The organism is Synechococcus sp. A15-44 (assembly GCF_014280115.1).
In the GTDB taxonomy this organism is placed as follows: domain Bacteria; phylum Cyanobacteriota; class Cyanobacteriia; order PCC-6307; family Cyanobiaceae; genus Parasynechococcus.
The window spans coordinates 929,708-981,149 of record NZ_CP047938.1; the positions used below are offsets into that span (position 1 = coordinate 929,708).

Below are 51,442 nucleotides of genomic sequence, written 5' to 3' on the forward strand. Positions count from 1 at the left end.
TCTTGAATCGCGTCGTTGAACTCAGGCATCAACCCAGGGTCTTGCTGACCTCTCCAAGAATGACGGGACGGCTCAGACCATCGCCTTCAGCCTGGATCCCCCGCAACCGCACCACCACAGTGCTGCTGGAGCGTCCAGAGCCGCGCAGGTTTCCCTCCAGTTGCTCCAGGGTGGCCTGGACCGTGCTTGGTGCCAGGTCGGCGGGAACCTGCGCCACCACCAGGTCGTTGCCGTTGTCGAACACGATCGGTGCCCGGACCGCACCCTCCACCACCACCGGTGGGGTGTAGCTCACGCCGAACGCCCAGCAGCTCACCGCCAGCAGCAGCGTGAAGCTGCTCACGCCGACCAGGCGGAAACGGATGCCCCAACGGGCGAGGAAAGCAACAGCTGTTAGCACTCCCAGCCCAAGACCGGACCAGCCCAACCAGGGAGCGGCGGTAAGCAGCAGCTGATCGAAGGTCATGGGGTCTGGTGGACGGAAAACAGTCTCCTTATATTGCGCGAGGTTCTGGGGTGTCCGTCGCGTCTGATGGGGAAAACGCGGCGCAGGGCCTGGCTAGCGGCGGGCAGTGTCCTTCTGATCGGGGTAGGAACGGCCGGCTTCATTGCGCTTGACCGTGCCGCAGAGCGATCGGTGAGCCGATTCAGGCCCGACTTGGAGCGCGCTCTTTCAGGCCCTCTCGGCCACTCCTTGAAGATTGGTCCCTACGAGGGGCTGCGCCCTTGGGGGATCGCCCTTGGGTCGAGTCGGATCCTGCCTTCGGCCGAGGATCGCTCTGAACTGAGCCTGGCGGGGCTTCAGGTCCGCCTTGCCCCTCTGGCCAGTCTTCGGCGTTTGCAGCCGGTTCTGCAAATCACCTTGCACGAGGTGCGTGGCCAGTTTCAGGCCAACAAGGAGGGGCGTTACTGGACCTTTGGATCTCCAGGGGGCCAATCCGCTCTGCCGCGCCTTGGGGTGCAATACCGCTTGGCCGACCCTGCAAAGCTTCGATTCGGCCCTCAGCGGCAGACCCTTGAACTGCGCAGTCAGGGCTCGGTTCTGCTGGGGGAAGCATTTTTCAGCACCGAATCAGAACTTCGCTGGGTCGACGGCGAAGGGTCGCTGCGTCTGGACGGTCAAGGCCACTGGGATCGCCCCAGCTTCAGGCTGCGAAGTCGGTTGGAGCGGCTCAGCCTGCAACCGTTGGGGGCGGTCGTTGCTCCCGCTCAGGATCTGAACGCCTCCGGCAAGCTTCAGGGCGATGTCCAGATCAGCTGGACCGGTGGTGCCCTGAGCTGCCGAGGTGGCATCAGGCTGACCGGGTTCAAGCTTGCTTCGGTCAACAGCCGTCGCCTGAGCGTCGGTTGCAAGGGCGATGAGTTGCAGCTGGAGCCCGCAACACTGCGATTCGGATCGTTTGAAGCGCTGGCTTCAGGCTCCGTTGCCTTGAACAAGAGTTTTGATCTGCGGGCAGATGTTCGCAGCACCGACGTCAGCCCTGCGAACAAGGATCGGTTGAAGCTTCGGATCACAGGCCCCTGGGGGGAGCCCCAGTGGAGCGCCGATGGTCAGATTCAGTTGCCTGAGGCCATGGGCCTGAGGACCACCCTGAAGCTGGATGGTCAGTGGCGCACCCCTTGGCTGCAACCCCAACAAAGGGCGGTTCTGCTGGACCGGCTCCGCTTCAGTGCCCCTGGACTGCGCTTCGGGCTTGCAGGAACGATTGGCTCCGATCTTGCTCTGCGCAGCACGGAGCTGCAGGTTGATCCTGGCTTCTGGTCTGCTGTGCCATCGCTGCAGGCTGGATTGGGGCAAACCGCTCCGATCCTTGGAGCCCTTGACATCAGTGGTGCCCTTACCTCACCTGATCTGAGCCTGAAGCTTGGCCAGATGGCAAACCCTCTCCTGGAGAACTGGTCGTTCCAGACCCGATGGTCCACTGATGAGTCGGTTTTGGCGCTGGATCGCTTCACCAGCCCGATGTTGCGGGCGGAAGCTCGATTGCCTCTGCAGCTCAGGCAGGGGCGGATTCAAGCCGGCGAGCTTCAGAGCGGCTTTGAACTCAAACCGCTCAACCTGAGTCGCTTCACCCCCTTGCTCGGCACGCCTTTGGACGGCTGGGTGTCGGCACGGGGTCGCTTGAACGGTCCGCTTTCAGCGCTTCAGCCGGACATCACGCTGATGCTGGATCAGCCCCGCTTCGGGGTCTTGCAGATCCCCGAACGTTGGAATGGAAGTCTCCGCGGTGAACCCAGTCAAGGGGCACGCCTTGCGATGGCGGCTCAGCAGCCCGGCGTCCCCGGCACGCTTGTGGCCGAGCTGGCCGCCGATGCTTGGCCCAAGGCCCTACGCCTGGACCGTGGAAATGGGCAGTTGCGCGTGGACGGACTGGCGCCGGGGTCGGGGCAGCGCCGCTACCGCTGGAGTGCGGCGAACCTCAACATCGATGGTCTTCGTTTCATTGCTCCGCCGGTCAATCAGCCCAAAGCGGTGGCTGGTCAGCTTACGGGTGCAGGCAGCTTGGCCATGGCCCCCCTCGCGGTCAGTGGGTCTGCTGCGATCGCTGAACCCTCCTTGGCGGAGGTCGCGATGGAAAGCCTCAATCTGGAGGGCTCCCTGACGGATGGGCGTTTTCAGGCCGATGCGGCTCTGATGCCCCTGCAGGGAAGCATCCGGCTTAAAGCCCGGGGAGATCTGGGGGGGCGGATGCACAGTGCGATCGAGGCCGAAGGCTTGGATCTGACTTGGCTGACGCTTCTGGCCCGTCAGTTGAGAGGGGGCGACTCCCAACCCGGTCTGGCCCCAGGGCGTGCTGAGGATCTCGGAACCCTGTTCATCAACACCTTTGGCGGCTCTCTCGATGGGCAGTTGCAAGCCCTGGCGCAATCGCGACGTGCTCTCGAGGCTTACGCCCGAGCCAATCCCAGCCAAGGCCCAGAGCTTGATCGCCTGGAAGGGCGGGTCAATGTGGCGGGAACGATCGACGGACCGGATCCAAAGCATTTGAAGGCTGATCTCGTCGCCAAGGCTCATCTCTGGATTGAGGGGGATGACCAGCTCAAGGCGCTTCAGCTCGAACCAGTGGTCGCCACGCTTCGCGGCCCGTTGCTCGGTGGATCCGGTGACCTTTCCCTGCTGCAGGTTCCCTTGTCCCTGCTGGCGTTGGTTGCACCTGTTCCGCCGCAGCTCCGCGGCAGCATCGGCATCCGTGGCCGTTACGACCTCAGCGGTGAGGCTCCCCTGCTGGCCTCCGATCTGGTGCTCGATTCCGCCAGCCTGGCGGGCCAGCCCCTGCAGTTGGAGAAGCGATCGGTCGTTGTGGACCGCGAGTTGCTCCGCCTGGATCTTGCCTTCAAGGGAGGGAGCAGCGAGGAAGCCGTCACCGTGGCCGGGACGGTTCCCTTTGATCCCGATGCTGATCTGAATCTGGAGTTGGAAAGCCATGGGGATGCCCTTGGCGTGTTGACGCTTCTCGCGGGTGATTCCCTGACCGTCAAGCAGGGGGGCACGGCTCTAAGGCTTCTGCTGCGTGGACCTTTGAAGCAACCCCAGGCCAATGGCTTTGTCGTGGTCACCAACGGAGACCTCAGCATCGGTGAACAGGAGTTACGCCGGATCAACGCCTCGATCCTGTTTGATTTCGATCAGGTGTCGGTGCAACGCCTGGAGGCTGAAGTGGGCCGCGGCGGCATGCTGCGCGGTTCAGGAACGCTTGGCTTGTTCGCCCCCCAGCGGGACGCCCCACCCCTCACCTTGCAATTCAGCCAAGGTCAGATCCGCCAGCCAATCGTGCAGTTCCAGGCCGATGGCGAATTGCAGGTCACCGGTGCGCTGGTGCAACCCGTGCTTTCCGGCGAACTGACCCTTTCGAGGGGCACGCTTCGGCCGCAATCGGGATTCTTCGCACGGGCACGGCGGGGTGGGCTCAAGGGCTTGGTCCCCACCGGTGTGGAGGGGCCTTCTGCCGATGTGCAGCCCGGGCCTCAATCGTTGAAAACACTCCTCGAGGAGGAGTGGGATTTCCAGGACCCTTTGGTGCTGATGGGACCCAACACACCCATCCAGGGCCCAAATCAGCTGCAACGGTTCGTGCCCAAGTTGCCAGCCATCCGTTTTGAGAACCTTCGGCTTGCTCTGGGACCTGATCTCCGGGTGCTCATGCCCCCCTGGATCAGCTTCAAAGGCGGAGGGGCGGTGACGTTAAACGGCCCCCTGGATCCCTCTCTGGAGGCTCGGGGTTTGATTCGGCTCAATTCCGGTCGTGTGAGTTTGTTCTCCACCACCTTCCGCTTGGATCCACAGGCGGCGAACGTTGCTGTGTTCACGCCCTCCCTGGGGCTCGTGCCTTACGTGGATATCGCGATGAAGGCGCGGGTGTCCGACAACGTCAGCGTGGGCAGTGCCAATCAGACCACAACGTCCAATGTCTTTGCTTCCAACGGCAGCGGCAGTGCTTATGCCGAAGGCGGTCAGCTCAGGCTGGTGAAGATCACGGTGCAGGCCACCGGCCCAGCGAATCTTCTGGCCAGCAACCTTGATCTACGCAGCTCGCCACCGATGTCCAAGCAGCAGTTGCTGGGCTTGATCGGAGGCAATTCCCTGTCTGGGTTGGGTGGCAGTGGTGGTGCCGCTCTAGCCACGGTGGTGGGCCAATCACTGCTCTCTCCTGTGCTGGGCACCTTGACCGATGCCATGGGGCAACGGCTGCAGGTGGCGATTTTCCCCACCTATGTCACCCCCGATGTGAAGTCGGAGAAGGAGCGCACTTCTGGCCGGGTTCCGCCCACCTTCACACTGGTGACGGAGTTCGGTGTTGATTTGACCGACCGCTTCGATCTCTCTGTTTTGGCGGCACCGAACACGACCGATGTTCCTCCGCAAGCAACCGTCTCCTATCGGTTGACCCCGAACATGTCTGTCTCTGGGGCTGTGGATGCCAACGGCACCTGGCAGAGCCAGTTGCAGGTCTTTTTCCGCTTCTGAGTCATGCCTGTTGCGCAGGTGATCGGGGTGGATCTCGGGGGCACCGCGATCAAGCTGGCTCGGATTTCTGCCGATGCCACGGTGCTGGCAGAGGCGCAATGCCCCACGCCCCAGCCCGCTGTGCCGGGTGCTGTGACGATGGCCCTTTGTGAGGCCATTGAGGAGATTGATCCGGAGCATCAGGCCGATGCGGTTGGCATCGGGCTCCCTGGTCCGATGGATGCAGAGGCCCGCGTCGCCAGGGTTTGCATCAACCTGCCCGGCTGGGAGGAGGTGCCGCTGGCGGATTGGCTGGAGTCAAAGCTCAATCGCCGGGTGACCCTTGCCAATGACGGCAACTGTGCGCTGGTGGGCGAGGCCTGGCTCGGTGCTGCTCAGGGTGTTGATGATGTGGTGCTGCTGACCCTCGGAACCGGTGTGGGAGGGGGGGTGCTTCTAAGGGGTGAGCTGTTCACGGGCCACAACGGCGCTGCAGCGGAACCCGGTCTGATCGGGGTTCAGCCCGATGGTCCGGCCTGCAACAGCGGTAACCGTGGCTCCCTGGAGCAGTTCGCCAGCATCACCGGCCTGCGGCGCTTGTGTGATCGCGATCCCCGCGAGCTCAGTGCAGAGGCCGATACTGGTGATCCGGAGGCCCTGGAGGTTTGGAGCCGTTACGGCGAGCGCCTGGGCTGTGGCGTTGCTTCGCTGGTGTACGTGTTCACGCCGCAGTTGGTGTTGCTGGGTGGCGGCCTGGCCGGTGCTGCCCGCCACTTTCTGCCGGCCGTGCGCCGCGAGGTGGAGTCGCGGGTTCAGGCCGTCTCAAGGGAGGGGTTGCGGATCGAAGCCGCCTGTCTGGGGAACGGTGCTGGACGCCTGGGGGCTGCGCGGCTCGCTCTGCAGCGGCTGAACGGGATGATGGCTCCAGATTGAAGATTGATTGCCTTGATGTCCAGCGTTCCAGAGCCTTCTGCTGCGTTGCTGCAGCGTGCCGCGGCTGTCCGCCGTGCTGCTGTTGATCTGGGGCAGACCGATGACGGCCAGAGAGCTCAGGCGCTTCAGGCGATGGCGGACGCGCTGACCGACCGTGCGGAAAGCATCCTCGCGGCCAACCGTGAAGACCTCCAACGCTCTGCAGCCGAGGGGTTGGCGCCGGCTTTGATGGCGCGGCTGAAGCTGGATGACACCAAGTTGGCAGCGGCCATTGATGGCGTCCGCAAGGTGGCCAGCCTCAGTGACCCGCTGGGTTGTCGTCAGTTGCATCGGGAGCTGGATCAGGGCCTGGTGCTGGAACGGGTCTCCGTTCCGCTCGGGGTGGTGGGTGTGATCTTTGAAGCCAGGCCGGATGCGGTGATGCAGATCGCCTCGCTGGCGATCCGTTCGGGCAACGGTGCTCTGTTGAAAGGCGGCAGTGAGGCTCGCTGCACCAATGAGGCTGTGATGGAGGCCCTGCAGGCAGGCCTGGCGGCCAGTCCGGTGTCTGCCGATGCCCTGGCTCTGCTCACCACCCGTCAAGGAAGCCTGGCCTTGTTGCGTCTCGATGGCCTCGTGGACCTGATCATTCCCAGGGGAAGCAACGAACTGGTGCGCTTCATCCAGGACAACACCCGGATTCCGGTGCTGGGCCATGCCGATGGGGTCTGCCACCTCTACGTGGATGCGGCGGCCGACGTCGACAAAGCCGTTCGGGTGGCGGTGGACAGCAAGAGCCAGTACCCCGCCGCCTGCAACGCCATTGAGACCTTGTTGGTGCACCGCTCGATTGCGCAGCCTTTTCTCGCCGCTGCGCTGCCGGCCTTCGCTGCTGCCGGGGTGCAGCTGCGGGGCGATGCCGAGAGCGTGGCCCTTGGTGTGGCGGAAGCGGCCACGGAGGAGGACTGGAGCACGGAGTATCTGGATCTGATCCTGGCGGTGAAGCTGGTGGACGATCTCGAGGCAGCCACCGATCACATCCGCTCCTATGGCTCGCGTCACACCGACGTGATCCTGACGGAGGATGCCCAGGCGGCTGATCGTTTCCTCGCGGCGGTGGATAGCGCAGGCGTCTATCACAACTGCTCCAGCCGCTTCGCCGATGGCTTCCGTTACGGATTCGGCGCTGAGGTGGGCATCAGCACCCAGACCCTGCCGCCCCGCGGACCCGTTGGTCTGGAAGGGTTGGTGACCTACCGCTATCGGTTGCGCGGCGAGGGCCACATCGCTGCCGACTACGCCAACGGCAGCCGCGTCTTCACCCACATCGATCGGCCGCTCTGATGGATTGCATCGGTGTGAGGGACCTGCGGTTGTGGGCCCACGTCGGGGTGTTGGAACACGAACGTCGGGATGGCCAATGGTTCAGCCTTGATTTCAGTGTTCAGCTCGATCTGAAGGCTGCTGCCGTGGCCGACGACCTGAGCCGGAGCCTGGACTACGGCGTGGCCATTCAGGCCCTGCAAGGCTTGTCCCGGCAGCTGCGTTGCCTCACGATCGAGCACTTCAGCGAGCAGATGCTGGATCGGCTGGAAACGTTGTACGGGCCCATCCCGGTCTGGCTGCGATTGACCAAATGTGCTGCACCGGTTCCAGGATTTAACGGCCGCGTGTTCGTGGAACGCTCCCGCCATGGCGGCAGATCTGCCCTGTGAGCATCCCGTTGGTGCTGGTCCATGGTCTCTGGGACACGCCCCGCCTGTTTCATCGATTGATTCAGGGGTTGGACCAGCCCGATCGCCCGCTGCTGGCGCCGCATCTGCCCCATGGTCTGGGTTGGATTCCCCTGCGGCAGCTGGCCTCTCGCCTGGATCAGCACATCCAGCAGCGCTTTGGTGCTGACACCAGGGTTGATCTTCTGGGTTTTTCGATGGGGGGCGTGATCGGCAGGATCTGGCTGCAGGAACTGGGGGGGGTGCAGCGCACCCGGCGTTTCCTCAGCGTGGGCAGCCCGCAGCAGGGCACCCTGGCTGCTCAGATGATTCCCCGCCCGCTCCTCGCCGGTGCGGCAGACATGAAAGTGGGAAGTCGCCTGCTGCGCGAGCTGAATCGCCAACCCGATGCCCTGGCTGGGGTCGAGTGCTCGAGTTTCTTTTGCCGCTGGGATCTGATGGTGTGCCCCGGCTGGAGGGCCGTTTTGCCCATGGGCCGGTGTGAGGAAATACCGGTCTGGACCCATCAGCAACTGATCAGCCACCCCGCCGCGATTCGACGGCTCTGCAGCAGCTTGCGCGCCTGAGATCAGGCCGCGGCCACCAAGCCGGAATGGCGAATCAGGGCTTCGGTGCTGGCAGGACGGCCTCGGAAGGCTTCAAACACCTCAGACGGGGAGCGGCTGCCCCCGAGGCTGAGCACGGTGTCGCGGAAGCGGGCTCCCGTTGCACGCACCTGATCCTCCTGATCCAGACCCACCTCCTCAAAAGCGGAGAAGGCATCTGCGCTGAGCACCTCAGCCCACTTGTAGGAGTAGTACCCGGCGGAGTAGCCCCCCGCGAAGATGTGGCCGAAGGCGCAGAGGAACTGATCCTCCGGGATGGGATCCATCACCGTGGTGGTGGCGGCGATCTCACGGCGCAGTCCATCTGGGCTGACGCCGAGTTCAGGGGTCCACTGGCTGTGGAGACGAAGGTCACTCAAGGCAAAGTGAACCTGCCGCAGGGTGGCGAGGCCTGCATTGAAGGTGCGGCTGCTGCGCAGCTTGTTGAATTCCGACTCAGGCAGGGGTTCACCGGTTTGCCAGTGGCGCGCCATGCCCATCAAGGTGGCGTGATCAAGGCACCAGTTTTCCATGAACTGGCTGGGGAGTTCCACGGCATCCCATTCCACGTTGCTGATGCCGGCGGCTTCCGGTTCCTCAACGGTGGTGAGCATGTGCTGGAGCCCATGGCCGAATTCATGGAAGAGGGTCTCCACTTCCTCGAAGCTCATCAGGCTGGGCGTGTCGCCCACAGGTGGGGTCTGGTTGCAGACCAGGTAGGCCACCGGCAGCACCACAGAGCCATCGGGTTTCTTGCTCAGGCCCAGGCATTCATCCATCCAGGCCCCACCGCGTTTGCTGGCGGGTCTGCTGTAAGGGTCGAGGTAGAAGCCGGCAATCGGTGTGCCATCGGAGCGCTTCACCCGGAAGAAGCGCACATCGTCGTTCCAGGTCGGTGCCTCGCCGTCGGCGGCAACGATCTCAATGTCGAACAGACGCGTACAAAGACTGAACAGGCCTTCGAGCACCTGCGGCAGCGGGAACCAGGGACGCAGTGCTTCCTGGTCCAGATCGAACCGGGATTGGCGCAACTTTTCCGACCAGTAGGCGATGTCCCAAGGGGCCAGCTCATCGGCTTCGGGGGCCTTGTGCTCCCTGGCGATGGCTTGGAGATCCTGCAGCTCTTGCTCAGCTGCTGGGTATGCCGCAGCACGCAGTTCTTCCAGCAGTGCTTCCACCGCCGGAACATCGTCAGCCATCTTGGCGCTGAGGCTGAGGTCAGCCCAATGGGCATAGCCCAGGCGGGACGCTTGCTCGCGCCTCAGGGTCAGGATCTCCTCGATCAGTGCCCGGTTGTCGAGTTCGCCTTCACTGGCCCGCCCCACATGGGCGCGATAGGCCTTCTCTCGCAGGGATCGGTTGTTGGCGTGGGTGAGAAAGGGCAGATAGCGGGGCATGTCCAGTCCCAGCAGCCACGGTCCGGACTCCGCAGATGCATCAGCATCCCCTGCTTCACGCGCTGCGGCGGCCAGTGCCTCCAAGGCCCGTTGCGGCAGGCCTTCCACCTCGTGGGGCTGGCTGAGTTTCAGGGTCCACCGCTGCGTGGCATCGAGCACGTGGTTGCCGAACTGGGTGGAGAGAGCGGCCAGGCGTTCACTGGTGCTGTTGAAGGCTGCCTTCTCATCGCCACTGAGGCCAACACCGCGCTGCTGCATCGAGAGCAGCTCGGATTTCAGGATCCGCTCCTGGGTTGGGTTGAGCGGTTCGGAGGGATCGCTTTGGAGGGCCGTCAAGGCCCGATGAAGAATCTGGCTTTGGCCAAGCCGGTTGCTGAGGCGCACAACATCGGGTTGCTGCGCGGCATGGGCATCGCGCAGTTCAGGGGAATTGCAGACGCCATTGAGGTGTGACACCACACCCCAGCTCCAACGCAGCCGTTCGCCGATGGCCTGCAGCGGTTGCATCACCCGATCCCAGGACAGCTTCGAGGGGCCGGCGAGGGCTGTCTCAAGAGCCTGCTCGAGCGCAGTGAAGTCCTGATCCAGCTGTGCGAGCAAAACCGGGATGTCTGTGCTGACGAGCTCAGGGGAAATGGCCCGGAACTCGGGAAGCCCTTGGCCGCGCAGGAGGGGGGAAACAGTCGACATCTCAGCTGGCAATGAACTGCAGGGCCAGAGCGTTGGTGGAAGCTTCGTAGAGGTCCATGGCAATGCGGGGCCAGATGCCGATCACCAGGGTTGGCACCAGCAGGCTCAGGCCAATCACCAGCTCCCTGGGGCGCATGTCAGCGACGCTGGCCAGGGCCGGAATCCTGGGGCCGAAGAACACCCGTCGGCACATGGAGAGCAGATAAATCGGTGTGAGCACCAGTCCGATGGCGGCCAGCAGAACGGTGATCGATCGGAACACGGACGTGAAGGCTTCCTGGCTGGTGATGCCGAGGAACACGGTGATTTCACTGATGAAGCCACTCATGCCCGGCAGCGCCAGCGACGCCAGGGAGCTGGCCAGGAAGAAGGCAAACGTGATGGGCAGCGCCTTGGCCAGACCGCCCATGTTGGGGATCGAGAGGGTCTTGGTTCGCTCGTAGAACACGCCCGTCACGAAGAACATCGCGGCTGCGATCAGGCCATGGCTCACCATCTGGAGCATGGCTCCGCTGATTCCCAGGGCATCAACGGCACCGATCCCCACTAGCACAAAGCCCATGTGGCTCACGGAACTGCAGGCAATCCTGCGTTTCACGTTGTCCTGGGCGAAGGCGTTGAGCGCGCCGTAAACGATGTTCACGATCCCAAGGATCACCAGGGCTGGCGCCAGGGTGGCGTGCGCTTCAGGAAGCATCTGCACGTTGAAGCGCAGCAGGGCGTAGCCGCCCATCTTGAGGAGCACCCCGGCCAGCAGCATCGACACCGGAGCGTTGGCCTCACCGTGGGCATCGGGCAGCCAGGTGTGGAGAGGGAACATCGGCAGTTTCACGCCGAAGCCAATCAGGAAGCCCACGTAACACAACAGGCCGAAGCTGCCGCCTGGGGAACGGGCCGCCAGTTCCGTGATGTTGAAGGTGAACGTGTCACCGGAGAGGGCCAGTGCCAGGCCGCTGATCAGGATCAGCAGAGAGGCCAGGGCGGTGTAGAGGATGAATTTGGTGGCGGCGTACTGGCGGTTCTGTCCACCCCAGATGGCAATCAGCAGGTAGACGGGAACCAGTTCCAGCTCCCAGGCCAGGAAGAAGAGCAGGAAGTCCTGCGACAGAAACACCAGGCCCTGGGCTGAGGCCTGAACAAGCATCAGGGCGAAGTACAGCCGTGATTTGCGCTGAACCGACCAGCTGGCCGCCACAGACAGGAACGTGACCAGGCCGCTGAGCACCACAAGAGGTGCTGAAAGACCATCCACACCAAGGGACCATTCGAGGCCGAGTGCTGGGAGCCAGCTCACCCGCTCCACCAGCTGCAGCCCTTCAGTGCTGGGGTCGAAGCGGGTGGCAAACACCCCCATCATCAAAAGAAGATCGACCAGAAGGACGACCAGGGTGATGATCTTGGGCGCAGGGGATGGCTTCTCTTCGCTGCTCGGAACCAGTGGCAGCACCAGAGCTGCTGCCGCAGGCAACAGCACAATCAGCGACAACCAAGGGAAAGGACTGCCCGAGACAGCAAGCTCTGCTAACCCAGCATCCATTCCGTGTCCGCAATCTTTAACGAAGCTAACAGGGCTGAATGCCCTGTCTAGGTGGATCTACCCATCGTCGGCCGGTTGCCAGTGGCTGCCTGAGGTCTGCAAATTCAGCACCGGCGCGCGGCTGGCGACCCCGGCAGCCTCCCAGGCTTTGACCATGGCTCGGCTGACGGCTGGGCCTTTGTCTTCCTCGCACAGAGCCAGAACGCTTGGTCCAGCTCCGCTGATGGCGCAACCCCAGGCTCCCGCGTCCATGGCGGCCTGTTTGACCTGGTCGCCGCCTTTGATCAGGCGCCAGCGGTAAGGCTCGTGCAAGCGATCGTGCATGCCGTCGGAGATCAGATCACCATTGCCGGTGCGCAGCCCTTGCAGCAGCAGTGTCAGAGCACCCAGATTGACCACAGCGTCGCCAACGGGGATGGCCTTGGGCATGGCCCGGCGGGCTTCGCTTGTGCTCAGGCGAATCGATGGAATCGCCACGACGGCCTTCACGCTCGGCGTCCATTCGCAACGCACCACGCGCCAGCGCTGAGAGGCGGCCTTGGCGGTCATGCAGAGGCCCCCCAGAAGGGAGGGCACAACGTTGTCCGGGTGACCTTCGATATCGATGGCCAGCTCCAGCAGCTTCTCCTTGGAGAGAGGCTCACCGACAAGGGCATTGGCTCCCATCAATCCCGCCACGATCGCCGTCGCACTGCTGCCCAGCCCCCGTGCCGGCGGCACGGCAAGACGCACCCGTGCCTCAAGGGCGACGGGTTCCAGCCCAGCTGCTTTCCACACCCGTTGTGCCGCTCGGTAAACGAGGTTCTCCGGCCCACCCCGGAGGTGACTGCCTTCCGTTCCCTCAATAATCAGCTCAAATCGTTCACCGCCCCCTTCGATCCGCCGCATCGCGAAGCGGTTGTTCAGATCAAGGGCTGCACCGAGGCAGTCAAATCCAGGGCCGAGATTGGCTGTGGTTGCCGGGACGTCCACGACCACTTTCTGACCGATGCGCGGCTGCGCCATCGCTGATCCTCTGCTCAGGCCAGTGTCCCACCTGACTCCGCCAGCATCCGGGCGCGACAGGCTGCACTGAACAGTCCGGCATCGGGATCGATCACCGCTGTGACCTGCATCCCTTCGATCAGTTCGCGGAAGCGTCCCTTGTCGCGCATCGCATTGAGAAAGCTGGCGGATTGCAGTCCTTTCAATTGTTTTGATGCGGTGCCCCCGCCAACCCAGAGGCCTCCTGTGCAGAGTTCCTGAAGGGCAAGATCGCCTGCCGCTGAGCCATAGGCCTCCAGCCAAAGCTGTAAGGCGCGTTGCATCAAGGGATCACCCCCTTCAGCGGCAACGCTCACCTGAGCGGGAAGATCGTTGGAGCTGTTGCGCCGCCAAGCCTCAGCCACGCTGCGCAGGGGGTGCATGGCGGCATCGGGTTTCTGAAGCAGCCAGTGGGCCACATGCCCCAGGCCGGTGCCACTCACGATGCGTTCGATCGAAAGGCGGCTGACGCCGAGGTCTTGTTTGAGCCAGGAGGCCAGCTCCCATTCCGCTTCGTTGCGCGGAGCAAATTCGCGGTGCCCTCCTTCGCTCGCCAGGGCCACCAGTCCCTGTTCGCTCTGCAGGCCTCGCGCCATGCCGAGACCGGTGCCTGCCCCAAGAATGGCCAGGGGGCCCTTGTCTTGGTGGCCCTTCTGAAGGATCACCTGCTGATGGCTGTCGAAATGGGGCAGCCCGTAAATCAGTACGCCGAAATCATTCACCAGCTCGAGCTGTTCCATGCCCGCAGCCCGCGCCAGGTCGGCCTCCCGCAACCGCCAGGGCAGGTTGGTGATCCTGGCCTCCCTGTGTCGCACCGGGCCGGCAACGGCGATGCAGGCATGCGCTGGAGCCGGAAGATCAGCGGGGCGATTGTTGAGGAAGGCCTCGAGCATCGGCTCAAGGGATGGCCATTCTCCCGAGCGGAAGCGTTCCTGATGGAGCAGGCGTAGTTGGCCCGCCTCACTCCCGTAGAGAGCAAGCAGAGTCTTGGTGCCTCCCATGTCCCCCGCCAGGAGTGTGGTGGTGGCCATCAAGGGCTGCGGCAACTCCTACCAGCGTGGTTGGCTCAGGAGAAGAAGTCCAGTGGAAGCGGTCCCCAGGTGGTGCTTGGCGTGGTGTCGTCGTCACCGTGGCCACTGATCAGAATTCCTTCGCCAAGGCCGTGCTCGATCCGAATGCGGATCGTGCCCCCCTTCTGATTGGCTTTCAGGAAAACAGGGCCCAGCTCCTCTGGGCTGTCGACGAGCTCCAGCGGCTCCCACTGTTGGCTTTGCTCGAGGCTGCGCAGCGCTGTGAGGGCCTGCTCCCTGGACGGGGCCATGACGCCGATGGTGAACCAGCTGGCCTGGGCCATCGCCTGATCGAGTTCTGCTCGCAGCTCATTTCTGATCTGGGGAGCCAACTCCGGCGCTCCCCGCAGCCGCGCGAGATCGGCCAGGTGCTGCACAGGGGACTCCGTCATCGGTTCAGCTCCAGGCCCGCGGCGCGCTCGCTGTTGGCCATCCGGGCAGCACTGAGAAGGTCGGCCACCGCTGTGACCCCGAGGTCACCGTCCCGTCGGCTGCGAAGGCTCACGGCGTTCTGCTCCGCTTCCTTGGCACCGATGACCGCCAGCACGGGGATCTTCATCTGTTCGCCGGTGCGGATCAACTTGCCGAGCCGGTCACCGCTGTGGTCGATCGTGGCGCGAACGCCAGCTTTGGTGAGTTGGTCCAACACTTGGTCGGCGTAGGGCTGCACCTCGTCGGTGACCGGCAGCAGACGCACCTGCTCGGGGGCCAGCCAGAAGGGGTAATCGCCGGCGTAGTTCTCGGTCATGATCCCGAAGAACCGCTCCAGCGAACCGAAGATGGCGCGGTGGATCATGATCGGCCGCTGCTTGCTGCCGTCGGCGGCGATGTAGTCGAGCTCGAACCGTTCCGGCAGATTGAAATCCAGTTGGATCGTGGAGCACTGCCACATCCGGCCGATGGCGTCTTCGATCTTGAGGTCGATTTTCGGGCCGTAGAACGCACCGCCTCCCCCATCGATTTTGTAGGCCCAACCCTTGCGCTCCAGGGCTTCAATCAGTCCCTTGGTGGCCAGGTCCCAGACGGCGTCATCGCCGATGGACTTCTCGGGGCGGGTGGAGAGGTTGATCTCGTAATTGCTGAAATCGAAGGCGGAGAGAATCCGTTCGGTGAGATCGAGGATCTTCAGGATCTCGTCGCTGATCTGCTCCGGCAGGCAGAACACGTGAGCATCGTCCTGGGTGAAGCCCCGCACCCGCATCAGACCGTGCATCACACCGGGCCGCTCGTAGCGATACACCGTTCCAAGCTCCGCCCAGCGGATCGGCAGTTCCCGGTAGCTGCGCAGTTTGCTGGCGTAGGTGAGCACGTGGAACGGGCAGTTCATCGGCTTGAGCTGGTACTCCCGTTCGTCCACCTCCATTGGGCCGAACATGCTCTCGGCGTAGAAGTCGAGGTGGCCTGAGGTCTTCCACAGGCTGATGTCCGCCACGTGGGGGGTGTAAAGGAGCTCGTATCCGCCCTCGAAGTGGGCCTGGCGCCAGAACTCCTCGATCAACAGGCGCATGCGGGCACCGCGGGGGTGCCAGAACACCAGACCAGCCCCGGCCTCATCCTCGATCGAGAAGAGGTCGAGGTCTTTGCCGATGCGGCGGTGGTCGCGGCGAAGCGCTTCTTCCTTGCGACGTTTGTGTTCCGCCAGCTGTTCCGGGGTTTCCCAGGCCGTGCCGTAGATGCGTTGCAACTGCGCTTTGGTTTCATCGCCTCGCCAGTAAGCGCCTGCCACGCTTTCCAGCTCGAAGGCCTTGGCATTGAGTTGGCCGGTGTGATCCACGTGGGGGCCAGCACAGAGGTCCCACCAGTCCTCACCAAGGGTGTAGAGGGTGATCGGCTCCTGCAATCCTTCAAGAATCTCGAGCTTGTAGGGCTCGTTCTGGGCTTTGATTTTTTCCTCGGCCTCGTTGCGGCTCACCTCGACGCGTTCGAGAGGCAGCTTTTTGTTGATGATCTTGATCATTCCTTTCTTGATGGCCTTCAGGTCGGCCTCGGTGAAGGGATCGGGATTGTCGAAGTCGTAATAGAAACCTGTTTCGGTCCAGGGGCCGATGGTGACGCGCGCCTTGGGAAACAACTGCTGCACAGCCATGGCCATCACATGGCTTATCGAGTGGCGAATCTTCAGCAGTTGATCGCTTTCGCTGGTCTTGGGCAGAACCACCGGTGCTGAAGGGGCTGGGGTGGTTGCTGCAGCGCTGCTCACCGGTTCAGGTTCAGGGCCCGCCATCCTATGGGCGAGACCCGAGGACATCAGGTGGGTGAGTCAACCAATCAGGAAGCTGGCGCACTGTTGGATGAGTTGCTGGCATCCCTGCTCGATGACTTCGAGCATTGGTTTCAGCGCGGTGAGGAGCTTCTGCAGGCCTGTCCGGAGGAGGTGATGCCGTTGCGGGAGCGCCAACGCATGCAGGAGCGGCTGCAGGAGGGCAAGAAGGCCATTGCTGCAACACGCTCTCTTGTGGCTGCATCAACGCAGCCCATAGCGGTCTCGATGGAGGTGATGAACCCGTGGCACGGATTGGTCACGGAGGTGTGGGCTCTGGCCGCGAGGTTGGGGTCGAACCGTTCGCCTCAGGCCCCGAGCTGATTGCGCAGCTGGCGCAGGTTGCTGCTGTAGAAGCTCGCCAGGTCCTGAGGGCTCTTCACCGGTTGACCGTAGGCGGAGCGTCCGGTCCAGGTGGGGAAGGATGCCCATTCGGGCGCCAGCTTCGCCATGGCGTTTCTGGTCAGCCCTTTCCGGTCGATTTCCTTGAGAGCACCGCGACGCTCAACAAGGTGCAGAGCGGCTTGGTCCTGGTGCCTGGGCTCGAAGCTGGACAGCTTGAGCTCCTTCGCCACGCCCTTCCAGGTCTTGGGCAGGAATTGATAGGCCCCCGCTGCGGCGCTGGTGTAGCGCTTCACGATCACTCGTTCGGGATGACGTGAGAGGTCCTGAAACTGCCCGCCGCCATACGTGATCCGGTAGCCCTTGTCTTCGCCGTCTTTCCAGGTGCCCTCGGCGTAGCGAATGGTGTTGAGCAGGGCGCGTCGCTCGGGTGTCAGCTCGTAACGACCACCCTCTTTGCCGGAGGACAGGGTGGCGCGGCTGCTGGTGGCGCTTTGCTCTGCCTGTTCTGCGGGCGCCTCTGCGTTCTTCAGCGGCTGTTGGGCTCCTGCGGACAGCACCAATCCTGCGGTCAGGGCTGCACCGACGACAGGCCGGCTCCAACGTTTGGCTGGGCTGAACGCAGAAAAAAGGCGATGCACGCAGAACAATCAGGTGGACGATCACAGTGCTGGCCCACGAGGTCTGGACGCGAGATCGGCGCCTGAGGGGTTGACGCGTTGTCTGTGCTGTGTATATGCAGCTGAGAGAAGGCTGAGAGTCTTGCGAGACTCGCTTCTGTGGCTGACGTTGTCTCCCTCAGGCCTCAGGGGCCATGGCTTGAGCCCATGGCCGTCGCATTGATCAGAGCAGCTAATGCTTCTCTTTGTTTCTGATCAGGCTGGCCGGGCGAAGCCCAAGGCATCCCGAACCCGTTCAAGCGTGGCGTTGGCCACCGTTTCGGCCTTCTCACGGCCTGTTCTCAGCACCTGATCGAGCTCTGTGGGGTCTTGCATCAGCTCCCGGTAGCGGGCCTGGATGGGTTCCAGCGCGCTCACGGTGGCTTCGGCCAGCAGCGGCTTGAACTGTCCCCAACCCATCTCGGCGCATTCAGTGGCGGCCTGCTCCCGCCCCTTGCCGCTCAGGATTGCGTAGAGCCCAAGCAGGTTGTCGGTTTCCGGTCGATCGGGGTTGCCGAATTCGAGGCCACGCTCTGGATCGGTCTTGGCGCGTTTGATCTTTTTGGTGATCAGCTCCGGAGGGTCCAGAAGCGTGATGCGACTCCCCTCGTTGGGATCGCTCTTGCTCATCTTGCTGCAAGCATCCGTCAGGCTCATCACCCGTGCCCCCTCCTTGAGGATCAGCGGTTTGGGCACTTTGAGCACCGGCGTGTCCTTGCTGCCGAAACGAGCATTGATGCGCTGCTGGGCAATGTCGCGCGCCAGCTCCAGGTGCTGCTTCTGGTCCTCACCGACGGGCACCAGGTCAGCGTCGTAGACAAGAATGTCGGCGGCCATCAACACCGGATAGTCCAGCAGGCCCACGGAGACGTTGTCCCCCTGCTTCACCGCTTTCTCCTTGAACTGAATCATCCGCTCCAGCCAGTTGAGCGGCGTGACGCAATTCAGCAACCAGCACAGTTCGCTGTGGGCTGCCACCTGGCTCTGCACAAACACCGAACAGCGTTTGGGGTCCATGCCACAGGCCAGGTAGAGCGCTGCTGTGGAACGGGTGTCCTCAGCCAGGCGGCTGGGGTCATGGGGAACGGTGATGGCATGGAGATCCACAACACAAACAAAGGTGTCGTGGGTCTCCTGAAGATCAACCCAATTGCGGATGGCACCCAGCCAATTGCCGAGGTGCAGTGCTCCGGTCGGTTGCACCCCGGAAAGAACCCTTGGCCGGCTCATCAATCAGGCCTCGGTTGCTGTGGTGTTGGTGTCGTCGCTGGCGGTTGCCTCTGACTCCACCACCGGCTCCACCACTGGTTCGGACTCCGGCTCGGCAACCGGTTCCGCTGCAGCCTCCGGCTGAGGTTTGGCTGGCCGGGCAAAGGGATTCGGACGGGACCCGCGGCCACCACGCTCATCGTCAGAGCGGCGGCCACGACCACCACCATCACGACCACCACCATCACGCCGGCCACCTCGGGCAGGCTGATTTTTCTGCTGTTCGATCAGAGCGTCGAGTTGGCCGTCCTCCAGCATTTGGCCAAGGCTGCGGACCGCGAAACCCAGCACAGCCACGGTCGAGCGGAGATTGAAGGCCTCCTGCAGGGCCCGGGCTGAGCGCATTTCGTTGTCACTCAGACGAATCCGGAAGCCTCCGCCCTCACGGCCGCCACCACGGTTGCCACGACTGCGCTGACCATCTCGGCCGCCGTCTCCCTGTCCCGCCTGTTGTTGGGGATCGCTGTAGGAATCACTCATGGCCCATGGCCTGGAATCAGGCGCAAGTGTGACGCATCACCGGGGTGGTTTCGGTGATCCAGAGCAGCTGGTGGCATTCAACGCTGTTCTCGCGAGCCAGCACGAGCATCGGAACCGCCGTGACCCCCCGCTCAATCCGTTCGCGATAGCTGCTCACCAGTTGTCGGTATCGCTCCGCTGTCCAGCCGTGGATGGCTGTGTCACGACTGTTCCAGTAGTCCTGCAGCGCCCTCTGGCAGTCCTCGATGCCGAAGTCATGCCAGCAGTTCTGTTGGGCCAACAGTGGATCCATCCCCTGCTGCAGCAACCGCCGGTAATGCATCAATTCCGGGGCTTCATCGCGCCCATCCGGAGGGAGCCAACGATGCAGCTCGGTTAGGGGAGTTCGAGACAGCCGCAACCAGCAGCGTTCCCGCAGCAACACAGGAAGTTGCCACGACCAGCCGTCGGCACGGCGAACTTCATCGAGCACCTCAATCAGTCCTCGCTGCTGACGCTCGGTCAGCCCAGTGAGCGCATGGGTTGTGGTGTCGACCTCAGCCATGGGCGCCGGTGTAGGTGATCCCGTCCTCCACGTAGTCCTTGGGTTCCAGATGAATGGTGCACCGCACCGGCCCGAAGCTTTCGTCCAAGCGCTCTTCCACCTGTTCGGTGATCCGGTGCGCCTTGGTGAGGTCGTCTGCATCGACAACCATATGCATTTCGATGAACACCTGCTGGCCCAGAACGCCCCGGCTGGCGATGTCGTGGCAGTTCATCACCCCTGCGGTGGCCATGGCTTCGGCATAGATGGCTTCAGGCGCAACCGCCATGTGGTCCACCAGCCAGGGCAAGGTGCCGCGCAGCACCTGCCAGCAAACACGGATCAGAAGCAGTGCCATGGGGATGGCCAGTGCAACGTCGAGCCAGTTCACCTGCAGCCACACCGCCCCGGCCATGCCCACCAGCACCACCACGGTGGTCCAAACGTCGCTCGCCGCATGTTGAGCATCCGCTTTGAGCAGGTTGCTGTTCAGTCGCCGACCTTCCCGCAGCTCATATCCCGCCAGCAGGAGGTTGAACCCCAGCACCAGCGTGAGCAGCACCAGCTCCTGGCTGGTCACCCGGATCGGTGGCAGGCCCTCGAGCAGCCTTTCCCCCGAACGCAGCAGGATCTCAAGGGCTGTGAACAGGATGAAACCAGCGATGCCCAGGGCTCCCACCGCCTCGTATTTGCGGTGGCCGTAGGGGTGATCCCTGTCGGGGCGCGGATCGGACAGTTTGTTGGTGACCAGTCCCGTGAGGCTTGACAACGCATCGGTGGCGCTGTGCATGCCATCGGCGATCACCGCCAGGGAACCACTCATGGCCCCCACCAGAAGCTTCAGCAGCGACATGCTGATGTTCAGGCCCAGGGCCACCATCAGAACCCTGCGCACCCCCTGGCGGTTGTCGACCATCGCGATGGGATGACTGTGCGTCACGGCTGACTCCGGCCTGTTCCCAACTTATGGAGAACTCGTGTTTCTGGCCTGAAGTTCTGGTGTCAGGTGGTGGGTTGAGCTAAGAAGGGCCACTGCTACAGCAGCCGTTCTGTTGAAACTCCCGGCTTCATGGCCAGAACTGGTGGTGCCACCGTCGTCGCTGCTGCGGCCGTTGGCTCTGGCTGGAGCTGGTCTGCTTGCTGGACAGTGGCTGATCAGTGATGTGATGCATGTTCCCGGCGGGGGGCTGGGTCTGCTGGCCGCTGGTGGCGTTGTGATCTGGCTTGGCCGCAAGCCAAGTCAGCCGCGGTTTGCGGCGCCGGTCTCTCTGGATGGATGGATCGCTCGGTGCCAGGAGGTGCTCGATCAATTCGCACGTTTTGAGCAGCAACCCTCTGCCGATCTGGCCCGTCGCGCTGAACTGAAACGGGTGCTGGACCGCTGCGGTCCGGTGCGCATGGCGATGGTCGCCTTGGGGGGCTCTCAGGGACCGAATGAGGCAGACCTCAGCAGCTCTCTTGCTGGCCCGGCGCCGATGACGCTTTCGCTCTGCCATCCCCTGACCACCGACGACGGCAGCCGTTCCTGGCCCGGCGGCCTGCTGGATCAGGATCTGATCCTGTTCAGCCTGCAGGCGCCACTCCTGGCCTCGGATCTGCTCTGGCTGCAGCAGGTGCCGGATGATCAGCCGGCCTGGCTGCTTGTGTCGACCGACGCGAAGGACGCATCCACCGATGCCGTCGCGGCTGTTCGGGACGACCTTCCCGAGCGCTGGCGTGAGCGGATCCTGTTTCAGGAGTCTTCGATGCAGCTGCGCACTGCGCTGGCACCGTTGCGCCGTTCGCTGAAACAGGCTGCAGTCGAGACGCGGCCGCGGCTGTTGGCGGAACTGCACCGGCGTTGGCAGCGTGACCTTGAATCGCTGCGGCGTGAACGCTTTCTGCAGATCCAGCAGCGCACCCAGTGGGTGGTGGCTGGGTCGGTGATGGCCTCCCCCATCGCCAGCCTGGATCTCCTCGCCGTCGCCGTGGCGAACGGTTTGATGATCAAGGAGATGGGTGAGATCTGGGGGGCGTCACTGCAGCCCGATGTGCTGAGGGAGGCAGCGGCCCAGCTGGCTCGGGTGGCCCTCGCCCAGGGCGTGGTGGAGTGGACCGGTCAGACCTTGCTGGGGCTGGCCAAGCTCGATGGGGGGAGCTGGCTGATCGCTGGTTCGATGCAGGCGCTCAGCGCCGCTTACCTCACCCGTGTGGTGGGCCGTTCCATGGCGGATTGGCTGGCGATCAATGCCGGTGTGGATGAGCTTGATCTTGTGGCGCTGAAGCAGCAGGCACCGTTGCTGGTGGCTCGGGCTGCAGAGGAGGAACGGGTGAACTGGAACGGCTTCGTTCAGCAATCCCGCGAATGGTTGCTTCATGCAACTTCATGAACACTTAGTAAAGCGCTTAATGAAGTTTTTTTGAGAGCTGATTCTGATTGTTGAGTTGTCATGTAACAGAACGTTCCGTCCATACACTTGATCCACCTGTCCCTTTTTTTTGGGAGAGGTTCATCCGTCTTCTTTTCTTCCATGTCCACCGCAATTCGCAGCGGACGCCAGAGCAATTGGGAAGCCTTTTGTCAGTGGGTGACCGACACCAACAACCGCATCTATGTGGGTTGGTTCGGCGTGCTGATGATTCCCTGCCTCCTGGCGGCCACCATCTGCTTCACCATTGCCTTTATCGCCGCTCCTCCGGTTGATATCGATGGCATCCGTGAGCCCGTCGCTGGCTCCCTGATCTACGGCAACAACATCATCTCCGGTGCTGTTATTCCGTCTTCCAACGCCATCGGCCTGCACTTCTACCCCATCTGGGAAGCTGCTTCCCTCGATGAGTGGCTGTACAACGGCGGCCCTTATCAGCTGGTTTGCTTCCACTTCCTCATCGGCATTTCTGCCTACATGGGTCGCCAGTGGGAACTCTCCTACCGCCTGGGCATGCGCCCCTGGATCTGCGTCGCCTACAGCGCTCCGCTGTCTGCAGCGATGGCTGTTTTCCTGGTCTACCCCTTCGGTCAGGGTTCCTTCTCTGATGGCATGCCCCTGGGCATCTCCGGCACCTTCAACTTCATGTTGGTGTTCCAGGCCGAGCACAACATCCTGATGCACCCCTTCCACATGCTGGGCGTCGCAGGTGTTTTCGGCGGCAGCCTGTTCTCCGCCATGCACGGTTCCCTGGTGACCTCCTCCCTGGTGCGTGAAACCACCGAGGCCGAGTCCCAGAACTACGGCTACAAGTTCGGTCAAGAGGAAGAGACCTACAACATCGTGGCTGCCCACGGTTACTTCGGTCGCCTGATCTTCCAATACGCCTCCTTCAACAACAGCCGTAGCCTTCACTTCTTCCTGGGCGCCTGGCCTGTTGTCGGCATCTGGTTCACGTCCATGGGCATCAGCACCATGGCCTTCAACCTGAACGGCTTCAACTTCAACCAGTCCATCCTGGATAGTCAGGGCCGCGTCCTGAACACCTGGGCTGATGTGCTGAACCGCGCCAACCTCGGCATGGAAGTGCAGCACGAGCGCAACGCTCACAACTTCCCCCTCGACCTGGCTGCTGCTGAGTCCACTCCTGTGGCTCTGCAGGCTCCTGCCATCGGTTGATCTGGAATCAACCTGTTCCATTCGGAACAGCCAAAACGATTCAGATCAACTGAATCGGAAAGCCCCCTTCTCGGAGGGGGTTTTTTGTTGCTGTGTTGGCTGTGAAGGTTGGGCGGCGAATCAGGCTCCTTCAGGACTCCAGCCGATCTCCTTCTCCAGCCGTTGCATCCATTGGTGGCAGCGGTGCGTGAGGTGTGCTCCTTGGGGGATGCGCTGTTGGTGGTGCGCGCAGGCCGGCTGGGTGACTCCTGCCTCGGCAAGGGTGTGCTGAAAGTGCTGGCAGGTGAGGCACACCATGAGGCACCGGCTGGGTCGGAGCTGCCCTGATCCCATCGGAGGCCAGGCGCTTGGCGGGGGTGCGTTGACGAGGCCCATGGCTGTCTGGTTGGTAACTATGTACTACTCGTTCCCTTGTGGGTTGTCAACGTGGTGTTGGGGAGAATGGAGCCATGAGTGAGCCTCGCCCAACCCTCCAGTTCGATCTGGATCTTGAAGCTGTTCGCCTGCTCCATCGCTCGGTGAGCTTTCACCTTGAGAAATGGCCCGGGGGGCCAGATCCCCGAGAGCAGGAGGCCCTGCAGTCGATGAAGACCTTGCTCACGGCAGCGTTGCTTGAGTTCAGCCTCGATCAGGACGGTCAGCGCTGAAACGTGCGCCCATCACTCCTGAGCGGTGCAGCAGCGACAGCGATGCGTTGGCAGGTCTACAACGCATTGAGTCGGTTCAGGCCTGCCTGGACTGCATCCCCACCTGTTGCATCGACGATGGGAAAGAGCAAGGGCTGCAGAAGCCTGTGTCTCCTGCGTTGTTCTCCTAAGCCGTTGTCCCCGTGGGTTGGTTGATCGCCGTTGCCATCGTCGTGCTGCTGTCCTGGCTGGGATGGCGTTGGAATCAGCTGGAGTGTGCTGAAAGCCGCTACGTCAGCGGCCGCTTGGTGAAGCGGATGCGTCGTCACTCGCGGCGACGCAAACACCATCACTAGGCCTTCAATCAGGCGATGGGCATGCGACAACCCAGCTGAATCGTGCCTTCGTCGATCAACCGGCCCAGCCGTTGAGCGGCAGCCTCCTCAGTTCGTGTGAATTGATCTTGGCGGGCGGTCACCCACGCCATCTCACCGTTGGTGATCACGCCGGTGGACATGGCTTCGAGAAAGAGTTCGCCGAGCGTCATGACACGGATGTGGTTGGAATCACGTTGATGGGACTCCACCGGGGCTGCATGACCTGCTCACCTTTCTTCATGGCGAGGACCAAGGATGGTCTGGAGGGCCCGGTTGATCTGATTGTTGAGCTGGGGGCCGGCGGGATTGAGGCGGATCAAGCTTGTGAATCCTTCGCTGAGGTCGGGCCTGTTGGGAGGTTGGCTCAGCGTCATGTGCATCGCACGAATCACGGCCTCTGGAACGCACCGTTGGCGGCAGCGGTTCCAGACCAGACACTGATCCAATGGTGTCTGCAACCACCAGCCGGTCCATGGCAGGTGCTGGCCCCCCATGCTTCGCTGCATCAACCCTTGGCGCCAGTTGAGTTGCGCATGGGTTGCATCCACCAGCACGTTGTCGCCATCGGCGATGGCGCGGTCGATGGCGCCATGCAGATGGGGCTCCAATTCAGACCAAGGGCCCTGCACATTTGCATCACCCCACAGCTGTTCCCTCAGCACGTCATTGGCGATCACCCGTGCAGGGAGCAGCGGAGCGAGGATCGCCGCAAGGGTGGACTTGCCGCTGCCTGGGGGACCGATCAACAGATGGCCTTGGGGCCGTGGTTCAGGCAACGAAGCGTTTGTAGAGCCAGCGCACCAGTCCACCAATCACGGGCACTGGAGCAAACGTGGGGCCGACGAAATCGAAATAATCGCGGTGGTCCCCGATCTTTCCATCTGGATTGAAGCGGAGCCGGGTCGCCCCGGGGTAGATGAACTCAATCCCTTTGATCTTGAGGCCCATGCGCCATTCAACAAAGGCTGTTTCACCGTTCACCACCACCGATTCCGTTTCCAGGAACACGTCATCACAGCGCTGCATCAGACCGTCCTGGGCAAGGATGTAGGCGTCAATGCCCTGCCGTTCCTGGGTTGGATCGGTGAAATGCACGTCACTGGCATAGACGGCTTTCCACTGCGCAGCTGTGGGGCCTGGCGTGCCGTAGGGCTTGGTGAACAGGGCACGGATCTGTTCTGCGTCCAGCGGAGGGTGAAGCATGGGTGTTGTCATCAGAAGTCGGCGCCCACCTGAGCGGTGATGGTGTTGTTCAACTCGGGTGTGTTCATGCTTTGGTAGATCGATTGCACCCGCAACGTTGTGAACAACTTGCTGGTCTCTGCGGGGTAGTAGCGCACCTCAGCGGTCAGGGTGTTGGCAGGTTGAATCTCATTCGCCCAGACCGTTGTGAACTGGCTTTGCAGTCCGAACTGGAGTGTGGGCCAAGGTTTCCAGCTGAGATCTGCCGTCAGCGTCGCGCCGCCATAGCTGTTGCCGCAAAACGAGTCGCTGGCGCAGCTGATGCCACCGCCGCTCCACTGGAGCGACGGACCGATGGAGATGGTGAGTTCAGTGGTTTCTGACTTCAACAGCGGGAATGCCACACCGATGTTCCCCAGAACGGTGTTCACCCCGGAATCATTGGTGCCGTTGTATTGGTAACTGCTCAGAGCAAACAGATCGAAGTTGGAACCGATCGGTTTGTCGTAGCGGAGTTCCGCGGATCCTTTCTCCGTATCGATCGAGAGTGGCTCGCCTGAATCCTTCGATTTGCTTGCGTTGAAGCTGCCGCTCAACGACAGCTTCTGTTGTTCGTCCTTGTAGCGGGTTTTGCCGGTGAAGCTGACCGACAGGGAGTTGTCGCCATCCTTCTCATTGCCGATCACACCGGCCGAGACCGAGCTGGTCCATGGGGGCTTGGTCTCGGCTGGTTTGAGTTGGTCTGCGGTGAGTTCCAGCCGTCCCAGCTGGGGGTGGTTCAGCACCGTGGTCCCGTTCTCTGGATTCCGCTCGATCAACTCCCCTTGCAGGCTGTCGCCGTTGCGCAGGGTCAAGTTGATGGTCTCGGCCCAGCTCACGCTGGGAACCAGGCCGAGGCCGAGAAGTCCAGCCGTGGCGAGGAATCGATGCATGGCGTCAGTTGAAAAACCCCTTGGACTGAAGCCAGAGGCCGATGGCGACCAGGGGCCCGAAGCCGGCGATCAACACCGTGATCTTGAGGCGCAGCGGTGACACCTGGGGTTTGGTCTCTCGAAGAGCCATGGCAAGGCACAAAGGCAAGTGAACCTAAACGCTGTACGGCGTTGGTGCCTGTTCAGAGCTCGTACTCCTCTTCAAACTGCTGAATCAGACCCTTGTAGAGCGCCAGCAGGCCCTCGGTTTCTTCGCAGAAACCGTCTGTTGTGTACTTCGCGATCAGATTCACCACGGCGCTGCGGATCTGCGTGAAGGCGCCGAGGTACTCACCCTGGATGTCTTCATCGCGGATGTCGTTGATCAGCGCTCCCACCAGCTCAATCTTGCGCTTGGCAGCGGCCATCTCCGCTTCCATCTCTTTGTTGAGCTTGCGGCGTTTCTTCGGCATCCCCTCAACCGGTTCAGTCAGCGACATTACGGGAGCCGCAGGCCTTCCTCGTTCGAGCGGCTTCCCTTACCGTCGGGTTCGCTCAACCCATGGCCTTGTGAATCGGACCTTCCGCGGTGTTGCCTACGTGTCCGTCTGGGTGGTGATCTGGGGAACGGTGGCGTCCTTGATGGACTGGATGCTGCTGACGGGTGAGGTTTACGAAACGGCCAGCTCTGGTCAGGCGGTGACGTTCATCGCCTACGGGGCCGCAACAGTGGTGTTGGCCACGCGGTTTTCGGGGCGTTTCCTTGCAGATGCCGATTCAGAGGCTGCGGATCAGGAGTGATCCGCCCATCAGCAGCGCCAAGATCTCGAACGCTTGTTTGACCAGGCGGCTTCCTTTCACCAGGGAATAGTGGGCTCCCAGGAAGCTTCCGATCAGTGAACCCAGCACCAGCGGTGGAAGCCAGTCCCAACGGATTTCGCCGATCAAACCCAGCACCAGCGCCCCGGTGCCATTCCACCCCAAGCCCACCAGCACCAGGGTGTGAGCAACGGCTCTGGCATAGCTCAGCCCGAACCAGCGCACCAGCCAGAGGGTGACGAATAATCCCGTTCCTGAGGTGAGTGAGCCGTTGAGGATGCCGATGATGAACAGCCCGCAGCTGCCAAGTCCGACGGTGCGGGCTGTCAGCGGTCGGGGCTGGTCTGTCGTTCCCAGATCAGGTTTCCGGGCCGAGTACAACCCCAGCCCCAGGGTCAGCAGCCCAAGGCTGGCGGTGGCCACTTGATCCGGCAGCGCAAGAACCATGCTGGCCCCCACGTACACCCCTGGAAGACCGGCGGCCAACACCAGCGCGGAGCGTTTGAGATCAAGGCTGCTGGCACGCCAATGACGCCCACTCGCTCCCAGCCCCAGCGCAACACTGGCCACCTTGTGGGTGGCCAATGCCATGGAGAAAGGAAGACCCAGAAGGATGAGGGCGGGCAGTTGCACCAGTCCTGCTCCCCCTCCCGCCAGAGCCGAGAGGGCATTGGCGCCAATGGCGATGCCCAGCAGGGCGATTTGCATCAGCAGTTCGGACACACTCAATCTCGTGTCAGGAAGGCGATGGGAACTGAAAAGGTGACGATGCGGTGGGGATCCCCCGGGAGAATGGCGACGCAGGCCACTTCACGATCAGCGTGAGCCTCGCGGGACTGCACCACAAAGGCTGTGGCGTCTTCGATGCTCCACATCGGGGCATCACCACAACGGCGTTCATCCCTGTAGGCCTGCCAGACCTCGCAGAACGCCTCCCCATCCTCACCATGTTTCATTTCCGTCAGCGCCTGTTCCAGGCCCACGTGTTCGAACCGTTCGAACAGGCGCACCATCAACGGGTGGGCAATGGTGGATGAGGCCTTCAGGGTTGAGTTGATCGTGCCGATGGCACTCACCATCAGCTTTGGTTTGGAGCGTCGTGCATCGATCACTCCCACAGGCAGATTGAGATCCCAGCTTGGGTGTCCGCTGACGGCACAGGCCAGATCGAACAGCCCCAAGCTGCATTGCTTGATCAGGCTCTGAATGGTCTCTCGATCCATAGCTCAGTTCCGCGTGGCCCGATTCACCGTTTGCGTTCCAGTGTTGCCAGGATGGCCGCCGGTTGATGACGATGTGGATGTCCCTGGTTCAGATCTACCTTGATGCAGTCACTCACCAGGTGATCACCAGTGAAGAGCTTGCCTATGTGGCCGACCATCAGGAGCAATTTGATCGAACCGAACAGAAACTCACTGCACGGCTTGAACAGTTGATTGGCGCAGGGAATATCAGTGTTGGAACGCGTTGATTATCCGAACAAAAAGCGTTGAAGCCGTTTCAGGAATTGCCGCAGTGGCTTTTTGTCACGGCTAAAAATCTGCCGCTCATCTGACAGCATCGCGGGACTCACCCGATCTGCGCTTCTGATAGGCGGGAAAGGCTGTCCAGTCAACCTTCACGGCAGGGCAACCACCCCCGACCAACTCTGCAGAACGTCAGGTGCGCCTTGGGTTAGGGCGGCAACAGCAGTGGCTGAGCCAATTCCGATTCCCACCACAACGCCTACGGCAAAGACAAGCAGCCCAGTCAGAACGCTGCGTTCGGAAAATTGCATCCATTCAACATCAGCTAACCCGACTTTCCTGCGGCCATCGTCCTATGGCCACTGTGGTGTCACAGGACGTGATGGGGCCCGGAGCAGATCTGTTGTGTGGTTTCGGCCACAAAGGTAGATCTACCGACTGATCGATCGGGGTGGTCTTCGCTAACAACCGAATGTCAGCCAGATGACAGTTTCAGTCATGAAAACGATTGACGAGCACATTCAGAAGGACCAGGAGGAGTTCCTTAAGGCCCTGTCTGAGCACAACGAAGGCAAGGTGCGTCATCTCACGGAGGAGCTGCAGTGGCTGTTGGATCACAAGAAGGAATTCCCTGATGATCCCCATGACCCCTCACCCCTTGAGCTGTTCTGCGAGCAGAACCCCGATGAGCCCGAGTGCCTGGTCTACGACGACTGAGTAGAAGTACTCATTCCTTGCTCCGCCCTGGCGCGAAGCCGCATTACTACACGCAACTTATTTAAGTTGTGTGTAGTTGATGTGTTCTGTGGTGATTCGCGCCATTCTGACCCGCCCCATTGCCGGCGATCTCGGTCTGCTCCTGCTTCGGGTGTTCACCGGCGCGCTGCTGATTCACCACGGTTACGAAAAGCTCGCCAATATCGAGAATTTTGCAGATGCATTCGTTCGCCCTCTGCATCTGCCCTTCCCGATCCTTCTCTCCTACGTCGCAGCGTTCTCGGAGGTGATCGGCAGCTGGCTGTTGATCACTGGGTTGCTGACGCGGATGGGAGCCTTGGCGGTCGCAGGGACCATCTCCGTCGCCATCTATCACGCCATCGTCACAGCGGGCTTCAACATCTATCTGTTGGAGCTTCTTGGCCTTTATTTCGCGGCTGCCGTGGCCGTTCTCGCCTGTGGCCCAGGTGTCTTTTCCATTGACGAGCTCATCGCCCGCCGCCTTGAGCCCGACATGCAGTTTTCCGCTGCGGAAGACACGGATTTCGCCGCTGGCGAAGCCGCTGTTCTGGAAGAAGCCGTGGCCAGCCGCTGAACACCAGCGTGATCAGATCCAAAAGCCCCGCCATCGCGGGGCTTTTTTCATGGCTGGCGACGGTATGGGCGAAAGACGCGTCAGAATCATCGAAGTTGGATCAACGCGATGAAAGAGGTCAGCCTGCTCGAGATGATTGGCCGTTCTCTGGCAAAGGTTGCAGCAGGGGCTGGTGTTGCAGCAGTGCTGATTTGGCTCACCTACGTGATGCTTGATGTTGGTCATATGCAGTCGGGCTTCACCCTGCCCCAATCCAGTTACTGAACTCAGATGCAGTGGAATGATCTTGAATCTCCGGTTCTGATCATTGCTTCGCTGTTGATTGTTCTGCAGGTTTGTTGGATTGGAGCTGTGCTTCGGCGCAACCAACGCAGGCGCTTGGGGGAACCCCTCACTGCCACAGCATTTCAACGTGAACTCCAGCGGATTTTCTCAAGAGCGAACGGACTGTCCTGAGCCATGAAGCAACTTCCAGGTCAACAGAGTAGAAGCCTGCCGCGATGGCTGAAGACGGTCATGGCGGGTGGAATCACCGTAATTGCCACCATTTGGCTGGTGTCGTTGCTCCCCTTTCTGCTTCTCGCAGCCTTGGTGCTTTCAATCGCGCTCATTCCAATCACCCGTCGGCTGAGACGGGAGATGGAAGAGGCTGGATTCAGTGTTGATCAACCCAGGTCGAATGTTCAGCGCCCTGATCTCAACATCACGCCCTGGCACCGACAGATTCGCAATCTATGGAGAGGCTTCAGCTCTTGAACAGGTCGTTAGCCATTGAGCGATAACGACCAAGAGAACTGCCTGCACGACGAGACTTTATTGGCACACTTTGTCCCGGCAACAGGTTCAACGGAGCGAAATTCACCAAGGTCAGCTCTGGGCGCTGCTGCTGTTCGGCTGCCAGCAATTCGGCAATGGCTTCTGCTGTGGTTTGTGCGGGAGCTGCGCTCTCCGAAACAGCTTCGGTGGTCTCCAACGGCTCGGTCTTGAGAGATGTTTTGGCCTTGGAGGTGCCGAGGGGCCACAGAAAAACCAGACTCAGCAAAAGAGCAACGGCGGCCGTGAGGGTGCCGGTGAGTCCAAAGGCCAAACCCTGAAAATTCCACAGCAACCCGGAACCTGCCATGCCGAAGGTGCCCAGGATTGCCAGCATCAGGCCGAGGAAGGATGCCTGTGGTGCCTTGAATTTGAGCTGCTGGCTTGCTTCAGGGACTTCAACGGGTGAGAGTCGTGGTTCAGGCCGAAGCAGAACAAAGCTGATTCCCAGCAGAACCAATGCCGTAACCGTGCTGCCAAGCCCCAGAGTGCGGCCCTGAAAATTCCAAAGCAAACCACCGCCGGCAAGACCTGAAACTCCGAGGGTTGCCAATGCAAGTCCGCTTAAGAAAGGAAGACGATTGCGCATGGCTCAGTTGCTCCGGTTTTGCATGGCGGCGTAAGCAACGGCTCCGCCAGTGATCACAGTGAGGAGGCCTGTGGTGAGTAAGAAGCTCACCAACATGGCGAATCCAAGAACAGATCCCAGGAGGGACATCTTGATTCGCAGCAATTTCGACTTCATCAACAACACCAACAGCAAGACCACGGTGGTCTTCAAGCCAGCGATTTTTGCCGCACTGATCGGGCAAAAAGGATTGATCAACACCATTGGCTGGTCTTGGTCTTCTTAAGCATTTGTGAAGTCTGGCGAAAACCAGAGCGCACCGTGAAAAGAGAACCGTGAAGAGCGCGACGGATGGGCACAAAAAAACGGGCCCGAGGGCCCGTTTGCAGCTGACGTGTCGTGTGACGTGTCGTGCGAGCTCAGCGACGACGGTTGCGTGAACGCTGCTTCAGCTTGCGCTTGTATTTCTCAACGGGGGTCTCGTGGTGACGGATCCGACGCAGATCAGAAAAGATGCCGGCTTTGGCGACGGAGCGCTTGAAGCGACGCAACGCGGATTCAATACCTTCGTTTTCGCCGACTGTGACCTGACTCATCCGTTCCCCGAAAGAGAGCAATAAACAACAACTTTACCAGCCGCCCTCTACCCCATCCCCCACAACCTGCCCGGGGTGGGATGGGTGTCTTGCATGACGCTTGTTGAAGAGATCGTGGCGCATCCCGGCTTCTGCTTTGGGATGGGTCCATCACTCCGGTAGGCCCCTGTCTTGACCCTCACGCACTGCCCCCTGTGCATTGGTCTGGCTGTTCTTTCGGCCGTTCGATTCATGGCCCACTGCGTGATGGCCGTTCAGCTCGAACGCAGCACGGCAGGGCAGTCAACCCATCCCGCCATGCTTCTGGGCACTCTGTTTGAGCTCTGATGCAGTTCCGACTCAGGGATCCCTGGGATCAACCAGCTGCAGATAAGCCGTGTCGGCGTTCTGCAGGGCTTCATCATCGTGATGAGCGTCAACGCTGTAGATGAGGTGAAGCAGGCGGCCGCGGTCCATCCCACGGTCGGCCACATCTTTCCAGAGGCGTGAGCTGAGCTCCGCATCACGCCATTTGAGCTGGGCATCGACCAGCGCTCGCGTCCTCGCGATGTAGCTCTGCCGGTCGTTGCGCAGCCGGTCTTCGGAGAAGCTGTGTTGAGTTGCCGGCTTGAGCAGATTGCGAATCGTCTGTGAGGCCGCCTTCAGCACCTTTGGCATCGTCGTTGTCCGACTCAGTTCAGTCTGATTCGGTCGTCTGGGCTGACAACGGAGTGAAATGCCTATGCTTGGAGCACAAATGAGTATTTGAACTCACTCCAGCGGGACGGTAGTGCTGATGACTTTTTGTGAAGTCAAACCCGTTAGGTTCAATCGGTTGTTTCTTAAGCCCGTGGAGATACTTGTGATAGCGGCCGTATTTGTGCCCTTTTCTGCCCTCGTGATGAACGCATTTTCCGGTGATTCGGAAGATGATTTTGATTTCCTTTGAATGGAAGCCAAGCTCCTGGCGATGTTGGCCTTTGGTGCCGCAGTTATGACCCTCTGGGCTTGGTTGATGGCGAATCTGACGCGGATGGGGTCTGACCGGAGCAAGCCTGACAACCGCCGTTGATGCGGTACGGCGCTAGATGTCCACGAAGACAGGTTGTGCCACGGAAAAAAAGTTTCTGTCCCAGTTCGCGCGCGTGGGCATCAGTGAGCGGTAGAGAAAGCCAGCGTTCCGGCACCTGCCCCCGTAGCTGTGATCTGGCTTCGAGCGCTGCTTGGCGACGTTGTTTTTCTTCGCGATCGTTTTTGCGATACACCCCTTGAATCTGTAACTCGCGGGCACAGGTTTCACAGGCATTCACGGTGGGCTTGCGGCGGGCCGTGTTCAGAGACAACTTGTCGCTGGGAACTTCCCGTTCAGCCCCGCAGCTGCAGCGGCACCACCAGAAGGCATTTCCTGCTTTGGTTCGCCGTTCGGATGCGCGCACCACGGTGAGCTTCCCGTAAACCTCGCCGATGCGGTTGCGTGGACTGGATGGCATCGCTCAGGCCGATTTCTGGTCAGGAGCGTTGTTCAAGTCAGCAAACTTGGCCGCCATCGTTGGATTGCGTCGGGTCAACTTTTTGACGGTTACATCCTGTGCCTTGTCATTGGCGAGCCGCAGGTTTCGATCGGCACCCATCAGTGCGTCCTTGGTTTTTTGGAGGTGATCGATCGACTTATCGATTTCATCGATTGCCGTTTGGAAACGTCTGGAGGCGAGGTCGTAGTTGCGTGAAAAGGCCGTTTTGAAGGTTTCCAGGTCGTTCTCGAAATTGGTGACATCGATGTTCTGGGCTTTTACAAGAGCCAGCTCAGCCTTGTATTCCAGGGACTTCATGGCTGCATTGCGGAGCAATGTGATGAATGGAATAAAGAATTGTGGGCGAATGATATAAGTTTTAGGGAAGCGATGAGACACATCAACGATGCCTGAATTGTAAAGCTCATTTTCAGGCTCCAGCAGGGAGACGAGTACCGCATATTCGCAATTTTTTTCGTTTCTATCTTTATTTAGCTCTTTGAGAAAGTCTTCGTTTTTCTTTTTGGTGGCCGTTGTATTAGCCTCATTTTTCATCTCAAACATGATCGAGATGATTTCGTTGTTGTGGTCGTCCTGGTCGCGGAAGATGTAGTCACCCTTGCTTCCACTGCGCGCGTCGTTGTCTTTTTCGAAATAGGCCTTGGGGAAAGCCGCTGCACGAATCCTGTTGAATTCGGTTTCGCAGTGTTGCTCGAGGGTTTCTCCCACCATTTTGGTGGAAAGCCGCGCCTTCATGTCGCGCAAGCGTTCAATGGCCTGATCCCGATCACTGAGCTGGGCTTCGTAGCGATCTTTCAGTGATTGAGATTCCAGTTGATGCTTCAGTTCCGCTTCCTTCAAGCCGCTTTGAAGTGCATCGCGTTGCTTCTCCACGGAACTGACCGCTTCATTCACGGCCAGCTGGCGCTGCATGGCTCCAGCCTGGAGCTTCGCCTGCAAATCCCTCACTTCACTGTCTTTTTGCAGCGTCATCGCCTGCATTTCTTTGGCGAATTTGGTTTCAGCCAGGCGTAGTTCTGTGGCCTGCTGCTCACGAATCTGCTGGAGCTCAGCGGCAATGCGATCACGCTGCTTCTCGGCTTTGTTCACGGCATCTTTAATCGCCAGTTCCTGATGGATTGCACTTTGCTTGAGTTGGGCCTCAAGCGTTTGCATTTCCCTGTCTTTTTTGGCAACGGCCAACTCGATGGCATTGCGTTTGTCCTGTTCGGCGAGGGCCAGTCGCTTGTTCAGTTGCTGTTCAAATTCACGATCCCTCACCTGTTTGAGGATGTCGGCATACCCGGCTTCATCCACCTTGAAGGCTGTGTTGCAGTGAGGGCAGATGATGTCGTGCATGTCTGACGATTTGTGTTGAACGTACGCGCTACGTGCTGGGATTTTATCGGGCTCTGGCTAACACGAGATCAGATCACGGTTCATGCCATGCCCGATTGGATCGATCCACGTTCGCTGCTCGACACGGTGATCATCTTGAGCATCGTGGCCTTGGCCGCCATCGGATTCGTGGCTGGCATCAAGGAAATGATCACCGATCTGAGCAAACTGCGTCGCGCCAAGGTTTAAGCGGCCTTCAGCTCTCCAGCCCCGACCGCAGCGCCGCCAATCGTGCGGCGTTCACACCAAGATCCGAGTCGCCGAGACGCGACTCGGACCGTGCCTGGATCCGGTTGTTGTCGCGATCAGCGAACAGCTCCAGGTCATCCACAAAGCCAAAGAAAGCGCTGCTGGCCTCGGCGTGGAGGTAGGTCTCGGTTTGATCAATCACAAACGTCCGCGGCGACTCCTGCACCAACCCACTCAGCTTGCTGAAGTCCGCCATCGGGTCGGAGCTCGCCCAGGTTTGGCTGGAACAGTGAGCTGTTGTCAGGCAGTCGCGCAACGCCCCGTTGCGCACGCCGAGATCCCCAGGGACGGGGCCAGAAAGATGGAAGAGCATCAACACGGGGGCCAGTAGGCCGGCAAGGAAGGTCACTGGTCTCTGCGGGAACGACCGCCCCAGTTCAGCATCCAAAGCCAGATGCCGAACAGGGTTCCAACTGGTAAGGCGATCACCACCAACTGGCTGATCACGAACTGGCGCACCTCAGGATCCACGGTTGCGCTGGTTAGGGGACATGCAGGCAAGACTCGCGTCCCGTTCGCCATCATGGAGCGCATTGCTGGGCAACGATGACGAATCCGGGTTGGATTTTGCTCGCATGGTTGGTGGTGGCGCTGGCGTCTGCCCTCAAGTTTTGGTCGATCACGCGCCCCTATCGCGACAAAACAGCCCTTTCCCGTGGGCAAACGGTTGACGAAGCACGCCAACGCTTGGAACGACGCTGGCGAAACGACAGCAAAGTGTGAGGTTTATTTCTCGGCGATCACCCAGGCCGTTGCAGCTCTCTGACGCACATAGAGGTCTGCGAGTTCCCGTGCCAGAGCTTTCAACTGGTCAAGATCGTCGGTTTCGTTGATGGACCGCTTGATCGCTTCAGCTTCGAACTGCTGAGGCAAGCTCAGGTTCATGACTTCCAAGCAGGTCAACCGACTGTAACGAAGCGTTATTTCTCGTGTGGGCTGGCTGCTGCCCGTGAGCGGGCAATCTCCTTCTGCCAAGCCAGAAGCAGATCTTTGCTGATCTCCTGAAGCTGTTTGACGTCAGTCATTGCATTGATATCGCGACTGCGCTGTTCAATATCGAATTGTTGGCCAAGTGTCAGAGCGATGGGCTCCATGGGTGACGTCGGCAGGATCAGCTCAAAGTATTGATTCGATCCTGCGTTGTCGTAACAACGGGTACGTTTTATCGCCGCTGTGTGCTGTTCCGTACTTGGTCTGGATGAAAGAATATTGACCCTCGTTCTTGCCATCGTGATATGAAGCAAGCGCCGGTCGCTAAATGTTGACATCGAAGCCGATGCCGTTCTGCTTTGCTTAGATTTTGTGGGTGATGCAGGTAGAGCTTTGGACGGTTCCGGACAAAATCTCGAGCGCCGTTATCACCTTGAGGTTTGGAGGGAAACGGTGTACTGGATGCAAACGCGATGTAGCGACTTGCAGGAGCTCGATCGTGAGCGCGATGCTGCTTCGATTTATATGGAATTTCGCCTAAAAGGTATCAGCTGACTCGAAATTAGTTTTTGGATTCAGCGACTGGCAGGGAAACAGCCACCAGAAGGGCAATTCCGATTTCCGTAGCGGCGATCAGCAGTTCTGTAACGATTCCCATGCTCAGTTGCGATTCTCGTCGATGGGTGGCATGTCACTGGGTCGCATCAGGGCAAACACCACAGCAGCCGTCAACACGATGCCGATGCCCACCATGGCGATGATTGCCGTTGTGTAATCGCCCATGCAGCGTGCTCGTATCGCTCTATGTTACACGAATGTAACGCTCTGTAAAGCGCTTCTCAGTTTCGGTTGGGCGTGACTGGGTTCTGGTTCAGCAAATTCTCTCCACGTCGATGGATCTCCCTGGCGTACTCGGTCCATGCCCCTTGCCCCCAGTACCGAAAGCAACTGGTTTCCAGCAGCAGCACATGCAGCAACGCTTCCTGATAAGCCCGGGTCCCGGTGGTGGTTGGGTCTGCGGCGACTGAGCGGTCGAACAGTGCATGAAACTGAGCACTGAGTTGATTCATGGGGCCCAGAACATTGGCGTAACCCTCAACCCAGCTCAGGTTGTTGGTCCAGGACGCGCCCTCCATGCTGAAGCTGTTGTCGTCAGCCCTCAGTTTGCTGATGGTTTTTTCCAGCCCTTCGGTTGAGGTGTTATCGCCAAGTTCAGTCCAAAGGCGGTGTTGTTGCACCGCCTGGATGGCGGGGAAGTGGTGAGGATCCACTCCGTTGCGCTCCAGAGCCTCCAGGTATTCACTGCCGTTGATGGCCGCGGTGCCTTTCGGGTTGTCACGGATGTGGCGATTGGCCTGCCGGAAAGCCTCCGGGAATTCATTCATCATCACCCCACCGTTTTCTCCATCGGCAATCTGGCTCACCAGTGCTGGCACCTCGACGTCGCCAAGACGTTGCCCTTCGCAACCCAATGCCTCGTAATAAGGCTGCATCTGCCCCACAAGTTTGGTGTCAGACCCCTGGGTTTTGATCAGTGCCGTGATGCTGATCTCCTCGCCTCGACTGTTCCTGGCCAGAAGTCGATTGGGAACGAAGCATTGGCTGCGCTCCAGTGGGCTGCCGTCCATGCACTCAACGCTGTGCTCCTGCACCAGGAGCCACTGATATCCCGCTTCTTTAAGGGCTTTGATGAATTCGAACAGGGTGTCGGGATGGTTGGGTAGCGCCATCTCCGGTGGAGAGAAGCCCTTGACTCGTTCCAGGGCAGCGCTGCCAAAACAGGCCTCGAACTGCTGTTGCCAGGCGCTGATCTGCAGTTTCAGGTCTGGGATGGGTGTGGATGGAGCCACGGCATGGCTCCAAAAGGTTCCAAGCCACTCGACGTGCCCCTGCATCAAAGGATCACAGGCGAGGTAATGGAGTGCATCGCCAATGTCGCGGCGCCCCATCTGCTCGATTCCCCAGAGCAGATTGCCCGAGTAATCGAGCATGATTCTTGGGCTGCAGCCCTCATTGATCAGTTCCGGCAGCAGGTCGGCAAGACGCCGATAGCAGTGGGCGAATGGCTCTGCGTTGTGGTTGTCACCCTCGTTGGGGTGATCGAGCATGTACTGAAGATGGGAGATCAAGCTGTTGTTCGCCCCCGCCGGCACCGTTGGTTGGTGCATGTGAAGAGCACAGGCAAATCCGGAACGCAGTTGTTCAAGATCGATCGCGCTGTTGGCCCACACATGACGCGGGGTCAGCATCACAGCGGCGATGTCCGCTTCTCGTCCGCTGATCGGGGGACAGCCTGTCATTGCACTCCGCTCGTGATCACCAGCCGGCACGCGGTGTTTGGCGCAGCATGCCTTCCCAATGATCGCGCCAGCTGCGCTGATCGCCAATGCCAGCCAGGAGTTCAACCTCAGCAGGGGCCTGATTCAGCCGATGCCTCCAGCGGGTGATGTCTTCGGCTTGATCAAGCCAGGTGCTCATCACGTCGTGACGAATCGCCTCCCCATCCCAGTGGTGCTGGTCGGCCATGTTTTGCGACCAGTGCATCAATTCATCCAGGCTCAGTGGTCTGAATCCCATGATTGTCAGACCTGTGATTTGCTCGAGTTCAAAGCGACGCAGAACGTCTCCAAGGCCAAAGAAGTGAAGAAGGATCATTGAGCTGATCACTTTTGCGTGAAATTTATGAGCCTTTCCTTGTTCAAATTGTTCAGGTTGATGGTCTTTGCTTTTGGAAATATTTCAATTGGATCAACATCCAGGGCTTGGCACTCATGGCTTGAGAGTGCCAAGCTTCTCCGAGCATTCTTGAGCCGATGCCTCTGATCAAAGTGCGCACGTCGCTTCCAGCACTGAAAGACGGATCGGCGTTGTTGCAGGAGCTTTCGTCTGAGTTGGCCAATCAGACGGGCAAACCGGAGGCCTATGTGATGACGCTTCTGGAGACAGGCGTGCCGATGACCTTCGCCGGCAGTCATGAGCCCTGTGCCTATGTCGAGGTGAAATCGATCGGAGCCCTGCGTCCGTCTGCGATGACAGCTGCGTTCTGTGAGCTGATTCAGGCGAGGACGGGAATCCCCGCCAACCGGGTGTACATCGGGTTTGAGGATGTGCAGGCCAGCTGCTGGGGATGGAACGGCAACACTTTTGGCTGATCCTCTCCCATACTGAGGCCGAGATCGCGCTCTGGTGGTGACAAGCTCTCCTCCCGGCACTCCGGGCAACCCACGTCAGACCACGTTGATCGCATCGTTGCGTGAAAGGTTTCGCTTGGCGGAACAGAACCGTGATGCCAAGGCGAAGCAGGCTCTCTTTCGCGAAGCGATCTATCTCGGCATTCAGCCGCAGGTGTTTACGGAAATCCATTGAGCAGCCAAGGGTTGCTGCTGTTCAAAACACTGTGGGGCTGGACTGCGTCCCTCGAACAGGCCTGCTCCTCTGCTGACGGCCAGCGCTTTGATGGCCTTGAGGTGAACCTCGATCACCCTTGTCTTAACGCTCTTCAGCCTGAAGCGATCCGAGGCTGCCTCGCCGATGCAAAACAGCATCTGATTGTTGAAATTGTTACCGGGGGGGATTACACCCCAGATCTCAACTGCTCTCCATCGCAGCATCTTGATCAAGTCCAGCGCGGCTTGGAGCGGGCCATGGCGCTGGCCCCGCTCAAGATCACTCTGATCACCGGCAGCGACAGCTGGGATGAAGTCGAGCAGCATCGCTTTCTCGACAGACTTCTGGACCAAATTGAAGCCTGTGCGATTCCGGTGACGCTCGAGACGCATCGCAGTCGTTCTCTCTTCGACCCATGGCGCATGCCCGCCTGGCTGGCTCGCCATCCACGGCTTCGGCTCACAGCGGATCTCAGTCACTGGTGTGCGGTATCGGAACGGTTAATGACACCTGAACTCCCCCCCATTCAGGCGATGGCCGCTCGGGTTGATCACATTCATGCCCGAATCGGCCATGCTCAGGGGCCCTCCGTCAGCCACCCTTTCGCACCGGAATGGGCTGAGGCTCTCGAGAGCCATCGTCGCTGTTGGCAGTTGTTTCTCGATCAGAGCGCGAGGCCCGAACGGCCGGTCACGATCACGCCTGAGTTTGGTCCCGACGGCTACATGCCGCTTCAGCCATTCACAGCTGCACCCCTTGCTGATGTTCAGCTGCTCAATGCGGAGATGGCCTTCTGGCTGCGTTCCTCAATGCTGATTCCTGCTGATCCCAATCGTTCTCGGTAGAGGCCCTGCCAATGCAGGATCCTCCGTTCCAGCCGATGCGGAGGCCCTGGCTCGAAATCGCCTTGATAGCCCTGTTGGACTGATTCAACCAAAGCCTTGTCTTCCTCCAGAAAGGTGAGCATGTCTCTCAGCCAGGCGTCGGCAGTGGCTGCATCAATGGCGCCGCTGCCTGCGAACAGGTGTAAATGCATCGTGCAGCGGTCGGGTCGTTCGGGCATGAATTCCAGCCATGCCAACCGCCCGTCTGGCCAGACCAGAAGATGGCTCCATGGCGGCAGCCCGAAGGTGAGGAATCGTCCACCGTCCGGGTGGGGTGTCTCGAGAAGGTTGTTGTGTTGGCTGAAGCGATAGCGGTAATCCCTCACCGGCCCTTGTTCGCGGTGCAGCGTTGTCGGATGGGCAATGGCGACGTGGTAGTCGTCAAGTGTGTTGTCGTGGGCAATCTTCCAATTGCAGGCCAGGCTGCTTCGGCTCTGTCGCAGCAGGGTGGATGCAGTGTTCCAGGCTGCTCCGGCTTCGCTATGAACCAGCTGCAGCTGCTCCTCCAGCGTTAGAGCCTGGTCGCTCAAAGCGATCCAGATCAGTGGGCCATCGATGCGGCAGGAAAGCTCTTGCAACCCCCATCCCTGCCGGTCAAAGTCCTGCCCAAAATCGGCTTCACGCGCCGCTGCCAGAAGCTCTCCGCGCAGGTTGTAGGTCCAGCCGTGGTAAGGACAAACCAGGCGTCGACAGGACTGCCCCGTTCCTCCGCTTTGCCCAAATGCAACACCGCGATGGGGACAGCGGTTGCGAAAAGCACGGGGATGCTCTCCCGTGGGCCAGGTGAGCAGAAGTGGCTGATCCAGCATGGTGATGGCCAGCACCTCTCCCGGTTGGAGATGGCTGATTGGTGCAACCGGATGCCAGTAGTGGTCGGCATAGGTGTGGATGTCCCATTGATGCATCGCGTCGCCGCGGTAGAGCGATGCAGGAAGGAACGTCTGATTCAACACGGCTTCACTTAAGACAGTTCAGTCAGGAAAGTGCCGGCTCCAGCTCCCGCATGGTGGCGGAGAGGGAACGACGCAAGGCGAGGAAGTCGCTGCTTAGGCGCAGCTGATCGAGATCGGTTTTGTCGAGATCGACATCGAGGGATCGAATGATTCGCCCTGGATTGGGGGCAAGCACGTGGACGCGCTGGGCCAGCACCAAAGCCTCTTCCACGTCGTGGGTGATCAGCAGAACGGTCAGGCCCGTTCGTTGCCAGAGCTTGAGCAGGAAGTCCTGCATCGATTCGCGGATCTGTAGATCCAGAGCCCCGAAGGGTTCATCCAGCAACAGGATGCTGGGGTTGGTGGCGAGGGCCCGGGCGATGGCCACCCTCTGCTGCATTCCGCCCGACAGTTCGCGCGGCAATTTTGTGGCGGCGTCACTGAGCCCAACCACTTCGAGGAAATAGGCGGTTCGCTCCTTGATCTCTGCTGCTTTCATCCGCTGAAGTCGCATCCCGAAGGCAACGTTCTCAGCGGCGTTGAGCCATGGATAAAGGCTGTATTTCTGAAACACCATGCCGCGGTCTGGCCCGGGACCGGAGACTGGGGTGTCGTCAACAGTGATGCTGCCGCTGCTCGGTTGATCCAGACCAGCAATCAGCCGCAGAATCGTGCTTTTCCCGGACCCGGAGCTGCCCACAAGGGCCATGAAGTCTCCGGATTGCATGGAAAACGACAGGTGATCGAGGATCAATTTCTCCCCGAAATGCTTGCTGAGGTTGTTAACGATCAGTTCCAAGGCTCACACCGCCCATTTGCAGCTGAGACGCAGCAACAGCCTGAATCCCATGTCGATGGCGAAGCCGATCAAGCCGAGAACGATCAACTCGGCGAAGATCTGATCGGTGCGGAAAAAGCGCTGAGCCAGCTGGATGCGTTTGCCGAGGCCCACTTCCGCGGCCACGAGCTCAGCCACCACCACAAGGTTCCAGGAGGTTGCGATGTTGATTCGCAACGTGTCGATGATGCTGGGCAGGCTGTAGCGGGCAACGACTTGCACCAGCACCTGCCGGCTGCGACCACCCAGGGTGAGTGTGGTTTCGATGAGTTCTTTGGGAACAAACTTCACCGCATCCATCACCATCAGGATGTTGAAGTAGATCGTGCCGATAAAAATCAGAGCGATCTTGGGTTCCTCACCGATGCCGAGGTAGATGATCAGCAGAGGGATGAACGCCGCTGCAGGCATGTAACGCAGCATGGCGATCAGCGGCTCGCAGATTGCACAGATCGCTGGATACACCCCCATGCAGATGCCGATCGGCACCGCAAGAAGTGTGGCGAGAAGAAATCCTCCGAACACGCGGCCTGTGCTGGCCACGATGTCTTGGAACAGGATTCCGCTCGCGGCCATGGAGGCCAGGGAGCGGAACACGGCCTGCGGAGAGGGAAGGAATTTTTCATCCACCAGTCCGAGGGAGGCGATGGCGGTCCAGAGCAGGAGGGGCACCAGAAGTGATGCCACCTGCAGGCCGCCACGCACGGCCTTGGATGGCATGGCACCAAGGGTGAACAGGGAGAGAAGCCCATTGCTTCTCCCCTTGCTGGCAGCGGCGGCCGTGGCAGTCATCAGGAGGCGGCGACCTTCTTGATGAAGCTGTCGTCAAACAGCTTGGTCATGTCTGGTTTCTCAGGGATGAAGCCCACCGAAACCATGAAGTCGGCCATCGACTCAGCGGCGAATGGCATGAACTTCATTCCCTCACCAGTGCTGAAGGCCTCGAGGTTCTCCTCGATGGAGAAGAAGCGGGTGCCGTCTTTGTACTGCTCGTATTCCTCAGTGGGAATGCCGGCACGCTTGGCCATGATCGCCTCGGATTTTTCCGGGTTCTTCTCCATGAACTCGCGAACGTCCCACCAGGTCTTCACGATCTTCTGCACATCGTCGGGACGCTCCTTGATCAGATCACCGCTGACGGTGAGCAGATCAGGAATGGCACCGGGATACTCCTTGGAGCTGGCGATCACCCGCGCACCCTCTCGCTGCATGGCGGTGCCTGTATAGGGAGGGAAGGCACCAACGGCATCAACCTGACCGGCTGCGAATGCAGTGGCTGCCTGATCGGTGGGCATGCCTTTGATCACCACGTCGTCGCGGCTCAGGCCCGCATCCTTGAGGGCCAGGCTGAGCAGATAGTCATCCACAACGCCTTCCTCAACGGCAACGGTCTTGCCTTTGAGATCGGCGATGGATGTGATGGAGGCATCGGCAATGATCTGGTCATTGCCTGCAGAGTTGTCGTTCACCAGAACCACCACTTCACCGCCGTTCTCACCCGGCAGGAATGAAATGGTGTCGTTCAAGGTCTGGGAGTTGCCGTCGATCTTGCCAGCGGCGAAGGTTTCCATCGACTGCACGTAGCCGTCGAACCACTTCATCTCCACATTCACGCCGTTCTGCTCGAACAGCTTTTCCTCCACGGCAATCGCCCAGGGCCACCATCCGGCCCAGTTGCTGTAGCCCAAAACGATCGGTGTGCCGCCCACCGTCGGTGTGGAGGGCTTGGAGCAAGCGACGGCCAGCACGATGGCGAGGCTGGCGAAGAGAAGGTTGCGCAGTTGTTTGGTCATGGCATGGGCTGGAGGAACAAGACGTTGGATTGATCTGCTCAGGCGGTGGCCAGAGCAGGGGTTGTGGTGGTTCGGCTGGCGAGGGCTTGCCGCACCCAGTTGTGCCAGGCATCCAGGCCTTCACCCGTCAGGGCGGAGACCTCGATCACCGTGGCGTTGGGGTTGATGCTGTGAATGTTGCGGCGGATCGCTGCCACATCCACAGGCAGGTGGGGCAGAAGATCCACCTTGGTGATCAGCACCACATCCGCGTTGCGGAACATCAGGGGGTATTTGAGCGGCTTGTCATCGCCCTCGGTCACGCTGAGCAATGCCACTTTGTGGTGTTCCCCAACGTCAAATTCCGCAGGGCAGACAAGGTTGCCCACGTTCTCCACGAGCAGTAAATCCAGCGCGGAAGGATCGAGCCGTTGTTGCAGCAACTTCAAGCCACCACTCACCATGGCGGCATCAAGGTGGCAGGCTCTGCCTGTGGTGATGGGCACCACCGGGATGCCAACGGCTTCCAAGCGGTCAGCATCCAGCTGGGTGGTCATGTCGCCTTCCAGCACGGCCATGCTGAGTTCGCGAGCCAAGGCTGGGAGGGACCGTTCGAGCAGGGCGGTTTTTCCTGCGCCTGGGCTGCTCATCAGGTTGAGACAAAGCAGATCCCAGCTCTGGAAATGCTCGTTGTTGTGTTCGGCCTGATGGTTGTTGGCGGCAAGCAGATTGAGGCCGAGGGTGTCCTCAAAAGGCATATGCATGGCAAAAGGGGGGTATTGGTTTCAGCGCTGACGCTGGATTGGAGCGGACTCAAGAGCAGCGGCGGCATCGCTGCGGTAAACGATGCTGCGGATGCGCAATTCCCTACCGCTGACGATCTCCTCAAGCGGGTGATCGCAGCAGGGAGAGTGGTAGGCGTTTTCGGGCAGGGGGTCGTAGGTGCCGTTGCAGATCAAGCAGCGGCCCACAAAGGGGATTTCCGTGATCGTGAGCCGGGATCCATCCAGCCAGGTGCCCTGCACCGCAGCGTTGTAGGTGGTCACCAGCTGATCGGGTTCAACGCAGGTGAATCGCCCCACATCGAGATGAACGGTCTCGACCATCGCAGAGGTGTCTTCGCGACGGTCGCGCCATTCATTCAGGGAGATCAGCAGGCACTTGGTCATGTCGACTTCATGCATGGCCTATCTCCATTTCTGATCAACGTTCATGTTGCAGGTGTCGCTGATCCACTCCGGCTTCTCTTTGCGGGGCAACTGACCGCTCACCACAAGGTGGGCCATGGTGTCGCAAATCACCCGGGTGGCCATCAGGGAGGTCATGTCACTGATGTCGTAGGGAGGTGAAACCTCAACGATTTCAAGGCCGCAGACGGGAACGTTGCGCACGATCAGCTCGAGCAGCTTGAGCGCTTCCCGGGGCATCAGGCCACCGGGCTCAGGCCAGCCAGTTCCCGGTACGAAGCCGGCATCGATGCAGTCAATGTCGAAGGAGATGTAGACGCAGTCCGTGCCATCGGTGGCTCGTTCAATGGCGTACTGGGCTGCGGCTTCCAGCCCCATTTCGGTGATGTCCGTCACCGTGAGCACATTGGTGCCCCGCTCCCTGCAGACCTTGACGCCCTCACGCGGCACTTGCCAACCCCCAATGCCCAGTTGCACCAGGTTTTCTGCCGGGGCGTTGGCCATGTTTGTGGCATGGAACCAAGGGCAGGTGTGCATCCGCTCATCAAGGTCGATCTCCTGGGTGTCGACGTGGCGATCGAAATGGATGATTCCCACTTTCTTGTCGCCGAGATGGCGACACACGCCACGCACCGTGGGGAAACCGATCGAGTGGTCGCCACCGAGGATGATCGGGAAGGCGCCGCTCGAGAACACGTGGGCGATGCCTTTGGAGATCTGATCGAAACTCTTTTCGTTGTTGGCCGGGATCGTGAAGATGTCACCCACATCGCAGAGGGTGATCTGCTCACGCAGGTCGACCCCCATTTCGTAGTTGTAAGGGGTGTAAAGCGCTGAAATCCGTCGGATCCCCTGGGGGCCGAAGCGCGTTCCGGGTCGGTAGGTGGTTCCGCAGTCGTGGGGTACACCAACGATGGCCACGTCGTAGTTGCCCACTTGATTCACATCTTCCAAGTAAGGCGCCTTCATGAAGGTGTTGATGCCGGCGAAATGCGGCAGCTCCCCTCTGGAGAAAGTGGAGATGTTGCGGTCAACAATGCTTTCGGCTGCTTCAAGCCCGAAGCGCTTGGCCTGGTTAACTTCCTGCTGCCAGCCAGTGAGTGGAAGCTTGCGTTCCTTTTCGAGTGCCTGCATGCCTTCGCTGGGGTGCGAACGCTGGAAGGCCCCTGAAGGGTCGGATGGGGATGACATCAAACAAGGGAGTGTGCGTTGAGGCGGTCTCCCGGGCTTTTGTCCCTCCGTGCAACCGGCAATGCCGGTGGAAACCTCTTGGACCAGGCATCCCTGTGAAGAGATCGGAACCCTAGGTTTCGTCCGCAATTTCACTGTCTGCGGCTTTGATGCTCTGCGGAGTGTGAACCGCTACAAATGATTGGTGTTGCTGATTTGGCAGAAGATGATTGTTGGGTAACAACAGCTGCTAACAGCAGGTAACAGGCCAATTCGCGTTGTTAGTCGGGCTGCTTAGCGTTTGCTCAGCACGGATGATTGCTTTGAGTGAATCCTTCGGTGGTCTGCCCAACAAAGAGTTGAGTTCTGGTGTATCTGAGTGGTGGCGCGAACGAGTTCAACACCTGATCGATTGCGGCCGGGCTGAGGATGCCCGCTGCCTTTACCTGGAGTTCGGGGAGGACAGTACAGGAACGCTGAGCTTCTGAACAAACTCCATAAAAAAGGAGGGTTCCCTAGGCCCTCCCGGAGTCGACGCATTACCCCTCACCGGGGTGAACCAAGTGTTACGTGCCGAACACTCAAGTGCTGTAAGTGTTGATACTTATTTCTGGCCCCATCAATCAACTTAAGGATTGTTCCTGACGCCGCAGAATTTCATAGGCCTGCCAAAGACCTTCAACGTCAGAGCACGCCGCATGTCGGTTGCAGACGCGGTAGCGGCCCTGGCCGATGGCATCAATGGTGGTGCCCTTGGAGGTGGCACAGATGCGACTGATGCTCTCCATGGGTTTCGCTCAGTGGATCAAGGATCTACAGCCGCGAGGGGACGGCATGCACATCTGATTTGCAGTTCTAAATCTCCTTTGCGGGAGAAAAGATCCGTGGCTAACAGCTCACCGAATAAAAAAACCGGGGCTGGCCCGGTTTTTGTTCAGCTTTGCGCCGGCGTTTCGAACGCTCAGGCTTTGGAAGGCTTGGTGGTGAGTGCAGCAGACATGGCGGAGGCCAGGAGCACGCATCCGGCGACGGCAAGGAAACCCATGGATCAGGAGGGGAGGGAACAACTTCACCATCATTCCCACAGCCTGCATCAGCTTTTGTTGCTGTTGGCACGGAATTCGGAAGAACCTCGCTTCCGACCGCTCTCGGCCGTTTTCAGAGGCATCTCCTGGCGGTCGAGACAGGTGGAGCACAGCAGTTTGCCCTTGTTGCGCCAGTAGGCCGCCATCGAGCGTTCGATGCGTATGGAGCACCCTTCACAGCGAAATAACGGCATCGACGGCTCCGCGACGCAGCTCTTCTAACGCAACGGCGCGGTTGAACCGGTGTTCTCTGTGACGATGGGTGCGCTTCGCTCGCCCCAGCCTTGTGATGCAGGCCCTGCGTTTGTTGCTGCTCACCCTGATGGCGTCCGTCGCCTCTGCCTCCACGTCGTTCCAGCCCTTGGATCGGGTGGAGGGTTGGTTGATCGAGCGACGTTTGGACGCAAACCAGGATCCGATCTGCCGTGCGTCTGTGCCAGGACCTGGCACCTGGTTCTCGGCACGGGTTCATCTAGACGCGAACGACGAGATGGTGGTGCCTGCCGGACTGCATCGGCCGGACGAAACGGGGCTGGCGGCTGTGCGTGATGCGCTCCGGCGTTGTCGCACCAGTGTTCTTTACCTGTAGTTGATAAAGCTTTGTGGCCGGGGCCGCTGCTGATCTGAAATCGAGCTATGAAATCGGGGTCGGCAGTTGCAAAATCGTCGACTCCTCACACCACCCGAGCCTCCGCCAAGCGCGGGGGCTTTTTTTTGACGATCCCGAAAACCATCTTTTGTTTTTGTGCTCAGTAAATGTTTTGCGGTTGTGATGTTTTTAACCGCTAGATCTCTGATGTATTGCATCGAGAGGCTTGACACAGGAGGGCAGTGGATCCAGGAGATCTGCTTCAAAACGGAGTTCAAAGCCTTTGTGAATGCCCGCACCAAATCGCGTGCCACGTTGAAGACCTATCGCGTGGTGCATGCCACCTGGAATCAGGTGGTCACCGTTGTGCAGGGATCAGCTGAATCCCATTGATCTGCCTTGCCTCGGGTTCATTCATTCCGTTGTGATCCCGAAGACTTCAAGTCACTTCCTGGGATGCGGAATGTCCTGAGCCATAACCGGTGGCCCAGGCGTCTGTGGGCATGATACTCACGCGGTATCTCAGCAGTGAAGGTTGGGTGGAGGAGTGTTCCCATGCCAGCGCTTTTGATGCCTACATCGACGCACGGCGACGCTGCGTGCTTCGAGGCTGCCCTTATCTGCTGGTGGATGCAGAGACCGGCAGCACGGTCTCAGTGCTCACGGTGAAACAGTGTTTGCATCAGTACGGCGTGGAGGGGGATTTTTCGGCGTGATCCCTTTAGGGGATCGACGCAAGAGCCGGCAGGATGGCGGTTGCTGAAACCTCCCGATGGCGACGTTTCTGGTCACCGGCGCAAACCGTGGGATCGGCTTGGAATACTGCAGGCAGCTCAAGGCCCGTGGCGATGACGTGGTGGCCGTTTGCCGTCAAACCAGTGATGAACTGGAGTGCCTGGGCGTGCGGGTGGAAGCCGGCCTTGAGTTGAGCGACAGCCAAGCCATTGATGACCTGGTGCAGCGACTGGATGGTTTGCCCCTCGATGGCGTCATCCTCAATGCCGGGATTTTGCAGTCGATGGGCCTGATGGATTTGGATCCCTCCGGGATTCGCCGCCAGTTTGAGGTGAACGCCCTTGCTCCTTTGCTGCTGGCCAGGGCGTTGGTGGATCAGATGCCCAACGGAGCGAAGTTGGTGCTGATGACCAGCCGCATGGGCTCCATCGACGACAACAGTTCGGGAGGCTCCTATGGCTATCGGATGTCGAAGGTGGCGCTCAACATGGCCGGAAAGTCGTTGGCGATTGATCTGGAACCGCGGGGCATCGCCGTGGCGATCTTGCATCCCGGATTGGTGCGAACTCGCATGATTCGCTTCAATCCCAGCGGGATCCACCCCGAACAGTCGGTGAAGGGGCTGTTGGCCCGGATCGATGGCTTGACCATGGCCACCAGCGGCAGCTTCTGGCATGCCAATGGTGAGTTGTTGCCATGGTGAGGCGGGAGACACGCTTTGGGCTTTGATCCGCGTCAGTGGTCAGGCGGACGTCCTGAACAACGGGTCACCAGCAATGTAGAGGCGTTGCTGGCGGAGAACGACGCTTTGCGTCGCGAGGTGTTGCGGCTCAACCGTGAGTTGGAGCGACTGCAACGTCAGCAACGCCAACGCATTCGTACGGAGCCCAGATCCCATCGCCCCTGGACTGAGCCATCGGCACAAGCTCCACCGCGCATCAGCAGCCAACAGGTGCGGGCCTGGGGGCAGGCCCTGGCTCAGCAGCCGGGATGGACGGCACTGCGTCAGCGCGGATTGGAGCTGTTGATCGAGCAGCTCAACCGCAGTGGTTTTCCTGCCCACTTAACCCTTGAACAGCGGTTGGATCGGTTGGTTCGGGGGCTGGGAACAGATCTCATGGCGGCGGTGGGAGCCAAGCCGAACAAGCAAACAACGGCCGTTCTGGCGGCGTTTGCCTTGTTTGGGGTTCGCGCCAGTGAATGGCTGGATGAGGATCCACAGCGTGTGGTGGAGCAGTTGCGTCAGCGGCAGGACCAATCAGGTTCAAGGCGGCAGGGTCGCCGCACCCGAACGGACCAACGTCAAACGGATCGTCAGGACGATGGCCACGCCTGTGATCCACGCCGTGCCGCTTTAAGGGTGTTGGGCTTGGAGGCCAACGCGTCCCTCGCTGAGATCAAGCAGTCGCATCGAAAACTGGTGAAGCAGCACCATCCCGATCTCGGTGGTTCTGCTGAGGCGTTTCGACGCGTCAATGAGGCGTATCAGTCGTTGGTTCAGTGACGCTCTTGTCCGATGATCTGGGGTAGCAACAGGTGGTGTTGATGCCGGTGGAAGTTGGTGTGGTGCTGATTGGTGCTGGCTTTGCCGTGGGTGTGTCCCTCGCCGTCGCCGTTTGGTTTGAACGTTGGAAGGCAAAACAGCCCGATCCTGAAGGCAAATGAGCCATAAAAAAGCCCCGCCTCGGCGGGGCTTGTAAGAGGTCGTCGTGCTGTTGTCAGCTGGCGACTTTCTGACCGCGATAAACAAGAACCGGACGCTGAACGTTGGATGCAGCAGCGTTGTTCTGGTTGTACTTCTGGCCGCGATAGGTCAGGGTCATGATGGGTTCCTCGAAGCAAGCTCAGGTCCCCGTTCCATGGCCTGAGTCGAACTGCGGTCAACACGAGTGCTGACTGAACGTAGTGGGTAGCGGTTGCTACACATTAGTTATATCCATGCGGTCAATCCCTGTGTCGTTCACGCCGATACAAACCAGGGAAATTGGTTGCTCGTGAATTGATGAACTCAGTCTGGGTCTGGGTTCTTGGCTGTGATGAATTCAACGATGAATCCTGCTGAATGTATCTTTGCGATACCAGTTGACCTCTGAGGCGGCTTTTGGTCCATCTCGTCATCCGATGGTCCTTGGTCGGCTCTTGGGGCGGGTGGTGGTCAATGGTGGATTGTCGGAGGTTCGTTCCCAGGGGGGATGGAACGCGCATTGGCAATCCCTCCAACATTGATTGAAAGCAATCACCTCGACCCTCTTCTTGAACATACGGGTGCAACTCCCGTTGTTGGCAATTGAAAACTGAGAGCTGACGAAACAACTTCCTAGACCCAATTCCTTCGTGAAATCCCAATCCCAAATCATTTGCGTCAAGCGTCACTTTGCAATGAAGAAATCACGTCCCAGTGGTGTCAACAGATCCTTTTCTTTCTCCGCGTTGCGTATTGATGAACGACTGAAATCGATGTAGATTGTTCCTCCATATCCGCTCGGATTGATTCCGCTGGATTTTCTCGATGACGACGATTGACGTGGCCTGCTCTGCATAAGCCCTGAGAGCGTCTGTGTGGGCTGTTGATTGTGTGTTGTGTGGATTGGTCTTGGTGTCTTTTGAGTGCCGTCTGAATGGCCTTGGCGGATTTGCTGTAGGGCCAACGGTTGTCTACGCAACAGAACCACAGCTCCAATAGAGATATGTTTCAAGACCATGCTCTGAATGTCATGAGCTATCGAGAGCAGAATTGGAGGAGGAATCTCAAGCTGATCACTGTGGATGAGGTGCCACCCGCACAGCAGATTCAGGTGTCGAGATGGTTGAAGCAAAGGACAGAGCTTCTGCTCGGGCAAATACAGCCAGTAGATGCTGAATCTCTTGTTCAAGAGTTTGACGACTATGAAGATGCTTGCTGCTAGTCATGGACTGGCTTGATGGCTTGGGTTGGGCAGGAGTGATTTCAGTTGGAATTTCTTTCCTCTGGGATCTGTTCTTGCCTTTGAATCTGTTGGTGATTGGTGTTATCTACGTGACCACATTTATTGGCTGGCTTTTTCTCGCAAGAAACAAAATCAGTTTCTGAAGTCAAGCCCGTTTTCACCACAGAAAAATGCAAACCCCCATATCG

The 51,442-nt window shown here is 59.9% G+C and carries 72 protein-coding genes and 1 riboswitch (1 of these 73 only partly in view); of the genes, 27 read left to right on the forward strand and 45 right to left on the reverse strand.

Translation table 11 applies throughout. The features are described 5' to 3' along the window. Positions 1-29, reverse strand: partial view of a DUF4332 domain-containing protein gene (locus SynA1544_RS05140; RefSeq protein WP_186515063.1) — the 5' end (the start) only. Its footprint begins 373 nt before the window's first position; 29 of the gene's 402 nt are visible here — the first part of the coding sequence; it begins with the start codon at positions 27-29; its stop codon lies beyond the left edge, outside the window. After that, the gene (locus tag SynA1544_RS05145) at positions 29-466 is read right to left on the reverse strand and encodes a Ycf51 family protein (RefSeq protein ID WP_186515064.1); all 438 of its coding nucleotides are present in this window, start codon (positions 464-466) and stop codon (positions 29-31) included. The genes SynA1544_RS05140 and SynA1544_RS05145 overlap by 1 nt, the downstream gene beginning before the upstream one ends. Positions 467-532: 66 nt before the next feature. On the opposite strand from SynA1544_RS05145, the gene SynA1544_RS05150 reads away from it, so the two are divergent. The 5 genes from SynA1544_RS05150 to SynA1544_RS05170 are packed head-to-tail and all read left to right on the forward strand — an operon-like array spanning position 533 to position 8,156. Then, positions 533-4,966 carry a translocation/assembly module TamB domain-containing protein gene (locus SynA1544_RS05150; RefSeq protein WP_186515065.1) on the forward strand — a complete coding sequence of 1,478 codons (4,434 nt, stop codon included), beginning with the start codon at positions 533-535 and terminating at the stop codon, positions 4,964-4,966. A 3-nt stretch (positions 4,967-4,969) separates the two neighbouring features. Beyond that, complete coding sequence (locus SynA1544_RS05155; RefSeq protein WP_186515066.1) at positions 4,970-5,878, forward strand: ROK family protein; 909 nt, start codon at positions 4,970-4,972, stop codon at positions 5,876-5,878. Positions 5,879-5,893: 15 nt separating this feature from the next. After that, positions 5,894-7,201, forward strand: coding sequence for a glutamate-5-semialdehyde dehydrogenase (locus SynA1544_RS05160; protein ID WP_186515067.1), 1,308 nt, complete (start codon positions 5,894-5,896; stop codon positions 7,199-7,201). After that, positions 7,201-7,572 (forward strand): dihydroneopterin aldolase, encoded by a 372-nt coding sequence (locus tag SynA1544_RS05165; protein ID WP_186515068.1) that lies wholly within the window; start codon positions 7,201-7,203, stop codon positions 7,570-7,572. The genes SynA1544_RS05160 and SynA1544_RS05165 overlap by 1 nt, the downstream gene beginning before the upstream one ends. After that, positions 7,569-8,156, forward strand: a complete 588-nt coding sequence (locus SynA1544_RS05170; RefSeq protein ID WP_114988318.1) for a triacylglycerol lipase — start codon at positions 7,569-7,571, stop codon at positions 8,154-8,156. The genes SynA1544_RS05165 and SynA1544_RS05170 overlap by 4 nt, the downstream gene beginning before the upstream one ends. A gap of 2 nt (positions 8,157-8,158) precedes the next feature. Here the strand turns inward: SynA1544_RS05170 and SynA1544_RS05175 are convergent, their stop codons facing one another. The 6 genes from SynA1544_RS05175 to thrS are packed head-to-tail and all read right to left on the reverse strand — an operon-like array spanning position 8,159 to position 16,115. Next, entirely contained in the window at positions 8,159-10,261 is a 2,103-nt protein-coding gene (locus SynA1544_RS05175) for a M3 family metallopeptidase (protein ID WP_186515069.1), read from the reverse strand. 1 nt (position 10,262) lies between these two features. Further along, positions 10,263-11,798, reverse strand: coding sequence for an NAD(P)H-quinone oxidoreductase subunit 4 (locus SynA1544_RS05180; RefSeq protein WP_114988316.1), 1,536 nt, complete (start codon positions 11,796-11,798; stop codon positions 10,263-10,265). A 57-nt stretch (positions 11,799-11,855) separates the two neighbouring features. After that, entirely contained in the window at positions 11,856-12,803 is a 948-nt protein-coding gene (thrB, locus tag SynA1544_RS05185) for a homoserine kinase (protein WP_186515070.1), read from the reverse strand. 14 nt (positions 12,804-12,817) lie between these two features. Next, a complete protein-coding gene (glk, locus tag SynA1544_RS05190) occupies positions 12,818-13,852 on the reverse strand; it encodes a glucokinase (protein WP_186515071.1) in 1,035 nt (344 codons plus the stop codon). 35 nt (positions 13,853-13,887) lie between these two features. Then, entirely contained in the window at positions 13,888-14,283 is a 396-nt protein-coding gene (locus tag SynA1544_RS05195; protein WP_186515072.1) for a DUF1824 family protein, read from the reverse strand. Beyond that, entirely contained in the window at positions 14,280-16,115 is a 1,836-nt protein-coding gene (gene thrS, locus SynA1544_RS05200; protein WP_186515073.1) for a threonine--tRNA ligase, read from the reverse strand. The genes SynA1544_RS05195 and thrS overlap by 4 nt, the downstream gene beginning before the upstream one ends. A gap of 3 nt (positions 16,116-16,118) precedes the next feature. On the opposite strand from thrS, the gene SynA1544_RS05205 reads away from it, so the two are divergent. Next, positions 16,119-16,475: a DUF2605 family protein gene (locus tag SynA1544_RS05205; protein ID WP_186515074.1), complete on the forward strand. Its 357-nt coding sequence runs from the start codon at positions 16,119-16,121 to the stop codon at positions 16,473-16,475. On the opposite strand, the gene SynA1544_RS05210 is transcribed toward SynA1544_RS05205, so the two are convergent. The 5 genes from SynA1544_RS05210 to SynA1544_RS05230 form a co-directional block, all read right to left on the reverse strand. Next, entirely contained in the window at positions 16,460-17,134 is a 675-nt protein-coding gene (locus SynA1544_RS05210) for a glycoside hydrolase family 104 protein (protein WP_186515075.1), read from the reverse strand. The two genes, SynA1544_RS05205 and SynA1544_RS05210, sit on opposite strands and share 16 nt — an antisense overlap. Positions 17,135-17,368: 234 nt before the next feature. After that, a complete protein-coding gene (gene trpS / locus SynA1544_RS05215) occupies positions 17,369-18,382 on the reverse strand; it encodes a tryptophan--tRNA ligase (RefSeq protein ID WP_186515076.1) in 1,014 nt (337 codons plus the stop codon). Positions 18,383-18,385: 3 nt separating this feature from the next. Then, positions 18,386-18,901, reverse strand: coding sequence for a hypothetical protein (locus tag SynA1544_RS05220; protein WP_186515077.1), 516 nt, complete (start codon positions 18,899-18,901; stop codon positions 18,386-18,388). Positions 18,902-18,917: 16 nt separating this feature from the next. Continuing rightward, positions 18,918-19,445, reverse strand: coding sequence for a hypothetical protein (locus SynA1544_RS05225; RefSeq protein ID WP_186515078.1), 528 nt, complete (start codon positions 19,443-19,445; stop codon positions 18,918-18,920). Beyond that, complete coding sequence (locus tag SynA1544_RS05230; RefSeq protein WP_186515466.1) at positions 19,438-20,340, reverse strand: cation diffusion facilitator family transporter; 903 nt, start codon at positions 20,338-20,340, stop codon at positions 19,438-19,440. Before SynA1544_RS05230 ends, SynA1544_RS05225 begins: the two co-directional genes overlap by 8 nt. 136 nt (positions 20,341-20,476) lie before the next feature. Between SynA1544_RS05230 and SynA1544_RS05235 the strand changes: the two genes are divergently transcribed. The 5 genes from SynA1544_RS05235 (at position 20,477) to SynA1544_RS05255 (ending at position 23,993) form a co-directional block, all read left to right on the forward strand. Further along, positions 20,477-21,793: a YcjF family protein gene (locus SynA1544_RS05235; protein ID WP_186515079.1), complete on the forward strand. Its 1,317-nt coding sequence runs from the start codon at positions 20,477-20,479 to the stop codon at positions 21,791-21,793. A gap of 141 nt (positions 21,794-21,934) precedes the next feature. Then, positions 21,935-23,011 (forward strand): photosystem II q(b) protein, encoded by a 1,077-nt coding sequence (gene psbA, locus SynA1544_RS05240; protein WP_006850794.1) that lies wholly within the window; start codon positions 21,935-21,937, stop codon positions 23,009-23,011. 108 nt (positions 23,012-23,119) lie between these two features. Continuing rightward, the gene (locus SynA1544_RS05245) at positions 23,120-23,338 is read left to right on the forward strand and encodes a hypothetical protein (protein ID WP_186515080.1); all 219 of its coding nucleotides are present in this window, start codon (positions 23,120-23,122) and stop codon (positions 23,336-23,338) included. 122 nt (positions 23,339-23,460) lie between these two features. Next, on the forward strand, positions 23,461-23,658 hold the full coding sequence (locus tag SynA1544_RS05250; protein ID WP_006851951.1) for a hypothetical protein: 198 nt from the start codon (positions 23,461-23,463) through the stop codon (positions 23,656-23,658). A gap of 182 nt (positions 23,659-23,840) precedes the next feature. Then, entirely contained in the window at positions 23,841-23,993 is a 153-nt protein-coding gene (locus SynA1544_RS05255; protein WP_186515081.1) for a hypothetical protein, read from the forward strand. 8 nt (positions 23,994-24,001) lie between these two features. Here SynA1544_RS05255 and SynA1544_RS05260 read toward each other — a convergent pair whose 3' ends face one another. The 6 genes from SynA1544_RS05260 to SynA1544_RS05280 are packed head-to-tail and all read right to left on the reverse strand — an operon-like array spanning position 24,002 to position 26,580. Next, complete coding sequence (locus SynA1544_RS05260; RefSeq protein ID WP_186515082.1) at positions 24,002-24,184, reverse strand: hypothetical protein; 183 nt, start codon at positions 24,182-24,184, stop codon at positions 24,002-24,004. Positions 24,185-24,241: 57 nt separating this feature from the next. After that, complete coding sequence (locus SynA1544_RS05265) at positions 24,242-24,760, reverse strand: ATP-binding protein (protein ID WP_255477731.1); 519 nt, start codon at positions 24,758-24,760, stop codon at positions 24,242-24,244. Positions 24,761-24,782: 22 nt separating this feature from the next. Next, complete coding sequence (locus SynA1544_RS05270; protein WP_186515084.1) at positions 24,783-25,217, reverse strand: nuclear transport factor 2 family protein; 435 nt, start codon at positions 25,215-25,217, stop codon at positions 24,783-24,785. Positions 25,218-25,228: 11 nt separating this feature from the next. Beyond that, positions 25,229-26,128 carry a DUF481 domain-containing protein gene (locus tag SynA1544_RS05275; RefSeq protein ID WP_186515085.1) on the reverse strand — a complete coding sequence of 300 codons (900 nt, stop codon included), beginning with the start codon at positions 26,126-26,128 and terminating at the stop codon, positions 25,229-25,231. Between the two features lie 4 nt (positions 26,129-26,132). Next, positions 26,133-26,258: a hypothetical protein gene (locus SynA1544_RS14650; RefSeq protein WP_006850359.1), complete on the reverse strand. Its 126-nt coding sequence runs from the start codon at positions 26,256-26,258 to the stop codon at positions 26,133-26,135. 52 nt (positions 26,259-26,310) lie between these two features. After that, positions 26,311-26,580: a hypothetical protein gene (locus SynA1544_RS05280; protein WP_041434610.1), complete on the reverse strand. Its 270-nt coding sequence runs from the start codon at positions 26,578-26,580 to the stop codon at positions 26,311-26,313. Positions 26,581-26,677: 97 nt separating this feature from the next. Between SynA1544_RS05280 and SynA1544_RS05285 the strand changes: the two genes are divergently transcribed. Next, entirely contained in the window at positions 26,678-26,908 is a 231-nt protein-coding gene (locus tag SynA1544_RS05285) for a hypothetical protein (protein WP_115008869.1), read from the forward strand. Here SynA1544_RS05285 and SynA1544_RS05290 read toward each other — a convergent pair. Together SynA1544_RS05290 and SynA1544_RS05295 are read right to left on the reverse strand one after the other, a co-directional pair. Then, complete coding sequence (locus SynA1544_RS05290; protein WP_186515467.1) at positions 26,885-27,634, reverse strand: sulfite exporter TauE/SafE family protein; 750 nt, start codon at positions 27,632-27,634, stop codon at positions 26,885-26,887. The two genes, SynA1544_RS05285 and SynA1544_RS05290, sit on opposite strands and share 24 nt — an antisense overlap. A gap of 17 nt (positions 27,635-27,651) precedes the next feature. Then, on the reverse strand, positions 27,652-28,149 hold the full coding sequence (locus tag SynA1544_RS05295) for a hypothetical protein (protein ID WP_186515086.1): 498 nt from the start codon (positions 28,147-28,149) through the stop codon (positions 27,652-27,654). Positions 28,150-28,226: 77 nt separating this feature from the next. Between SynA1544_RS05295 and SynA1544_RS05300 the strand changes: the two genes are divergently transcribed. Next, positions 28,227-28,397 carry a hypothetical protein gene (locus SynA1544_RS05300; RefSeq protein WP_255477732.1) on the forward strand — a complete coding sequence of 57 codons (171 nt, stop codon included), beginning with the start codon at positions 28,227-28,229 and terminating at the stop codon, positions 28,395-28,397. A 147-nt stretch (positions 28,398-28,544) separates the two neighbouring features. Here the strand turns inward: SynA1544_RS05300 and SynA1544_RS05305 are convergent, their stop codons facing one another. After that, positions 28,545-28,703, reverse strand: a complete 159-nt coding sequence (locus tag SynA1544_RS05305) for a hypothetical protein (protein ID WP_170951537.1) — start codon at positions 28,701-28,703, stop codon at positions 28,545-28,547. Positions 28,704-28,890: 187 nt separating this feature from the next. Between SynA1544_RS05305 and SynA1544_RS05310 the strand changes: the two genes are divergently transcribed. From SynA1544_RS05310 to SynA1544_RS05320, 3 genes are all read left to right on the forward strand, one after another. After that, positions 28,891-29,109 carry a CP12 domain-containing protein gene (locus SynA1544_RS05310; protein ID WP_006852050.1) on the forward strand — a complete coding sequence of 73 codons (219 nt, stop codon included), beginning with the start codon at positions 28,891-28,893 and terminating at the stop codon, positions 29,107-29,109. Positions 29,110-29,200: 91 nt separating this feature from the next. Then, positions 29,201-29,704 (forward strand): DoxX family protein, encoded by a 504-nt coding sequence (locus SynA1544_RS05315; RefSeq protein ID WP_250397550.1) that lies wholly within the window; start codon positions 29,201-29,203, stop codon positions 29,702-29,704. A gap of 108 nt (positions 29,705-29,812) precedes the next feature. After that, positions 29,813-29,968 (forward strand): hypothetical protein, encoded by a 156-nt coding sequence (locus tag SynA1544_RS05320; RefSeq protein WP_006850963.1) that lies wholly within the window; start codon positions 29,813-29,815, stop codon positions 29,966-29,968. Positions 29,969-30,449: 481 nt separating this feature from the next. Here SynA1544_RS05320 and SynA1544_RS05325 read toward each other — a convergent pair whose 3' ends face one another. The 3 genes from SynA1544_RS05325 to rpsU all read right to left on the reverse strand — a co-directional run bounded on the left by SynA1544_RS05325 (position 30,450) and on the right by rpsU (position 31,681). Beyond that, a complete protein-coding gene (locus tag SynA1544_RS05325) occupies positions 30,450-31,106 on the reverse strand; it encodes a hypothetical protein (RefSeq protein ID WP_186515088.1) in 657 nt (218 codons plus the stop codon). Between the two features lie 3 nt (positions 31,107-31,109). After that, positions 31,110-31,349 carry a hypothetical protein gene (locus SynA1544_RS05330; RefSeq protein ID WP_114988968.1) on the reverse strand — a complete coding sequence of 80 codons (240 nt, stop codon included), beginning with the start codon at positions 31,347-31,349 and terminating at the stop codon, positions 31,110-31,112. Positions 31,350-31,504: 155 nt separating this feature from the next. Continuing rightward, positions 31,505-31,681 (reverse strand): 30S ribosomal protein S21, encoded by a 177-nt coding sequence (rpsU, locus tag SynA1544_RS05335; RefSeq protein WP_009790002.1) that lies wholly within the window; start codon positions 31,679-31,681, stop codon positions 31,505-31,507. A gap of 171 nt (positions 31,682-31,852) precedes the next feature. Between rpsU and SynA1544_RS05340 the strand changes: the two genes are divergently transcribed. Continuing rightward, a complete protein-coding gene (locus SynA1544_RS05340; protein ID WP_186515089.1) occupies positions 31,853-32,008 on the forward strand; it encodes a hypothetical protein in 156 nt (51 codons plus the stop codon). A gap of 12 nt (positions 32,009-32,020) precedes the next feature. On the opposite strand, the gene SynA1544_RS05345 is transcribed toward SynA1544_RS05340, so the two are convergent. The 3 genes from SynA1544_RS05345 to SynA1544_RS05355 form a co-directional block, all read right to left on the reverse strand. After that, the gene (locus tag SynA1544_RS05345; RefSeq protein WP_186515090.1) at positions 32,021-32,338 is read right to left on the reverse strand and encodes a hypothetical protein; all 318 of its coding nucleotides are present in this window, start codon (positions 32,336-32,338) and stop codon (positions 32,021-32,023) included. Positions 32,339-32,652: 314 nt separating this feature from the next. After that, positions 32,653-33,150 carry an early protein (E6) gene (locus SynA1544_RS05350; RefSeq protein ID WP_186515091.1) on the reverse strand — a complete coding sequence of 166 codons (498 nt, stop codon included), beginning with the start codon at positions 33,148-33,150 and terminating at the stop codon, positions 32,653-32,655. 3 nt (positions 33,151-33,153) lie between these two features. Beyond that, positions 33,154-34,530: a DUF2130 domain-containing protein gene (locus SynA1544_RS05355; protein ID WP_186515092.1), complete on the reverse strand. Its 1,377-nt coding sequence runs from the start codon at positions 34,528-34,530 to the stop codon at positions 33,154-33,156. 87 nt (positions 34,531-34,617) lie between these two features. Between SynA1544_RS05355 and SynA1544_RS05360 the strand changes: the two genes are divergently transcribed. After that, positions 34,618-34,758, forward strand: coding sequence for a hypothetical protein (locus SynA1544_RS05360; protein WP_186515093.1), 141 nt, complete (start codon positions 34,618-34,620; stop codon positions 34,756-34,758). A gap of 7 nt (positions 34,759-34,765) precedes the next feature. On the opposite strand, the gene SynA1544_RS05365 is transcribed toward SynA1544_RS05360, so the two are convergent. Further along, positions 34,766-35,167: a DUF1499 domain-containing protein gene (locus SynA1544_RS05365; protein WP_186515094.1), complete on the reverse strand. Its 402-nt coding sequence runs from the start codon at positions 35,165-35,167 to the stop codon at positions 34,766-34,768. Next, a complete protein-coding gene (locus SynA1544_RS05370) occupies positions 35,164-35,319 on the reverse strand; it encodes a hypothetical protein (protein WP_186515622.1) in 156 nt (51 codons plus the stop codon). The genes SynA1544_RS05365 and SynA1544_RS05370 overlap by 4 nt, the downstream gene beginning before the upstream one ends. Positions 35,320-35,364: 45 nt before the next feature. Here SynA1544_RS05370 and SynA1544_RS05375 point away from each other — a divergent pair, with 45 nt between their 5' ends. After that, positions 35,365-35,541, forward strand: a complete 177-nt coding sequence (locus SynA1544_RS05375; protein ID WP_186515095.1) for a hypothetical protein — start codon at positions 35,365-35,367, stop codon at positions 35,539-35,541. A 3-nt stretch (positions 35,542-35,544) separates the two neighbouring features. On the opposite strand, the gene SynA1544_RS05380 is transcribed toward SynA1544_RS05375, so the two are convergent. The 5 genes from SynA1544_RS05380 to SynA1544_RS05395 all read right to left on the reverse strand — a co-directional run bounded on the left by SynA1544_RS05380 (position 35,545) and on the right by SynA1544_RS05395 (position 38,403). After that, positions 35,545-35,703, reverse strand: a complete 159-nt coding sequence (locus SynA1544_RS05380; RefSeq protein ID WP_170950585.1) for a hypothetical protein — start codon at positions 35,701-35,703, stop codon at positions 35,545-35,547. 35 nt (positions 35,704-35,738) lie between these two features. Further along, the gene (locus SynA1544_RS05385) at positions 35,739-36,062 is read right to left on the reverse strand and encodes a hypothetical protein (RefSeq protein ID WP_186515623.1); all 324 of its coding nucleotides are present in this window, start codon (positions 36,060-36,062) and stop codon (positions 35,739-35,741) included. Positions 36,063-36,408: 346 nt separating this feature from the next. Then, positions 36,409-36,531 carry a hypothetical protein gene (locus tag SynA1544_RS14655; RefSeq protein ID WP_255441949.1) on the reverse strand — a complete coding sequence of 41 codons (123 nt, stop codon included), beginning with the start codon at positions 36,529-36,531 and terminating at the stop codon, positions 36,409-36,411. A 56-nt stretch (positions 36,532-36,587) separates the two neighbouring features. Beyond that, positions 36,588-38,048 carry a glycosyl hydrolase family 57 gene (locus tag SynA1544_RS05390; RefSeq protein ID WP_186515096.1) on the reverse strand — a complete coding sequence of 487 codons (1,461 nt, stop codon included), beginning with the start codon at positions 38,046-38,048 and terminating at the stop codon, positions 36,588-36,590. A 16-nt stretch (positions 38,049-38,064) separates the two neighbouring features. Further along, entirely contained in the window at positions 38,065-38,403 is a 339-nt protein-coding gene (locus tag SynA1544_RS05395; protein WP_186515097.1) for a hypothetical protein, read from the reverse strand. A gap of 158 nt (positions 38,404-38,561) precedes the next feature. On the opposite strand from SynA1544_RS05395, the gene SynA1544_RS05400 reads away from it, so the two are divergent. Continuing rightward, on the forward strand, positions 38,562-38,900 hold the full coding sequence (locus tag SynA1544_RS05400) for a phenylpyruvate tautomerase MIF-related protein (RefSeq protein WP_186515098.1): 339 nt from the start codon (positions 38,562-38,564) through the stop codon (positions 38,898-38,900). 225 nt (positions 38,901-39,125) lie between these two features. Beyond that, a complete protein-coding gene (locus SynA1544_RS05410) occupies positions 39,126-39,980 on the forward strand; it encodes a sugar phosphate isomerase/epimerase (protein ID WP_255477733.1) in 855 nt (284 codons plus the stop codon). Here the strand turns inward: SynA1544_RS05410 and SynA1544_RS05415 are convergent. From SynA1544_RS05415 to SynA1544_RS05455, 9 genes are all read right to left on the reverse strand, one after another. Then, positions 39,902-40,972 carry an aromatic ring-hydroxylating dioxygenase subunit alpha gene (locus SynA1544_RS05415; RefSeq protein WP_186515100.1) on the reverse strand — a complete coding sequence of 357 codons (1,071 nt, stop codon included), beginning with the start codon at positions 40,970-40,972 and terminating at the stop codon, positions 39,902-39,904. The genes SynA1544_RS05410 and SynA1544_RS05415 overlap by 79 nt on opposite strands. Before the next feature lie 22 nt (positions 40,973-40,994). Further along, positions 40,995-41,750 (reverse strand): ABC transporter ATP-binding protein, encoded by a 756-nt coding sequence (locus SynA1544_RS05420; RefSeq protein WP_186515101.1) that lies wholly within the window; start codon positions 41,748-41,750, stop codon positions 40,995-40,997. 3 nt (positions 41,751-41,753) lie between these two features. After that, entirely contained in the window at positions 41,754-42,581 is an 828-nt protein-coding gene (locus tag SynA1544_RS05425) for an ABC transporter permease (protein ID WP_186515102.1), read from the reverse strand. Continuing rightward, a complete protein-coding gene (locus tag SynA1544_RS05430; protein ID WP_186515103.1) occupies positions 42,581-43,582 on the reverse strand; it encodes an ABC transporter substrate-binding protein in 1,002 nt (333 codons plus the stop codon). Before SynA1544_RS05430 ends, SynA1544_RS05425 begins: the two co-directional genes overlap by 1 nt. Positions 43,583-43,620: 38 nt before the next feature. Beyond that, on the reverse strand, positions 43,621-44,325 hold the full coding sequence (gene hypB, locus SynA1544_RS05435; RefSeq protein ID WP_186515104.1) for a hydrogenase nickel incorporation protein HypB: 705 nt from the start codon (positions 44,323-44,325) through the stop codon (positions 43,621-43,623). A gap of 21 nt (positions 44,326-44,346) precedes the next feature. Next, positions 44,347-44,745 (reverse strand): hydrogenase maturation nickel metallochaperone HypA, encoded by a 399-nt coding sequence (locus SynA1544_RS05440; protein WP_186515105.1) that lies wholly within the window; start codon positions 44,743-44,745, stop codon positions 44,347-44,349. A gap of 3 nt (positions 44,746-44,748) precedes the next feature. After that, entirely contained in the window at positions 44,749-45,939 is a 1,191-nt protein-coding gene (gene speB / locus SynA1544_RS05445) for an agmatinase (protein ID WP_186515106.1), read from the reverse strand. A 26-nt stretch (positions 45,940-45,965) separates the two neighbouring features. Then, positions 45,966-46,066, reverse strand: a riboswitch (guanidine-I (ykkC/yxkD leader). 475 nt (positions 46,067-46,541) lie between these two features. Then, a complete protein-coding gene (locus SynA1544_RS05450) occupies positions 46,542-46,706 on the reverse strand; it encodes a hypothetical protein (RefSeq protein WP_186515107.1) in 165 nt (54 codons plus the stop codon). A gap of 305 nt (positions 46,707-47,011) precedes the next feature. Then, entirely contained in the window at positions 47,012-47,197 is a 186-nt protein-coding gene (locus tag SynA1544_RS05455) for a hypothetical protein (protein WP_186515108.1), read from the reverse strand. 68 nt (positions 47,198-47,265) lie between these two features. Here SynA1544_RS05455 and SynA1544_RS05460 point away from each other — a divergent pair, with 68 nt between their 5' ends. The 5 genes from SynA1544_RS05460 to SynA1544_RS05480 all read left to right on the forward strand — a co-directional run bounded on the left by SynA1544_RS05460 (position 47,266) and on the right by SynA1544_RS05480 (position 49,831). Next, positions 47,266-47,592, forward strand: a complete 327-nt coding sequence (locus SynA1544_RS05460; protein ID WP_255477734.1) for a hypothetical protein — start codon at positions 47,266-47,268, stop codon at positions 47,590-47,592. 207 nt (positions 47,593-47,799) lie between these two features. Then, on the forward strand, positions 47,800-47,985 hold the full coding sequence (locus SynA1544_RS05465; RefSeq protein ID WP_186515109.1) for a hypothetical protein: 186 nt from the start codon (positions 47,800-47,802) through the stop codon (positions 47,983-47,985). 89 nt (positions 47,986-48,074) lie between these two features. After that, positions 48,075-48,308: a hypothetical protein gene (locus tag SynA1544_RS05470; RefSeq protein WP_255477735.1), complete on the forward strand. Its 234-nt coding sequence runs from the start codon at positions 48,075-48,077 to the stop codon at positions 48,306-48,308. A gap of 56 nt (positions 48,309-48,364) precedes the next feature. Further along, complete coding sequence (locus SynA1544_RS05475) at positions 48,365-49,030, forward strand: SDR family oxidoreductase (protein WP_186515110.1); 666 nt, start codon at positions 48,365-48,367, stop codon at positions 49,028-49,030. Between the two features lie 15 nt (positions 49,031-49,045). Further along, the gene (locus SynA1544_RS05480; RefSeq protein WP_186515111.1) at positions 49,046-49,831 is read left to right on the forward strand and encodes a J domain-containing protein; all 786 of its coding nucleotides are present in this window, start codon (positions 49,046-49,048) and stop codon (positions 49,829-49,831) included. A gap of 214 nt (positions 49,832-50,045) precedes the next feature. Here SynA1544_RS05480 and SynA1544_RS05485 read toward each other — a convergent pair whose 3' ends face one another. After that, positions 50,046-50,150, reverse strand: a complete 105-nt coding sequence (locus tag SynA1544_RS05485) for a DUF4278 domain-containing protein (RefSeq protein ID WP_071823061.1) — start codon at positions 50,148-50,150, stop codon at positions 50,046-50,048. A gap of 1,085 nt (positions 50,151-51,235) precedes the next feature. On the opposite strand from SynA1544_RS05485, the gene SynA1544_RS05490 reads away from it, so the two are divergent. After that, positions 51,236-51,397, forward strand: a complete 162-nt coding sequence (locus SynA1544_RS05490; RefSeq protein WP_186515112.1) for a hypothetical protein — start codon at positions 51,236-51,238, stop codon at positions 51,395-51,397. Positions 51,398-51,442: the final 45 nt, after the last annotated feature.

Coding starts and splice junctions, on each gene's coding strand:
- SynA1544_RS05290 (WP_186515467.1), bottom strand. CDS start 27,634: ATGCAAATCGCCCTGCTGGGCATCGCCATTGGCGCCAATGCCCTCTCG.
- SynA1544_RS05280 (WP_041434610.1), bottom strand. CDS start 26,580: ATGCCGAAGAAACGCCGCAAGCTCAACAAAGAGATGGAAGCGGAGATG.
- SynA1544_RS05260 (WP_186515082.1), bottom strand. CDS start 24,184: ATGACGCTCGGCGAACTCTTTCTCGAAGCCATGTCCACCGGCGTGATC.
- SynA1544_RS05180 (WP_114988316.1), bottom strand. CDS start 11,798: ATGGATGCTGGGTTAGCAGAGCTTGCTGTCTCGGGCAGTCCTTTCCCT.
- SynA1544_RS14655 (WP_255441949.1), bottom strand. CDS start 36,531: ATGGGCGATTACACAACGGCAATCATCGCCATGGTGGGCATCGGCATC.
- thrS (WP_186515073.1), bottom strand. CDS start 16,115: ATGGCGGGCCCTGAACCTGAACCGGTGAGCAGCGCTGCAGCAACCACC.
- rpsU (WP_009790002.1), bottom strand. CDS start 31,681: ATGAGTCAGGTCACAGTCGGCGAAAACGAAGGTATTGAATCCGCGTTG.
- SynA1544_RS05355 (WP_186515092.1), bottom strand. CDS start 34,530: ATGCACGACATCATCTGCCCTCACTGCAACACAGCCTTCAAGGTGGAT.
- SynA1544_RS05450 (WP_186515107.1), bottom strand. CDS start 46,706: ATGGAGAGCATCAGTCGCATCTGTGCCACCTCCAAGGGCACCACCATT.
- SynA1544_RS05250 (WP_006851951.1), top strand. CDS start 23,461: ATGAGTGAGCCTCGCCCAACCCTCCAGTTCGATCTGGATCTTGAAGCT.
- SynA1544_RS05320 (WP_006850963.1), top strand. CDS start 29,813: ATGAAAGAGGTCAGCCTGCTCGAGATGATTGGCCGTTCTCTGGCAAAG.
- SynA1544_RS05165 (WP_186515068.1), top strand. CDS start 7,201: ATGGATTGCATCGGTGTGAGGGACCTGCGGTTGTGGGCCCACGTCGGG.
- SynA1544_RS05270 (WP_186515084.1), bottom strand. CDS start 25,217: ATGCTTCACCCTCCGCTGGACGCAGAACAGATCCGTGCCCTGTTCACC.
- SynA1544_RS05145 (WP_186515064.1), bottom strand. CDS start 466: ATGACCTTCGATCAGCTGCTGCTTACCGCCGCTCCCTGGTTGGGCTGG.
- SynA1544_RS05325 (WP_186515088.1), bottom strand. CDS start 31,106: ATGCGCAATCGTCTTCCTTTCTTAAGCGGACTTGCATTGGCAACCCTC.
- trpS (WP_186515076.1), bottom strand. CDS start 18,382: ATGAGCCGGCCAAGGGTTCTTTCCGGGGTGCAACCGACCGGAGCACTG.
- SynA1544_RS05350 (WP_186515091.1), bottom strand. CDS start 33,150: ATGCCATCCAGTCCACGCAACCGCATCGGCGAGGTTTACGGGAAGCTC.
- SynA1544_RS05225 (WP_186515078.1), bottom strand. CDS start 19,445: ATGGCTGAGGTCGACACCACAACCCATGCGCTCACTGGGCTGACCGAG.
- SynA1544_RS05360 (WP_186515093.1), top strand. CDS start 34,618: ATGCCCGATTGGATCGATCCACGTTCGCTGCTCGACACGGTGATCATC.
- SynA1544_RS05390 (WP_186515096.1), bottom strand. CDS start 38,048: ATGACAGGCTGTCCCCCGATCAGCGGACGAGAAGCGGACATCGCCGCT.
- SynA1544_RS05330 (WP_114988968.1), bottom strand. CDS start 31,349: ATGGTGTTGATCAATCCTTTTTGCCCGATCAGTGCGGCAAAAATCGCT.
- psbA (WP_006850794.1), top strand. CDS start 21,935: ATGTCCACCGCAATTCGCAGCGGACGCCAGAGCAATTGGGAAGCCTTT.
- SynA1544_RS14650 (WP_006850359.1), bottom strand. CDS start 26,258: ATGGCTCTTCGAGAGACCAAACCCCAGGTGTCACCGCTGCGCCTCAAG.
- SynA1544_RS05230 (WP_186515466.1), bottom strand. CDS start 20,340: ATGGTCGACAACCGCCAGGGGGTGCGCAGGGTTCTGATGGTGGCCCTG.
- SynA1544_RS05305 (WP_170951537.1), bottom strand. CDS start 28,703: ATGCAATTTTCCGAACGCAGCGTTCTGACTGGGCTGCTTGTCTTTGCC.
- SynA1544_RS05175 (WP_186515069.1), bottom strand. CDS start 10,261: ATGTCGACTGTTTCCCCCCTCCTGCGCGGCCAAGGGCTTCCCGAGTTC.
- SynA1544_RS05425 (WP_186515102.1), bottom strand. CDS start 42,581: ATGACTGCCACGGCCGCCGCTGCCAGCAAGGGGAGAAGCAATGGGCTT.
- glk (WP_186515071.1), bottom strand. CDS start 13,852: ATGGCCACCACCACACTCCTGGCGGGGGACATGGGAGGCACCAAGACT.
- SynA1544_RS05475 (WP_186515110.1), top strand. CDS start 48,365: ATGGCGACGTTTCTGGTCACCGGCGCAAACCGTGGGATCGGCTTGGAA.
- SynA1544_RS05300 (WP_255477732.1), top strand. CDS start 28,227: ATGTCCCTGGTTCAGATCTACCTTGATGCAGTCACTCACCAGGTGATC.
- SynA1544_RS05395 (WP_186515097.1), bottom strand. CDS start 38,403: ATGATCCTTCTTCACTTCTTTGGCCTTGGAGACGTTCTGCGTCGCTTT.
- SynA1544_RS05380 (WP_170950585.1), bottom strand. CDS start 35,703: ATGAACCTGAGCTTGCCTCAGCAGTTCGAAGCTGAAGCGATCAAGCGG.
- thrB (WP_186515070.1), bottom strand. CDS start 12,803: ATGGCGCAGCCGCGCATCGGTCAGAAAGTGGTCGTGGACGTCCCGGCA.
- SynA1544_RS05160 (WP_186515067.1), top strand. CDS start 5,894: ATGTCCAGCGTTCCAGAGCCTTCTGCTGCGTTGCTGCAGCGTGCCGCG.
- SynA1544_RS05295 (WP_186515086.1), bottom strand. CDS start 28,149: ATGGATCGAGAGACCATTCAGAGCCTGATCAAGCAATGCAGCTTGGGG.
- SynA1544_RS05455 (WP_186515108.1), bottom strand. CDS start 47,197: ATGCCGTTATTTCGCTGTGAAGGGTGCTCCATACGCATCGAACGCTCG.
- SynA1544_RS05485 (WP_071823061.1), bottom strand. CDS start 50,150: ATGACCCTGACCTATCGCGGCCAGAAGTACAACCAGAACAACGCTGCT.
- SynA1544_RS05275 (WP_186515085.1), bottom strand. CDS start 26,128: ATGCATCGATTCCTCGCCACGGCTGGACTTCTCGGCCTCGGCCTGGTT.
- SynA1544_RS05310 (WP_006852050.1), top strand. CDS start 28,891: ATGAAAACGATTGACGAGCACATTCAGAAGGACCAGGAGGAGTTCCTT.
- SynA1544_RS05375 (WP_186515095.1), top strand. CDS start 35,365: ATGACGAATCCGGGTTGGATTTTGCTCGCATGGTTGGTGGTGGCGCTG.
- SynA1544_RS05465 (WP_186515109.1), top strand. CDS start 47,800: ATGTATTGCATCGAGAGGCTTGACACAGGAGGGCAGTGGATCCAGGAG.
- SynA1544_RS05205 (WP_186515074.1), top strand. CDS start 16,119: ATGGGCGAGACCCGAGGACATCAGGTGGGTGAGTCAACCAATCAGGAA.
- SynA1544_RS05440 (WP_186515105.1), bottom strand. CDS start 44,745: ATGCATGAAGTCGACATGACCAAGTGCCTGCTGATCTCCCTGAATGAA.
- SynA1544_RS05195 (WP_186515072.1), bottom strand. CDS start 14,283: ATGACGGAGTCCCCTGTGCAGCACCTGGCCGATCTCGCGCGGCTGCGG.
- SynA1544_RS05150 (WP_186515065.1), top strand. CDS start 533: ATGGGGAAAACGCGGCGCAGGGCCTGGCTAGCGGCGGGCAGTGTCCTT.
- SynA1544_RS05345 (WP_186515090.1), bottom strand. CDS start 32,338: ATGCCAAAGGTGCTGAAGGCGGCCTCACAGACGATTCGCAATCTGCTC.
- SynA1544_RS05430 (WP_186515103.1), bottom strand. CDS start 43,582: ATGACCAAACAACTGCGCAACCTTCTCTTCGCCAGCCTCGCCATCGTG.
- SynA1544_RS05400 (WP_186515098.1), top strand. CDS start 38,562: ATGCCTCTGATCAAAGTGCGCACGTCGCTTCCAGCACTGAAAGACGGA.
- SynA1544_RS05490 (WP_186515112.1), top strand. CDS start 51,236: ATGGACTGGCTTGATGGCTTGGGTTGGGCAGGAGTGATTTCAGTTGGA.
- hypB (WP_186515104.1), bottom strand. CDS start 44,325: ATGCATATGCCTTTTGAGGACACCCTCGGCCTCAATCTGCTTGCCGCC.
- SynA1544_RS05155 (WP_186515066.1), top strand. CDS start 4,970: ATGCCTGTTGCGCAGGTGATCGGGGTGGATCTCGGGGGCACCGCGATC.
- speB (WP_186515106.1), bottom strand. CDS start 45,939: ATGTCATCCCCATCCGACCCTTCAGGGGCCTTCCAGCGTTCGCACCCC.
- SynA1544_RS05220 (WP_186515077.1), bottom strand. CDS start 18,901: ATGAGTGATTCCTACAGCGATCCCCAACAACAGGCGGGACAGGGAGAC.